This window comes from Arthrobacter glycogeni, from assembly GCF_054511155.1.
In genome coordinates this window covers 1-57671 of the sequence record NZ_JBTNDE010000007.1, presented here as the reverse complement: position 1 = coordinate 57671, position 57671 = coordinate 1, and the positions used below count along the sequence as shown (strand labels likewise).

General features: G+C 63.0%; 50 protein-coding genes (1 of these 50 running past the window's edge). 24 read left to right on the top strand and 26 right to left on the bottom strand.

What is annotated here, in order from left to right; genetic code table 11:
• Both ACX80O_RS06610 and ACX80O_RS06605 read right to left on the bottom strand, forming a co-directional pair.
• Positions 1–1422, bottom strand: partial view of a glutamyl-tRNA reductase gene (locus ACX80O_RS06610; RefSeq protein ID WP_459332937.1) — the 5' portion only. 114 nt of this gene lie to the left of the window's left edge; only the first 1422 of its 1536 coding nucleotides appear in the window; its start codon is at positions 1420–1422; its stop codon lies beyond the left edge, outside the window.
• Between the two features lie 427 nt (positions 1423–1849).
• A complete protein-coding gene (locus ACX80O_RS06605) occupies positions 1850–3958 on the bottom strand; it encodes a DNA gyrase/topoisomerase IV subunit B (RefSeq protein ID WP_459332936.1) in 2109 nt (702 codons plus the stop codon).
• Positions 3959–4217: 259 nt separating this feature from the next.
• Here ACX80O_RS06605 and ACX80O_RS06600 point away from each other — a divergent pair, with 259 nt between their 5' ends.
• Positions 4218–4442 (top strand): DUF7455 domain-containing protein, encoded by a 225-nt coding sequence (locus ACX80O_RS06600; RefSeq protein ID WP_196866630.1) that lies wholly within the window; start codon positions 4218–4220, stop codon positions 4440–4442.
• Between the two features lie 109 nt (positions 4443–4551).
• Here the strand turns inward: ACX80O_RS06600 and ACX80O_RS06595 are convergent, their stop codons facing one another.
• The 4 genes from ACX80O_RS06595 to ACX80O_RS06580 all read right to left on the bottom strand — a co-directional run bounded on the left by ACX80O_RS06595 (position 4552) and on the right by ACX80O_RS06580 (position 8436).
• Positions 4552–5802 carry an RNA polymerase sigma factor gene (locus ACX80O_RS06595; protein WP_459308422.1) on the bottom strand — a complete coding sequence of 417 codons (1251 nt, stop codon included), beginning with the start codon at positions 5800–5802 and terminating at the stop codon, positions 4552–4554.
• A gap of 285 nt (positions 5803–6087) precedes the next feature.
• On the bottom strand, positions 6088–7131 hold the full coding sequence (locus ACX80O_RS06590; protein ID WP_459332981.1) for a DUF4192 domain-containing protein: 1044 nt from the start codon (positions 7129–7131) through the stop codon (positions 6088–6090).
• Complete coding sequence (locus tag ACX80O_RS06585) at positions 7017–7334, bottom strand: DUF4192 family protein (protein WP_459332935.1); 318 nt, start codon at positions 7332–7334, stop codon at positions 7017–7019. The genes ACX80O_RS06590 and ACX80O_RS06585 overlap by 115 nt, the downstream gene beginning before the upstream one ends.
• A gap of 109 nt (positions 7335–7443) precedes the next feature.
• The gene (locus ACX80O_RS06580; protein ID WP_459332934.1) at positions 7444–8436 is read right to left on the bottom strand and encodes a proteasome assembly chaperone family protein; all 993 of its coding nucleotides are present in this window, start codon (positions 8434–8436) and stop codon (positions 7444–7446) included.
• 177 nt (positions 8437–8613) lie between these two features.
• On the opposite strand from ACX80O_RS06580, the gene ACX80O_RS06575 reads away from it, so the two are divergent.
• The 4 genes from ACX80O_RS06575 to ACX80O_RS06560 all read left to right on the top strand — a co-directional run bounded on the left by ACX80O_RS06575 (position 8614) and on the right by ACX80O_RS06560 (position 14151).
• Positions 8614–10152, top strand: coding sequence for a leucyl aminopeptidase (locus tag ACX80O_RS06575; protein WP_459332933.1), 1539 nt, complete (start codon positions 8614–8616; stop codon positions 10150–10152).
• Positions 10153–10341: 189 nt separating this feature from the next.
• Positions 10342–11724 (top strand): dihydrolipoyl dehydrogenase, encoded by a 1383-nt coding sequence (lpdA, locus tag ACX80O_RS06570; protein ID WP_459332932.1) that lies wholly within the window; start codon positions 10342–10344, stop codon positions 11722–11724.
• 159 nt (positions 11725–11883) lie between these two features.
• Positions 11884–13671 carry a 2-oxoglutarate dehydrogenase, E2 component, dihydrolipoamide succinyltransferase gene (sucB, locus tag ACX80O_RS06565; RefSeq protein ID WP_459332931.1) on the top strand — a complete coding sequence of 596 codons (1788 nt, stop codon included), beginning with the start codon at positions 11884–11886 and terminating at the stop codon, positions 13669–13671.
• A 48-nt stretch (positions 13672–13719) separates the two neighbouring features.
• Entirely contained in the window at positions 13720–14151 is a 432-nt protein-coding gene (locus ACX80O_RS06560; protein WP_459332930.1) for an OsmC family protein, read from the top strand.
• Between the two features lie 87 nt (positions 14152–14238).
• On the opposite strand, the gene ACX80O_RS06555 is transcribed toward ACX80O_RS06560, so the two are convergent.
• Positions 14239–17757 (bottom strand): S41 family peptidase, encoded by a 3519-nt coding sequence (locus ACX80O_RS06555; protein ID WP_459308436.1) that lies wholly within the window; start codon positions 17755–17757, stop codon positions 14239–14241.
• Between the two features lie 118 nt (positions 17758–17875).
• Here ACX80O_RS06555 and ACX80O_RS06550 point away from each other — a divergent pair, with 118 nt between their 5' ends.
• Complete coding sequence (locus tag ACX80O_RS06550) at positions 17876–18775, top strand: TIGR01777 family oxidoreductase (RefSeq protein ID WP_459332929.1); 900 nt, start codon at positions 17876–17878, stop codon at positions 18773–18775.
• Between the two features lie 10 nt (positions 18776–18785).
• On the opposite strand, the gene ACX80O_RS06545 is transcribed toward ACX80O_RS06550, so the two are convergent.
• A complete protein-coding gene (locus ACX80O_RS06545) occupies positions 18786–20531 on the bottom strand; it encodes a serine/threonine-protein kinase (RefSeq protein ID WP_459332928.1) in 1746 nt (581 codons plus the stop codon).
• A gap of 109 nt (positions 20532–20640) precedes the next feature.
• On the opposite strand from ACX80O_RS06545, the gene lipB reads away from it, so the two are divergent.
• The 3 genes from lipB to ACX80O_RS06530 all read left to right on the top strand — a co-directional run bounded on the left by lipB (position 20641) and on the right by ACX80O_RS06530 (position 23208).
• Positions 20641–21354, top strand: a complete 714-nt coding sequence (lipB, locus tag ACX80O_RS06540) for a lipoyl(octanoyl) transferase LipB (protein WP_459332927.1) — start codon at positions 20641–20643, stop codon at positions 21352–21354.
• A gap of 3 nt (positions 21355–21357) precedes the next feature.
• On the top strand, positions 21358–22362 hold the full coding sequence (lipA, locus tag ACX80O_RS06535; protein ID WP_459332926.1) for a lipoyl synthase: 1005 nt from the start codon (positions 21358–21360) through the stop codon (positions 22360–22362).
• 93 nt (positions 22363–22455) lie between these two features.
• The gene (locus tag ACX80O_RS06530; RefSeq protein ID WP_459308446.1) at positions 22456–23208 is read left to right on the top strand and encodes a DUF4191 domain-containing protein; all 753 of its coding nucleotides are present in this window, start codon (positions 22456–22458) and stop codon (positions 23206–23208) included.
• Between the two features lie 97 nt (positions 23209–23305).
• Here ACX80O_RS06530 and map (ACX80O_RS06525) read toward each other — a convergent pair whose 3' ends face one another.
• Entirely contained in the window at positions 23306–24076 is a 771-nt protein-coding gene (gene map, locus ACX80O_RS06525; protein WP_459308448.1) for a type I methionyl aminopeptidase, read from the bottom strand.
• A 101-nt stretch (positions 24077–24177) separates the two neighbouring features.
• Positions 24178–24615, bottom strand: coding sequence for an RDD family protein (locus tag ACX80O_RS06520; protein ID WP_459332925.1), 438 nt, complete (start codon positions 24613–24615; stop codon positions 24178–24180).
• A 263-nt stretch (positions 24616–24878) separates the two neighbouring features.
• On the opposite strand from ACX80O_RS06520, the gene glnA (ACX80O_RS06515) reads away from it, so the two are divergent.
• A complete protein-coding gene (glnA, locus tag ACX80O_RS06515; RefSeq protein WP_459259108.1) occupies positions 24879–26303 on the top strand; it encodes a type I glutamate--ammonia ligase in 1425 nt (474 codons plus the stop codon).
• Positions 26304–26373: 70 nt separating this feature from the next.
• Here glnA (ACX80O_RS06515) and ACX80O_RS06510 read toward each other — a convergent pair whose 3' ends face one another.
• The 4 genes from ACX80O_RS06510 to glnA (ACX80O_RS06495) all read right to left on the bottom strand — a co-directional run bounded on the left by ACX80O_RS06510 (position 26374) and on the right by glnA (ACX80O_RS06495) (position 31349).
• A complete protein-coding gene (locus tag ACX80O_RS06510; protein WP_459308454.1) occupies positions 26374–26523 on the bottom strand; it encodes a hypothetical protein in 150 nt (49 codons plus the stop codon).
• Between the two features lie 114 nt (positions 26524–26637).
• The gene (locus tag ACX80O_RS06505) at positions 26638–26838 is read right to left on the bottom strand and encodes an AsnC family protein (protein ID WP_459332924.1); all 201 of its coding nucleotides are present in this window, start codon (positions 26836–26838) and stop codon (positions 26638–26640) included.
• A 145-nt stretch (positions 26839–26983) separates the two neighbouring features.
• Positions 26984–29995, bottom strand: coding sequence for a bifunctional [glutamine synthetase] adenylyltransferase/[glutamine synthetase]-adenylyl-L-tyrosine phosphorylase (locus ACX80O_RS06500; RefSeq protein WP_459332923.1), 3012 nt, complete (start codon positions 29993–29995; stop codon positions 26984–26986).
• A 13-nt stretch (positions 29996–30008) separates the two neighbouring features.
• Positions 30009–31349, bottom strand: coding sequence for a type I glutamate--ammonia ligase (glnA, locus tag ACX80O_RS06495; protein WP_459308460.1), 1341 nt, complete (start codon positions 31347–31349; stop codon positions 30009–30011).
• A gap of 112 nt (positions 31350–31461) precedes the next feature.
• On the opposite strand from glnA (ACX80O_RS06495), the gene panB reads away from it, so the two are divergent.
• Positions 31462–32346, top strand: coding sequence for a 3-methyl-2-oxobutanoate hydroxymethyltransferase (panB, locus tag ACX80O_RS06490; RefSeq protein WP_459332922.1), 885 nt, complete (start codon positions 31462–31464; stop codon positions 32344–32346).
• A gap of 3 nt (positions 32347–32349) precedes the next feature.
• On the opposite strand, the gene ACX80O_RS06485 is transcribed toward panB, so the two are convergent.
• A complete protein-coding gene (locus ACX80O_RS06485) occupies positions 32350–32514 on the bottom strand; it encodes an SPOR domain-containing protein (RefSeq protein ID WP_019481305.1) in 165 nt (54 codons plus the stop codon).
• A gap of 60 nt (positions 32515–32574) precedes the next feature.
• Here ACX80O_RS06485 and map (ACX80O_RS06480) point away from each other — a divergent pair, with 60 nt between their 5' ends.
• The 3 genes from map (ACX80O_RS06480) to ACX80O_RS06470 are packed head-to-tail and all read left to right on the top strand — an operon-like array spanning position 32575 to position 35100.
• Positions 32575–33453 (top strand): type I methionyl aminopeptidase, encoded by an 879-nt coding sequence (map, locus tag ACX80O_RS06480; RefSeq protein ID WP_459332921.1) that lies wholly within the window; start codon positions 32575–32577, stop codon positions 33451–33453.
• A 59-nt stretch (positions 33454–33512) separates the two neighbouring features.
• On the top strand, positions 33513–34352 hold the full coding sequence (ppgK, locus tag ACX80O_RS06475; protein ID WP_459332920.1) for a polyphosphate--glucose phosphotransferase: 840 nt from the start codon (positions 33513–33515) through the stop codon (positions 34350–34352).
• A complete protein-coding gene (locus ACX80O_RS06470; protein ID WP_459332919.1) occupies positions 34345–35100 on the top strand; it encodes an SDR family oxidoreductase in 756 nt (251 codons plus the stop codon). Before ppgK ends, ACX80O_RS06470 begins: the two co-directional genes overlap by 8 nt.
• 96 nt (positions 35101–35196) lie before the next feature.
• On the opposite strand, the gene nrdR is transcribed toward ACX80O_RS06470, so the two are convergent.
• From nrdR to ACX80O_RS06440, 6 genes are all read right to left on the bottom strand, one after another.
• Positions 35197–35694, bottom strand: a complete 498-nt coding sequence (nrdR, locus tag ACX80O_RS06465; RefSeq protein ID WP_459332918.1) for a transcriptional regulator NrdR — start codon at positions 35692–35694, stop codon at positions 35197–35199.
• Positions 35695–35804: 110 nt separating this feature from the next.
• Positions 35805–37166, bottom strand: a complete 1362-nt coding sequence (gene hisD / locus ACX80O_RS06460) for a histidinol dehydrogenase (RefSeq protein ID WP_459308471.1) — start codon at positions 37164–37166, stop codon at positions 35805–35807.
• 140 nt (positions 37167–37306) lie between these two features.
• Positions 37307–38296 carry a phosphotransferase family protein gene (locus tag ACX80O_RS06455; protein WP_459332917.1) on the bottom strand — a complete coding sequence of 330 codons (990 nt, stop codon included), beginning with the start codon at positions 38294–38296 and terminating at the stop codon, positions 37307–37309.
• Positions 38297–38372: 76 nt separating this feature from the next.
• The gene (locus ACX80O_RS06450; protein ID WP_459308474.1) at positions 38373–39395 is read right to left on the bottom strand and encodes a DUF808 domain-containing protein; all 1023 of its coding nucleotides are present in this window, start codon (positions 39393–39395) and stop codon (positions 38373–38375) included.
• A gap of 1277 nt (positions 39396–40672) precedes the next feature.
• Positions 40673–40984, bottom strand: a complete 312-nt coding sequence (locus ACX80O_RS06445; RefSeq protein ID WP_459308476.1) for a hypothetical protein — start codon at positions 40982–40984, stop codon at positions 40673–40675.
• A 142-nt stretch (positions 40985–41126) separates the two neighbouring features.
• Entirely contained in the window at positions 41127–42536 is a 1410-nt protein-coding gene (locus ACX80O_RS06440; RefSeq protein ID WP_459332916.1) for an aminotransferase-like domain-containing protein, read from the bottom strand.
• On the opposite strand from ACX80O_RS06440, the gene ACX80O_RS06435 reads away from it, so the two are divergent.
• Both ACX80O_RS06435 and ACX80O_RS06430 read left to right on the top strand, forming a co-directional pair.
• Positions 42535–43491 (top strand): DMT family transporter, encoded by a 957-nt coding sequence (locus ACX80O_RS06435; protein WP_459308480.1) that lies wholly within the window; start codon positions 42535–42537, stop codon positions 43489–43491. The genes ACX80O_RS06440 and ACX80O_RS06435 overlap by 2 nt on opposite strands.
• Before the next feature lie 72 nt (positions 43492–43563).
• The gene (locus ACX80O_RS06430; RefSeq protein WP_459308482.1) at positions 43564–43986 is read left to right on the top strand and encodes a GNAT family N-acetyltransferase; all 423 of its coding nucleotides are present in this window, start codon (positions 43564–43566) and stop codon (positions 43984–43986) included.
• 177 nt (positions 43987–44163) lie between these two features.
• On the opposite strand, the gene ACX80O_RS06425 is transcribed toward ACX80O_RS06430, so the two are convergent.
• Positions 44164–44832, bottom strand: coding sequence for a response regulator (locus tag ACX80O_RS06425; protein WP_459332915.1), 669 nt, complete (start codon positions 44830–44832; stop codon positions 44164–44166).
• A complete protein-coding gene (locus ACX80O_RS06420; RefSeq protein WP_459332914.1) occupies positions 44829–46406 on the bottom strand; it encodes a sensor histidine kinase in 1578 nt (525 codons plus the stop codon). The genes ACX80O_RS06425 and ACX80O_RS06420 overlap by 4 nt, the downstream gene beginning before the upstream one ends.
• Positions 46407–46651: 245 nt before the next feature.
• On the opposite strand from ACX80O_RS06420, the gene ACX80O_RS06415 reads away from it, so the two are divergent.
• From ACX80O_RS06415 to ACX80O_RS06385, 7 genes are all read left to right on the top strand, one after another.
• On the top strand, positions 46652–47665 hold the full coding sequence (locus ACX80O_RS06415) for a Bug family tripartite tricarboxylate transporter substrate binding protein (RefSeq protein ID WP_459332913.1): 1014 nt from the start codon (positions 46652–46654) through the stop codon (positions 47663–47665).
• Positions 47662–48165, top strand: coding sequence for a tripartite tricarboxylate transporter TctB family protein (locus ACX80O_RS06410; protein ID WP_459332912.1), 504 nt, complete (start codon positions 47662–47664; stop codon positions 48163–48165). The genes ACX80O_RS06415 and ACX80O_RS06410 overlap by 4 nt, the downstream gene beginning before the upstream one ends.
• The gene (locus ACX80O_RS06405; protein ID WP_459332911.1) at positions 48166–49800 is read left to right on the top strand and encodes a tripartite tricarboxylate transporter permease; all 1635 of its coding nucleotides are present in this window, start codon (positions 48166–48168) and stop codon (positions 49798–49800) included.
• Entirely contained in the window at positions 49797–50195 is a 399-nt protein-coding gene (locus tag ACX80O_RS06400) for a universal stress protein (RefSeq protein ID WP_459308491.1), read from the top strand. Before ACX80O_RS06405 ends, ACX80O_RS06400 begins: the two co-directional genes overlap by 4 nt.
• 49 nt (positions 50196–50244) lie before the next feature.
• Positions 50245–50727: a ribonuclease E activity regulator RraA gene (rraA, locus tag ACX80O_RS06395; RefSeq protein WP_459332910.1), complete on the top strand. Its 483-nt coding sequence runs from the start codon at positions 50245–50247 to the stop codon at positions 50725–50727.
• Between the two features lie 97 nt (positions 50728–50824).
• On the top strand, positions 50825–51784 hold the full coding sequence (locus ACX80O_RS06390) for a D-2-hydroxyacid dehydrogenase family protein (RefSeq protein ID WP_459332909.1): 960 nt from the start codon (positions 50825–50827) through the stop codon (positions 51782–51784).
• A 1412-nt stretch (positions 51785–53196) separates the two neighbouring features.
• Positions 53197–54702, top strand: a complete 1506-nt coding sequence (locus tag ACX80O_RS06385) for a S8 family serine peptidase (protein ID WP_459332908.1) — start codon at positions 53197–53199, stop codon at positions 54700–54702.
• A gap of 180 nt (positions 54703–54882) precedes the next feature.
• Here ACX80O_RS06385 and ACX80O_RS06380 read toward each other — a convergent pair whose 3' ends face one another.
• Positions 54883–55470, bottom strand: a complete 588-nt coding sequence (locus tag ACX80O_RS06380) for a TetR/AcrR family transcriptional regulator (protein ID WP_459332907.1) — start codon at positions 55468–55470, stop codon at positions 54883–54885.
• Between the two features lie 190 nt (positions 55471–55660).
• Here ACX80O_RS06380 and ACX80O_RS06375 point away from each other — a divergent pair, with 190 nt between their 5' ends.
• On the top strand, positions 55661–56182 hold the full coding sequence (locus tag ACX80O_RS06375) for a DUF7793 family protein (protein WP_459332906.1): 522 nt from the start codon (positions 55661–55663) through the stop codon (positions 56180–56182).
• Positions 56183–56309: 127 nt separating this feature from the next.
• Here ACX80O_RS06375 and ACX80O_RS06370 read toward each other — a convergent pair whose 3' ends face one another.
• Positions 56310–56993 carry a DUF4396 domain-containing protein gene (locus tag ACX80O_RS06370; RefSeq protein WP_459332905.1) on the bottom strand — a complete coding sequence of 228 codons (684 nt, stop codon included), beginning with the start codon at positions 56991–56993 and terminating at the stop codon, positions 56310–56312.
• A gap of 245 nt (positions 56994–57238) precedes the next feature.
• The gene (locus ACX80O_RS06365; RefSeq protein WP_459332904.1) at positions 57239–57469 is read right to left on the bottom strand and encodes a hypothetical protein; all 231 of its coding nucleotides are present in this window, start codon (positions 57467–57469) and stop codon (positions 57239–57241) included.
• Between the last annotated feature and the right edge of the window lie 202 nt (positions 57470–57671).

The window sequence follows — 57671 nt, the reverse complement described above, 5'->3', positions numbered from 1 at the left end:
GCATGCACCGGCCACACGACCGCAGGTTCCTTTCACTGGCTTACGTTCCTTCAACGCATATGGCTCAGTAGTAGTCCGTCCGCTACCAAGATGTCCCTCGCCGTTCACCCCTGTGCCCCTGATTGCGAAAAGAACATCTAGTGCCATCCGAAATTCGTCCTCGCGGCCAGCTGCCGCAAGTTCCCTAGCGCGAAGGGTCGGCACATGGAGGAACTGCCGGACCATCCGCCGCAACGCGGCGTTGGTCTGCTCAGCCGTCGCGACAGAACTGTGCTGGCGCGTCACGCGTTCCATTTCCTGGTCGAGAATCCCCTGGACATGCTGGCGCAGAGCAATGATGGCCACATCCGCGACCCGACTCCGCTCTTGCTCCTCGAAGCGCTGTACAGCCTGTTGAACAAGACCCCGAGCCTGGACCAACGCCTCCGCATCCGCCGTAGGAGCAGCCCTGCGGACTGACTCAAGACTGATGAATGTAACGCCCGGCTGTTCCGCCACTAACAGCTCAAAGTCACGGCTGGGGACAAGATCGATGATCGTGAGAGGACGGTGCGTCGGACGCGCATCACATGCCAGCTCCGATTGGATGAAACGCGTTCCGATGCCACTGCACCCGATGAGGAGGTCCGATCTAGCGACGGCCACAGCCAAATCGTTCGAGGTGACTACCGTGGCATCAGCGCCCCTGTTGGCAACGAAAGTCTCCGCTCGACCTGACCGCGAAAACACCGAGACGTCCGAACATCCTCTGTTCTGAAGGATAGTCAAGACTTTACTTGCGTAGGCGCCGGTGCCGAAGACAATGACTGACGCATCGGCCAGCATAGGAAAGTAGGGGCCTGCGGTGACCAAGTCCAAGGCGACAGCGGCAATGGATCTGCTGGAGTCGCTAAGGGTGGTCCGCGCGCCTACTTCCTTCGCAATCCTGGAAGCCGCCTCGAAAAGGCGAATCAAAAGCCCGCTCGTTGCACCTGCTCGCTGCGCAGTGAACAGCGCGCGACGAACTTGACCAGCAATTTCATGCTCGCCCGCAACAATCGACTGCAATCCTGCGGCAACCTCGAACAGGTGCTCCACGACGGACGGCCCCCAACGCGGCACAAACAATGCAGCTAATCTGACTGTCGATAATCCGGAGCAGTGGCTAACAGCTGCGAGGGCATCAAGGTATGCGCTCTCTACGTTCCCGGCGTCTCCGACTTCACAGTAAATCTCAAAGCGGTTGCAAGTGGACAGAATGACCGAACCGGACACAGCGTCACTGTTCGTCGAGAGCTGCGCGGTTATCTGAGCGGAAACGAGATGAAGCTGCGCTGCGGAGTCAATGTCCAGATCCCGATACCTGGCAATCAGAACAAACAGCCTCGGATAATTCTGCACTCCTCGATGCGCAAGACCCGTCGCCGGGAACAATTCAAACACTGCTGGCCTCCCCTCACCGACTTACCACGGAGCATCACCATTCATCGACTCTGCGTTCCTTACAGACACAGTGGTATCGGGGCCTTTGAGAAATCTTGGAAACTCACAGACTCCGTCCGTAAAGCGGGCGTGCATAAGGAGTCTCTGCCGACGGGGACCACCTTCTAGCAGTTCCGACATAGGGCGGATGATTGGGTCCTGGACCCTCGGTGAAGGTAGCCCAACCGCTACCGGGTGCCCCGCCACAGCAGGCGTAAACTCGGCCTTCGGAATTCACGTGTTCGTATAACCGCCGGCTGGCGACCGGAACCTCGTTGCAGCCCTTGTCCGATCGTGATGATAGATCCCCTGACCTGTCGCCGATAGATCGCTACTTCGCCTGAGCGGCTCTCTCACGGAGGAGAGAAGTAAGTAACCCATCACCGATTCAGGCGTCGATCCGCTCCCGGTCCAGTGACGCGGCCCCGGCAACAATGAAGTCCTTGCGGGGAGCCACATCGCTGCCCATCAGGAGGTCGAAGACCCGCTCGGCGGATTCGGCTTCCTGGATCCTCACCCGCCGGAGCGTGCGGTGCCGTGGATCCATGGTGGTCTCAGCCAATTGTTCGGCGTCCATCTCCCCCAGCCCCTTGTACCGCTGGATAGGTTCCTTGTAGCGCTTGCCCTGCTTTTCCAGCTCGGCGAGCAGCCTGGTCAGTTCCTGTTCAGAGTAGGTGTAGATGGTGTCGTTGGCTTTCGACCCGTGATTGACCACCTCCACCCGGTGCAGCGGCGGCACAGCGGCGTACACTCGGCCGGCGTCCACCAGCGGGCGCATGTACCGGAAGAACAGGGTGAGGAGGAGGGTGCGGATGTGGGCGCCGTCGACGTCGGCGTCGGTCATCAGGATTACCTTCCCGTAGCGGGCCGCGTCCAGTTGAAAGCTGCGGCCGGAGCCGGCACCCACCACCTGGATCAATGCGCCGCACTCGACGTTGGCGAGCATATCGCCCACCGATGCCTTCTGCACGTTGAGGATTTTCCCGCGGATAGGGAGTAACGCCTGATAGTCGGAGGAGCGGGCAAGTTTGGCGGTACCGAGCGCGCTGTCACCCTCAACGATGAACAGCTCGGAGCGCTCGACGTCGTCAATCCGGCAGTCGGCCAGCTTGGACGGCATTGACGAGGTCTCCAGGGCGTTCTTGCGGCGCTGGGTCTCCTTATGCACCCGAGCCGAAATTCGCGACTTCATTTCGGCAACTACCTTCTCGAGCAGCAGGGCACTTTGCGCTTTGTCTCCCCGCGCCGTCGAGTTCAGCTTCGCGAGAATTTCCTTCTCCACCACCTTGGCCACGATGGCCCGCACCGCTGAGGTGCCGAGGATTTCCTTGGTCTGGCCCTCGAACTGCGGTTCGGCGAGCCGCACCGTCAGGACCGCGGTGAGGCCAGCGAACACGTCGTCCTTCTCGATCTTGTCGCTTCCCGCCTTCAGTTTCCGGGAGTTCGCCTCGATCACCTTGCGGAAGGACTTCAGAAGGGACTGTTCGAAGCCGCTTTGATGGGTACCGCCCTTGGGGGTGGCAATGATGTTCACGAAGCTCTTCACCGTGGTGTCGTAGCCGATCCCCCAGCGCAGGGCGATGTCCACCTCGCAGTCGCGTTCCACCTCGGCGATCTCGCTGTGCCCGTTCTCGCCGATTACCGGGACCGATTCCTTGAACCGTCCGGAGCCGTGCAGGCGCCAGACGTCGGTGACCGCGCTGTCCGCGGCGAGGAAGGTGGTGAATTCGGAGATCCCGCCGTCGTGCTGGAAAAGCTCCTCCAGCGGTCCGGCCTCGGCTGCGGTGCCGGCCAGTCGACGTTCGTCGCGCAAAGTGATCCGTAGTCCGGGGACCAGGAAGGAGGTTTGCCGTGCGCGCGCCTGGAGCTCTTCGTAGGAGAATTTCGCGTCGGGGGTGAAGATCTGGCGGTCGGCCCAATACCGGATCCGGGTCCCGGTCACGCCGCGCTTGGTGGTACCCACCACTTCAAGCCGTGAGCTCTCCAGAAACGGTTCGAACTTGGAGGTCGGTGAGGGGGTCCTTGCGTCGAGGAAGCGGCCGGGCTCGCCGCGCCTGAAGGACATCTGGTAGGTTTTGCTGCCGCGGTCGACCTGGACATCGAGGCGGGAGGACAGGGCGTTCACCACGCTGGCCCCGACACCGTGCAGACCACCCGAGGCGGTGTAGGACCCGCCGCCGAACTTTCCGCCGGCATGCAGCTTGGTGAAGACCACCTCGACACCGCTCAGTCCCGTCTTCGGTTCGGCGTCGACGGGGATGCCTCGCCCGTCGTCGTGAATTTCAACCGACCCGTCGGGGTGCAGGATGACCTTGATACTTTGGCCGTGACCGGCGAGGGCTTCATCCACCGAATTGTCGATGATTTCCCACAGGCAGTGCATCAACCCGCGGGAGTCAGTCGAACCGATATACATGCCCGGACGCTTGCGGACGGCTTCGAGGCCTTCCAGGACCGAGAGGTGCCGGGCGTTGTATTCAGTGCTGGGTGGCGCCACGTTGGGTAAGACTCCTTTGCCGGTGCTACAGGTTCTTGGCGAAACCGGAAATCGGGCGCCACGCCGGGGACCTCCGGACGCATTATTCCAGCATATTCCCCCTGCCCCGCGGTTCCGCGTAGGCGGGCCGGGTACCCGGCCACCAAAAGTGTGACGCCGCCGGGCGATGCTACGCGCTCAGCGAAAGATCACCCAGCTTGCAATAGATCGGCAACGAATAGTGGTTATATGAACTACAGGAACCACCAAGGAGGCAATCATGACAACAGCAGTAGCAACCCGCGAAATGACCGCGCTGGACCGCTGTGACCGCTGCGGAGCCCAGGCCTATGTGCGCGCAGTTCTTCAGTCCTCCGGTGGTGAGCTGCTCTTCTGTGGCCACCACGCGCGTTCCGTCGAGTCGAATCTGAGGCCGCTAACGTCCGAGTGGCAGGATGAGACCAACCGTCTGAATGCAGCACCCGGACCGGTAAGCGAAGACTAAGCGCATAACCCGGGCTCATAGAGCGACCCGAAACCAAGAAAGGACCCCCACACCTGAGGTGTGGGGGTCCTTTCTTGGTTGAGGCCGGTTACCGGCTGACAAGATTTTCCTAGTCCAGGTAGTCGCGCAGCACCTGTGACCTGGAGGGGTGGCGCAGCTTGGACATCGTCTTCGATTCGATCTGGCGGATCCGCTCGCGGGTCACGCCGTAGACCTTGCCGATTTCGTCTAACGTCTTCGGCTGACCGTCGGTCAGTCCGAAGCGCATCGCGACGACTCCCGCTTCGCGTTCCGATAAGGTGTCGAGCACCGAATGCAGCTGTTCCTGCAGCAGGGTGAAGCTGACGGCGTCCGCGGGGACGACGGCCTCGGAGTCCTCAATGAGGTCGCCGAACTCGGAATCCCCGTCTTCACCCAGCGGGGTGTGCAACGAAATCGGCTCGCGGCCGTACTTCTGGACTTCGACAACCTTCTCGGGCGTCATGTCCAGCTCAAGGGCGAGCTCCTCAGGGGTCGGCTCGCGGCCGAGGTCCTGCAGCATCTGGCGCTGGACACGCGCCAGCTTGTTGATGACCTCAACCATATGGACCGGAATACGGATGGTCCGTGCCTGGTCGGCCATGGCGCGGGTAATCGCCTGACGGATCCACCAGGTGGCGTAGGTGGAGAACTTGAAGCCCTTGGTGTAGTCGAACTTCTCGACCGCACGGATCAGACCCAGGTTGCCTTCCTGAATGAGGTCGAGGAACAGCATCCCCCGGCCGGTGTACCGCTTGGCCAGTGACACCACCAGGCGCAGGTTGGCTTCCAGCAGGTGATTCTTCGCACGCTTGCCATCGTGAATGACCCATTCCAGCTCACGGCGCAGCTTCGGATCCATCGGCTTCGCCGCATCCTTGTCGGCCGCCAGCTTTTCCTCGGCAAACAAGCCAGCTTCGATCCGCAAGGCAAGATCGACTTCCTGCTCCGCGTTCAGAAGCGCTACCTTCCCGATCTGCTTCAGGTAGTCCTTGACGGGATCGGCGGTCGCCCCAGCTGAGATGACCTGCTGCGCGGGGGCGTCGTCGTCGTCGGCGTCCGAGTAGACGAAGCCTGAACCGGCCTTGGTTTCGGCCTCGGCGGCGGCACGCTCTGTGGTTTCAGCTGGCTCGATGGGGTTTCCCGCAGCGTCGAGCTCGGGGCTGTCATCTTCAACCTCAACGGCTGCGGCGTTCTGGGCTGCAGCGGCCTTGGCGGCCCGCGCTGACAGCGGCTTGACGGCAGCGGTCTTCGGTGCCGCCTTCTTGGGGGCGGCCCGGCGTTTGGTGGTCGTTGCCCCGGGTTCTGTTACATCCGGTGCAGTTGTCTTCTTGGCCGACACAGAGAACCTTTCATACGGCGTCTGTGATGTTGCCAAGGGGGCAACACCACTATGACCCTGTCAAGTCCGTGAGTGGATTCAAGTGGCTAAACGGGGCTTTCCTCACTGAAGAGGAACAGTCCCACTCCCTGCACTATTCCCACACCATCCCGTAAAGGTTGGTTGGTTGACATTGCAGAACACCACTTGACACACGAACCCGACCGGGTCTCGATTCCCATTGTCGCACGATTCATGGGCTTCTATAAATCACCTGCCCCCCTGGATCTACCGCTTCGCTGCTGCTCACGCGGCGTGCGGTGCGCCATTACGCCAAGCCAGTTCCTTGTCCCGGGTCCACTCCGCGAGCATGCCGCGGGCCACCACCTGTTCAAGCAGCCCGGCCAGGGAGTAGCCGGGCATTTCTTTCAATGCCTCCTGCAGATAGACGTGGGCCCTGGACCCCCGCCCCCGGGCCCACTCAATCCAGCCGAGCATAGTGAGTAGGGCAACCCGCGGTTCACCCGTCGCCACAGCCGACAGCCGGCTGAACAGATGATGCGCCACGTCAACCCGATCCCACAGCAGCTGACCCCGGTGCTGACCGATCAACACGTCGCAGAACTCGCGCGTGTACCGCCGGCCTGCGGCGCCTCGGGTCGTGGGCATCCCATCGCCGGGCTCGAGGTCCAGCAACGCCCAGGCAACCGGAGGCAGATCAGGAGCACCCCCGCCCGGACGCTGCACTCCATTTCCTGCTGCACCGCTCACTGCGGTTTCCCTGCCGAGCGCTGCCAAAACCAGCACTGCGTCGCGGAGCGAACGGGAAACGAGCGAAGCCAGGAGGTGAGCGGTAATGTCGTGATCGTCGAGCGGCGCTGGGTCAGCTGGGGACGCCAGTAGAACATCCCATAAGGCAAGGGTTGCAGCGAATTGAGGTGCAGTTGTCCAGCGCCGACCCAGTCGATCCTGCTGGTTCTGACACCGGCGGGCAATCTCACTCGGGTCAGCCCACGGTTGCGGGGTGTCGCCTTGCACCGCAGCGCTCAGTGACCGGGCAACACTGCTGCCGCGAAAGACCAACTCGGTGTTCAGGGGGCTGTCGGTCACGCTGTCCAACGGGTGACCCGGCCACGGGCAGCAACCCTGGTCGTTACAAAAATAGTCGCGCCAAATGGTGTCGGAGACCAGCCACCCGTCACGCAATTGCAGTCCCGACGCGTGCAAAGATCTTTTCAGGCAGCGCACCAGCTCCTGCCGGGGTGGGCCCGAGGGCAGAACCCACGAATCGGTCGTGTAGAGGACCAGCAAGGCGCCGTCCGCCGAGGTGGCGAAGCGAGGATGGAACAGACCCCTGCGGCATAGTCGCCCGGGTCGACGTCCTCATCCGGTAGGTCAACCCGTAGCGTTGCGCCGACCCGCTTCCCGCACATGGTCAGCAAAACCAGGCTTTCGGCTGGCTGGAACCCCAGAGTGTGAAGGACATAGCTGAGAATGTCCGCCGCCGAGGTCACCTGAAAGGGCTGTTCAGGGGGTGTGGTGATGGAAGTCATACATCGAGCATGGCCGCCGCACAACTCGTCCAACGTAGTAGCCAGGGCTATGTGTGCAACCACCCCGAATCAACTGCTGTGGAGGACGGGTCGAGACCGGAGGCATTCCCTACCGTCCGGTGTTCCCGCCACCATCCGGGTCAGCGGCATCGCCGGCCCTGCGATCCTCTTCCAACAGCTGCACCGACTCGTCGGCGGCCTGGGGGCTCGCGAGATATGCCTCCACTGCTGCACCAATCTCGTCAGCGTCAGCCAGCTCGCTGTTGTCTTTGACCAATAGAGAGCGCCGCTCAGCCGACCCTGCGCGCTCATCGAAGCGCTCCTCCAGGGTGGAGACTACCCCCCTGACTTCGGCAGAGCCGTCAACCTGGCGGGCAATCTGCCGCTCCACGTCCCGGCCCGCCTCACGCAACCGGTCAGTCGGAAGGACGAGGGACGCCGATGCGCCCAGGTACTCCAGCGCGGTGACAGCCGCCGGGGGGTACTCGGCCTCGGCAAGGTAGTGAGGAACATGAACCACATAGCCGACGACGTCGTGTCCCGATTCGATCAGGCGCAACTCAAGGAGGTGGCCCACCGAAGCCTGAAGTTCAGCGGTCGGGCGCCAGGTGTTCATGCCTTCGATCAGGTCCGACCGGTTACCGTGGACGGTGACCCCGAGCGGTCTCGTATGCGGCACCGGCATGGGAATCGAATTGATCCAGGACACCAGCGGCACCTGGAGGCGGTCAATGAGGCCCGTCACGGCGCTGATAAACCGCTCCCATTGCAGGTCAGGCTCGAAGCCGGCCAGCAGGAGAAAAGGCACGCCCATCCCGTCATGCACCCGGTGCAATTCGAGCCGCGGCGGGTGGTAATCGGCGAGGTGATCCTCGGCGAAGGTGATCCTCGGCCGCCGGCTGCGGTAGTCGATCAACTGGTCGGCGTCGAACACCGCCACCAGCTCGTGGTCCAGGGTGGTGAGCATTTCCTCGATTACCTGGGACACCACGTGTCCGGCATCGACAAACCCGGTGAACCCGGCAAGAAGAGGGAGCCCCCGCAGTTGCTGATCGTCGATCAGGTCAATGTTTGCGTTGAATAGAGTCTCTGGATTGAGCATCTCCCCTCCTAACAGGTTCGTGGCTTTTAGTGGATACCTAGTCCAACGCCAGGGGGGCACACATTCATTCCGCCCGGCCATAGGTTCCCCAACAGACTACGATCGATACTGGATCGGCGCGTCATTGAGCGCCCAACCACCAATCTGTCCAGCACATGGAAGTGAGGAACATACCCAGTGAATAAAGCCAGCGAAGTCAAGCTGACAGCTGTCACCAAGGACTCCAGGAAGACCGCCGGCGACGCCCTGGTGATCGGCGTCGGCCAACAATCCGGCGGGCCCGTCCTGCTCGACTCGCCGCTCTCGGCGAAGGACTCGGCGGCACTCGCCGACTCCCTGCCCATGCTCGGAATCACCGGAAGCGCTGACGAAGTGCGCCGGCTGCCGGGCCTGGAGGGCACCACAGCCGACATTCTCGTACTGACCGGCGTTGGCCGGCTTCCCACAGACGGAACCCTCACCGAGGAGACGCTTCGCCGGGCCGCAGGCGCCGCTATCCGCCAGCTCATGGGTCTCGACTCAGTAACGATCGCGTTGCCCGCGGCCACGGTGGCTGCCGCCGCGGCAGTTGCCGAAGGTGCAGTGATGGGGGCTTACTCCTACTCCGAGCACCGGTCGGTCCGCGCCGCGTCAGACGGCGTGCCAGCAAAGCAGCCCGTCAACAGCGTCACCATCGTGACCCCGGCCGCGCAGGACCGCCAACTGAAAACAGCGCTGCGCCGTGCCAGCATCCTGGGCCAGGGAGTCAATGTCACCCGGACGCTGGTCAACCAACCACCGAGCCACCTCTACCCGGAGTCCTTCGCGCAGGCCGCCAAGGATCTCGCCAAAGGGCTGCCTGTCAAGGTCACCGTGCTCGATGAAGCGCGGCTGGAAAAGGACGGGTACGGCGGAATCCTGGGCGTCGGCAAGGGCTCGTCCCGCCCGCCGCGTCTGGTCAAGGTTGAATACTCCCCCGGCTCGGCCAAGAAGAGCCTCGCCCTGGTCGGTAAGGGGATTACCTTCGATTCCGGCGGACTATCGCTGAAGCCCGCTGCGGGAATGCAGACCATGAAGCTCGACATGGCCGGAGCCGCCGTCGTTCTGAACACTGTCCTCGCCATCGCCGAACTGGGCCTGCCCATCAAGGTGACCGGCTGGCTGTGCCTCGCGGAGAACATGCCGTCCGGAACCGCCCAGCGCCCCTCGGATGTCATGACCACCTACGGCGGCCGCACCGTCGAAGTGCTCAACACCGACGCCGAAGGCCGACTGGTCATGGCCGATGCACTGGCCGCAGCCAGCGAAGAAGCACCGGACGCGCTCATCGATATCGCGACGCTCACCGGTGCCCAAATGATTGCCCTCGGGCGCCGGGTGTCGGGGGTCATGGGCGACGACGACGTCGTCGACGCCGTCAAGGGCGCCGCTGACCGCTCGGGCGAACTGTTCTGGCCGATGCCTCTCCCCGAGGAGCTGCGCCCCAGCCTCGACTCGCAGGTCGCTGACATCGCCAACATCGGCGAAAAGTTCGGCGGCATGATGACTGCAGCCGTCTTCCTCCGCGAGTTCGTGGGCGAAGTAAACGGTCGCAAAATTCCCTGGGCCCACCTGGACATCGCCGGACCGGCGTTCAACGAAGGTGCCGCCCACGGCTACACGCCGAAGGAGGCCACCGGCGTCGGTGTCCGCACCCTGCTGGCCTACGCCGAGGATCTGGCTGTCACAGTTAGGTAAGCCTACTGGGCAGTCTTACCTCAATGAACGGGGTGAGACTGCCCACATCCGGGGATGGATCGTCTCACACCGAGTGGATGCTGGCCGGATCTGCGGCTAGGGTGAATCCTGATCACACCAAGCATTCCGCCAAAATCATCAACCGACGGGCGCATCAGCCCGTCACAGATTACGCGAGGGAGCGTTCAAGTGGCCGATACGGCAACTGCGCAAGAATTCGACATCCTGATCCTGGGCGGGGGCAGCGGTGGCTATGCCGCTGCACTCCGAGCCGTCCAGCTGGGATTCACAGTGGGACTCATCGAGAAGGGCAAGCTCGGAGGCACCTGCCTGCACAACGGGTGTATTCCCACCAAAGCCCTGCTGCACTCGGCCGAGGTCGCTGACACTGCACGCTCCGCCGGGAAGTACGGGATCAACGCGACCTTCGAGTCGATCGACATGCCCGCCGTCAACGCCTACAAAGACGGAATCATCGCCGGAAAGTACAAGGGGCTGCAGGGCCTGATCAAGTCCAAAGGCATCACCGTGATCGAGGGTGCTGGCAAGCTCACCTCCACCAACACCGTTGATGTCGATGGCACGTCCTACACCGGCAAGAACATCATCCTGGCGACCGGCTCCTACTCTCGGACCCTCCCCGGGCTGGAAATCGGCGGCAAAGTCATCACCTCGGACCACGCGCTGAAAATGGACACCCTCCCCAAGAAGGCCATTGTGCTGGGCGGCGGTGTGATCGGCTGCGAATTCGCCTCGGTCTGGAAGTCCTTCGGCGTCGACGTCACCATCATCGAAGGCCTCCCCTCGCTCGTTCCCAACGAGGACGCCACCATCATCAAGGCGTTCGAGCGTGCCTTCAAGAAGCGTGGCATCAACTTCACCACCGGCACCTTCTTTGAGAAGGTCGAGCAGAACGACGACGGCGTCGTCGTCACCCTCGTCGATGGCAAAACCTTTGAAGCTGATCTGTTGCTCGTCGCCGTCGGCCGTGGGCCTGTCACCGACGGACTCGGATACGAAGAGGCCGGCGTCACCATCGATCGCGGCTTCGTCATCACCGACGAGCGTCTGCACACCGGCGTCGGGAACGTCTACGCCGTCGGTGACATCGTTCCTGGCCTCCAGCTTGCGCACCGCGGGTTCCAGCAGGGCATTTTCGTTGCCGAGGAAATTGCCGGCCTGAAGCCGGTCATCGTCGAGGACGTCAACATCCCCAAGGTCACCTACAGCGAACCGGAAATCGCTTCGGTCGGTCTCACCGAGAAGGCCGCCAGGGAGAAGCTGGGTGACGACAAGGTCCTCACCCAGGAGTACAACCTCGCCGGAAACGGCAAGACCTCCATCCTGGGGTCGGGCGGCCTCGTCAAGCTCGTCAGTGAGAAGGACGGCCCGGTGATCGGTGTCCACATGATCGGCACCCGCATGGGCGAGCAGATCGGTGAAGCGCAACTGATCGTGAACTGGGAGGCCTACCCGGAAGACGTCGCACAGCTGGTTCACGCCCACCCCACCCAGAACGAAGCACTGGGCGAAGCCCACCTCGCTCTGGCGGGCAAGGCACTGCACGGATAGTCCGGCACGCCCCACCGCTCCCCGGAGCAGCTACACATCGTGCACTAAGCTCGCTTCTAAGCGTTCCACCAGCATTACTCGCAACCTCGGCCTCACGGTGCCGGATCCCAGGGATTCGGCACCGTGAGGCAAGAACTAATTAGGAGAAACGGGGACACTATGTCTGAATCCGTCAACTTACCCGCCCTCGGCGAAAGCGTTACCGAAGGCACCGTCACGCGCTGGCTGAAAGCGGTTGGCGACCGCGTGGAGGTTGACGAGCCCCTGCTCGAGGTGTCCACCGACAAAGTCGACACGGAAATCCCCTCGCCAATCGCCGGGGTCATCGAAGAAATCCTGGTTGCCGAGGACGAGACCGCAGAAGTAGGGGCGCCGCTTGTGCGCATCGGTGACGGCTCCGGCGGCTCCGGCGGCTCAGACTCGTCAGGGGACGCCTCCGACGAGAAGGCAGCAGAGACCGAGGAACCGGCCGCTGAAGAACCCTCCGCCGAGGCTGAGCCCGAGGAGAAGGCGCCCGAGCCCGCCACGGACGAGTCCTCTGACGAATCGGCGGGCGGCGACAGCACCGAGGTCACGCTTCCCGCCCTGGGCGAGAGCGTCACCGAAGGCACCGTTACCCGCTGGTTGAAGGCCGTCGGCGATGACGTCGAGGTGGACGAGGCGCTGCTGGAGGTGTCCACCGACAAGGTTGATACCGAGATCCCCTCCCCGGTTGCCGGGAAGTTGCTGGAGATCCTCGTGGCCGAGGACGAGACCGCCGAGGTTGGCGCCGTTCTGGCAGTCATCGGATCCGGCGGCTCGGCTCCGGCAAAGGCTGAAGGCGGCGCGGAGCCAGTAGCCGCTGCTCCATCAGAGGAACGCGAAGAGCCGGTCGCCAAGCCGGCCAACACCGATGAGCCCCCGGCGAAGGACGAAACGCCGGCTCCCAAGGAAGAAGCCAAGCCCGCCACCCCAAAGGCTGAGGAGAAACCAGCCGAGCAGAAGCCAGCCGAGGACAAGTCAGGCGGCTCAGACGCGGCCTATGTCACTCCCCTGGTCCGTCGTCTCGCGAAAGACCAGGGCGTCGATCTGCACTCAGTCAAGGGCACCGGCGTTGGTGGGCGGATCCGCAAGCAGGATGTTCTCGAAGCCGCCGAGGCTGCGAAGAAGACGGCCGAGCCAGCTCCAGCACCCGCAGCGTCCGCAGCACCGCCAGCACCGGCAGAGCCATCCGCTGAGGCAGCCAAGCTTCGCGGAACTGTCGAGAAGGCCCCACGTATCCGGCAGACCATCGCCCGTCGCATGCGCGAGTCACTGGAAATCTCAGCCCAGCTGACCCAGGTCATCGAAGTGGACATGAGCAAGGTGGCTCGCCTGCGCACCTCCACCAAGGACAACTTCCAGGCCCAGAACGGCGCCAAGCTCACGTTCCTGCCCTTCATTTCCAAGGCAGTGACCGAGGCGCTCAAGCAGCACCCCAAGCTGAACGCCTCGTTCGATGAGGAGGCCAAGGAAATCACCTACCACGACGCCGAGCACCTTGCGATCGCTGTAGACACCGAAAAAGGCCTCCTGGTTCCGGTGATCAGCGACGCCGGGAATCTGAACCTGGCTGGTCTGGCCAAGAAAATCGCCGACGTCGGATCCCGGACCCGCAGCGGCAAGATCGGACCGGACGAGCTGTCCGGCGGTACCTTTACCATCACGAACATCGGCTCGGTAGGCGCCTTGTTCGACACCCCGATCATCAACCAGCCCCAAGTCGGCATCCTGGGCACCGGTGCTATTGTGAAGCGCCCTGTCGTGGTGACCGCCAACGGTGAAGACACCATTGCGATCCGCTCGATGATGTACCTCAGCCTGAGCTACGACCACCGTCTGGTGGACGGCGCCGACGCCGGCCGCTTCCTGCAGTCGCTGAAGGCGCGCCTCGAAGCCGGAGCGTTCGAATCGGATCTCGGTCTGTAACCAACACCAACGCCGAGGTCAGCAATCACCCACAAAGGAGAATCAGTTATGGCTACAGTTCGTAATGCCCACACCATCTGGAGCGGCAACCTACAGTCCGGAACCGGACAGGTCAGTCTCGACTCGTCCGGCCTGGGTACCTATGACGTCACCTGGAAAGCCCGCTCGGAAGAGGCAGGAGGCAAGACCAGCCCTGAAGAGCTGATCGCCGCCGCCCACTCCTCCTGCTTCTCCATGGCATTCAGCCTGGCGCTCAGCGAGGAAGGCAAGACCGCCGACCGGATCGAGACCAAAGCCGAGGTCGATTTCGTGCCTGGTGAAGGAATCACCGCCATCCGGCTGATCCTCAAAGCTGTGATTCCTGGCATCGAGGAAGCCGACTTCCAGCGCATCGCCGAGTCCGCCAAGGTCGGCTGCCCTGTCTCCCAGGCGCTGGCCGGCGTCAAGAGCATCTCTCTTGAGGCAACCCTGCAGGCGTAACGCTCGGAAGCACGAAAAAGGCGGCCATTCGGTTCTCACCGAATGGCCGCCTTTGTCGTGTGGAACGCATTGACCTGCCCTGTGGCTCTAGGCCCTGGCGGGTCGTGCAGGCAGGGGGCCCGGATTGAGCCGGGGGTGATTCGCGCGCTCCGGTGGCACATCGGTGGGCAGCTCGGCGATCATTTCGCGCAGGATAGCGACGCCCTGTTCGAGCTGGGGGTCCTCCCCTGCGGCGTAGGCGTGCGGCGGGAACGGTACCTCAATGTCAGGATCCACCCCATAGTTCTCCACACCCCATTCGACGCCGCCCGTCATCCAGAACGCGTACCGCGGCTGGGTTACCGCCGTACCGTCGGCGAGCGAGAACCTGCCGTCGATCCCGATGACGCCGCCCCAGGTGCGCGTCCCAATGACCGGGCCGATCCCCCTGAGTTTGGCGACCTGGGTGATGATGTCGCCGTCGGATCCGGCGAACTCGTCGGTCAGGATGACCACTGGTCCGCGGGGAGCGTGGGCCGGGTAGGTGCCGGGCTGCTCACCGCGGGGAAAGGACCAGGCGGTGACTTTCCGGCCGATGAGCTCCGCGACGAGCTGCGAGGTGTGGCCGCCGCGGTTGCGGCGGACATCGACGACGAGCCCGTCGCGGGCGGTTTCCCGGTCCAGATCGCGGTGCAGCTGGGCCCAGCCGCGCGCCACCATGTCCGGCACGTGCAGGTACCCGAAGGTCCCCCCTGACGCTTGATGAACGATCGCCCGGTTGGCGTTGACCCAGTTCTGGTACCGCAGGCGTTCCTCGCTGCGCAGCGGCACCACGGCGACCCGCCTGACCGACGATCCGCCGTCATCCGTGTCATCCCCGGCCGGCCGGACCACCGTCAGTTCGACGGTCTTCCCGGCGGCACCGGTGAGCAGGACCGCCGGACCGTGAGCCAACGGCACCGGCACCCCGTCCACAGCGGCAATGATGTCGCCAACGGCTACCGCCACGCCCGGCGCGGTCAGCGGGGAGACTGCCTGCGGGTCCGAGGACTCACCGGCGAAGATCCGCTTCACTACCCAGCCGTCGGCCGATGGGGCCAGCTCCGCACCCAGGAAACCCTGGGCACCGGTCCCCGGTTCGCCGAAGAGCATGGGCGTCACATACGCGTGGGAGGTCCCCAGCTCCCCCTGCACCTCCCAGAGCACATCCACCAGGTCATCGTGCGACCCGAGCCGCTCCACCAGGGGCCGGTACCGGTCGCGGATGGCCGGCCAGTCGAGGCCGCCCATGTCTTCGGCCCAGAAAAAGTCGCGCTGCAGCCGCCAGGTTTCGTCAAAGGCCTGCCGCCACACGCTGACTGGGTCAAGCAGCACGCGGATCCGACCCAGATCAACCTCAACGAAGTCCGGTGATTCCTTGTCCACCTTGCCCCTGGTGGGCACGGCTGTCACCTTTCCAGCGTGGATCAAGACTGCTTTCGCTCCGTCGCCGCTCACCTCAAAGCTGTCCACCTCCGCCACCAGCGTCTCCGTGTCACGCTTGGCGAGGTCAAAGCGTTCCAGCCTCTTCGCCGGGTCCTTGGCTGTGGTCGTGGCCCGACCGTCGCCGGTCACGCCGACACGGTCCATTGCTGTCCACAGCAGCGCGCCGTCGACGGCGCGCAGTCCTTCGTATCCGCCCTGCGGCACGGGAACGGCGATGATCCGTTCGGCGAGACGGTCCGGGTCGACGACGACTGGCTGGTTGGTCTCGTCAGCGTCCGCGGAGGACGTGGAGGTCGTGGAGGGCGAGGCCGAGCCGGCCGGGTGTACTGACGGACCGAACGGCGACGGTGTGTCAGCGGCAAGGGCCACCAGGTACGGCTTGGTGGAGACAGGGAAACTGAGGTCAAAACGGTGGGTGTCATAGACCGGATCGAAGCTTCGGTCCGACAGAAACGCCAGGAAGCGGCCATCCCGGGTGAACACCGGTGAATGGTCGCGGAACCGTCCGTCAGTCACATCGAGGACCTCGGCGCCGGACTCTGCCTGGGCCATCCGGACGCGGGTCCGCGCACCCTCACCCGTCACCGGTTCTGCCCAGGTCAGCCACCGGGAATCCGGTGAGAAGGCTAAATCGTCGACCGCACCGTGGTGGGTGGAGGCAAGGGTGAACAGTGCGCCGGTGGCCACCTCCAGTACCAGGATCTCTCCCTTCTCGCCAGCGACTGCCACGCGCGTCCCGTCTGGGCTGGTGGTGAGGTTGCTGGTCCTGAAGGGTCCGTCGAACGCCCAGCGGGAGACTCCGGCGCCGACCGCGCTGTCCTGGGCCACCACGATGTCTTCGGCTGGCGCGCTTTGCCGCTCACCCTCACGGGATGAGTCCGGGCCGGAACCCAGGTGGGCGTCGGGGACCGGCTGGGCCGGGTCGTCGGGCGTACTGACCGCGGGAACGGGCGCCGGCAGGACGGGCTCCCCATGGATTGGCGAGCCCGGACCGCGGGCCGCCGCCCGGACGCCACCGGGCTGGCTCCCCCCGACCGGGCCGGGGTGGACACGCGGCTCAAAGACGTTGCTGATGAACAGTGCCTCCTCTCCATCACGGTCGGCGATGTAAGCCACGCGGTCAACGCCGAGAGGCCGCCCGAGCCGGGCGCGGACTCCAGCGGTGGCCTCCACCACCCTCGACGGTCCATCCCGGTGGGTCAGCCAGTGCAGGGTGCCATGGCTCTCCACGACGCTGGCTACACCGGACGCTACCGGGGTGACCGCGGTGAGGTGCCTGACCACATTCAGGGGCTGGGGACGGCGTCCGGTCGAAGCTGACCCGAGTGAGATGTCCACCTTGACCGGCTCGGCGTCGTGCGAGGTCATGAGCCAAAGGGATCCGGCGGATTCGTACACGATTCGGGTGCCATCAGAGGTGGCGTGCCGTACGTAGAAGTCCTCGTGGTCGGTGTGGCGCTGCAGGTCCCCGCCCTGTGGCGTCACCGAGTACAGATTTCCGTAACCTTCGTGGTCGGACAGGAAGGCGAGACGGTTGTTGATCCACATGGGGTCGGCAAGGTTACCGTCGAGCTCTGGGAGGAAACGGGTGAAGTCCCCCGACCCGTCGGCGTCCATCCACAGCTTCCCGGCCGTGCCGCCCCGGTATCGCTTCCACCAGGCGGGCTCGCGGGTGAGCACGCTGGAGATGACGAGGGGCCGCTCGTCGCCGACCGCCGGGCCGTGCACGATCGCATCGAGCGGGCCGTAGGGGAAAGCCGTCTGGGCTGAGCCATCCAGCGGAACCCGGTAGCCCCAGGCGTGGCGGGGGTCCTCATGCCGGAAGGCGCTGGTGGCTATCACCTCGCCGTCGGCGGTAAATCCGCGGACCTTGGTGCTTTGGTGCCCCCAGTAGGTCAGGCGGCGGAAGTTCCCGCCCTCGGTGTCGGCAGCCACCACTTCCGGCGCACCTGCCTGGGTGACGGCCCAGGCGATGGTCGACCCATCAGGTGAGAACCGGGGGCCACGTGCAGGCAACTGCATGGCCGAGATCCGCCACGCGCGTCCCCCGGATACTGGCGCAACCCAGACATCGTTTTCGGCTACGAAAGTGAGCAGGTCACCGTGGACATGCGGAAAGCGTAAGTAGTGTGAGGAACCCATCAGTCGATCATAGCCACAGACCCACCCGGCGGCGGCGCAGGGCAGCCGCGGCCAAACGTTGCAGCGCCACGGGAGTAAGTTGTTCCCATCCGGCCCGTCCGAGTGGTGGGATAGGGGTATGAGAATTCTGATCTCCGGTGCCTCCGGAACCATTGGCAAGGCCTTCGTCAAGCAGTTCAACCCGGGCACGCATCAGGTGAAGCGACTGGTCCGCCGCACGCCGTCGGGACCTGATGAGATCCAGTGGGACCCGACAAGCGGTCGGCTGGATCCGGCGATCATGGACGCCACCGACGCGGTCGTCAACCTGTCGGGGGCAGGAATTGCCGGGGCGCCCTGGACCCGCGGATACAAGGAGACCCTCTACTCATCCCGGCTGACGGCGACCCGGACACTGGTGGACAGCATGCGCCGTGCGGCAGCACCGCCGGCAACGTTCCTGAGCCAGTCAGCGTCAGGGTTTTACGGGGACCGCGGATCAGAGGTGTTGCCGGAGAGCGCTGAATCCGGTGAGCTCCTCCTCTCCGATATTTGCCGGCGGTGGGAAGCTGAGGCGCTCCGCGCTCCGTCGTCGGTGCGCACGGTCCTAATGCGCACCGGCGTGGTGATGTCCGCCAGCGGCGGCGCGCTGCCCAAACTGTTGCTGCCACTGAAGTTCTTCGTTGGCGGGCCCCTGGGTTCCGGTGACCAATGGTGGCCATGGGTGACCCTTGATGACCAGGTCCGCGCGATGGCTTTCCTGCTCGACGCCGAGGTCAGTGGCCCAGTCAATATCTCCTCCCCCTCCCCCGCCACGGTGACGGATCTGACGGTGGCCCTCGGCGCGGCGCTCAATCGCCCCACCCGGTTCAGGGTGCCCGAGTGGGTGTTGACCACTGTTCTGGGACAGCTGGCCCGCGAACTGTTGCTGCCCAGCGCCCGGCTCGACCCCACGGTGCTCAAGCGGGCCGGGTTCGAGTTCCGTCACGAGTCCCTCGACGACCTGGCTAGATGGGTGGGCGAATCCCGGGACACCTAGCACCCGGCGCCTAGGGTTCGTGGACCGCGCGAATCCGCCACCTGCCATCCTCCTGTTCCAGAACGAAAAAGAGTTGCTGGGTGACTGGGGAGGACTGGGTCTGCTCCACGTTGCCGGGCTGCGTCCCACCGGCAACGACCTCGGTGTACCCCGACGTCGTTGCTGTCGCTATGAGGACTGCGGTAGCTGCGGCATCGTCCCCCCAGCCGGTTTCGGGGCTGCCCGCGGGGCCCGGAGAGGTGGCTGGCGCGACGTCCGTGAGTTCTATCGTGAGCCCGGCCAGAATGTGCCCCCGACGTGCCAACTCCGCAACGGCCTGGCTATCGGCGGCCATCGCCGTCGATCCCCTCACGTTGACCAGCTGCAACAGTGCCGGATCGGCGGTTTCGTAGGCATGCTCCCTGACCTTCGACAGGTAGGGCAGGACGGCGCGCGGATCCGTCCCCGCGAGGACCTCGGCGGGCACTCCGTCGACAGCGCGGCCGCCCAGCTCGGTGGGTACAGCAGCCGCAGGAGGCAGTTCCCGCGCCGGGGTGGAGCCGGGAGGTGTGGAGCCGGGAGGGGCCGCTGTCGAGGGTGGTAGGACGGCGTCCACCCCTCCACCGAGCAGCGCAGGCGCAACGCCCAGCACCCCGGAGATCAGCAGTCCGATCAGGGTGAGAACAGCGGCTGCCAGTCCTGCCACACCAACAGCGCGGATGCTAACGGAGCGGACGGCACCAGCACGGTTCCCCGTAGCGCGGTTCCCCATCGTCCGCAGACGGGCTTTCCGCGTTGCGGAATGGCGCCGGCCAAGTCTGGGATCGGCCAGGCGTCGGGCACCTCGCCGGCGACGTCGTCCGGGCCTCGTTGCTGTTTCATCAGGATAGGACCGGCGCGTCCTGAGGTTAGGCAGCACCTCCGGGTGGACTGCCGCCACCAGGTCCAGCGGCTCGGCCTGGGCCGTGCGCTGCACCGCCCGCGCGAACTCATGGGCTCCGGGCCGGGCCGCCGGGTCACCGTCCAGGCCCCAGTTGATGAGGTCGAGAAGCTCGGCAGGCGTCTCCGGCACCAGCAAGGAAAGCGGCGGCCGCTGCATCGCTGGTCCCGGGACCCTGCCGGTGAGAGCGAACCAACCGACAGCTGCCAGCGCATAAATGTCCGCTTCGGTGTTCAAGCGGTCAGGATCGGGGGAACCCTCGTGAAACCCGGGGGTCCCGCCGGCGGAGCGGCCTCCCTCTCCGAGGAGGCGGCCAATCCCGAAGTCCGCCAGCAGCGGCTTGCCCAGCTCAGTGAACACAATGTTGCCGGGAGAGACGTCGCCGTGTGCGGCTCCCTCATCGTGCAGGTAGGCGAGGACCTGGGCCATGGGCGTCAGCACTGTCACCACCTCCCCCGGCGGCAGTGGTCCCCGTACCGAGATGAGGTGGAGTAGGGATCCGCCCGCTGCGTACTCCATCCTCAGCGCCGTGCCCTGCTCGGTGGCCACCAGATCGTGCACCGCGAGCAGGTGGTCGTGGCGGAACCGCGCAAGAAACCGTTCCTCCCGCCGGAGGGCGTCCGTATCGAGGTGGACGTCGGTGGCCGGGTCGAGGTGGACGTCGGTGGCCGGGTCGATGACCTTCAGGGCGAAAGCTTCCCCCGCGGCGTTCCGGATCAGCCAGACGCTGGCGCTTCCCCCGCGCCCCAGCAGACGTTCATTATGATAGCCGTGCAGCACCGGCGGAGCAGGGTCCGGGACGTGCTGGGCTCCGATGCCGGCAGGTGTGCTGTCCATGCACCAGTTGTAGCGGATCGCCAAAGATCCCGCAGAAGTTATCCACAAGGACCGCGGGCACGGCGCCGTTGATGTCAGCGATGACCTCCCGCAGGTCTACCCTTGATCCATGACACTTCAGTACTCGCGGGTTGGGCTGGACCCGGATTTTGTCGACTATGGGGCCGGGTGGGATCTGCAACGCGAGCTGCACGCCGGCGTTGTGGCAGGGACTACCCCGAGCACCGTCCTCCTGCTGGAACACGAGGCCGTGTACACGGCAGGGCGGCGAACCGAAGACCATGAACGGCCCTTCGACGGAACGCCTGTTGTCCCGGTTGATCGTGGCGGGAAACTCACCTGGCACGGACCCGGCCAGCTGGTGGGGTACCCCATCCTGGCCCTTCCCGAGCCGACGCGGGTCACCGGGTACGTGGCCATCCTCGAAGATGTGATCATCTCCGTCCTTCGGGACTATGGGGTCTCGGGGGTCCGGATCGACGGCAGGTCGGGGGTCTGGGTCGCTGCCGACGAACGCGGACCCGACCGCAAGATTGCTGCCATCGGGATCCGCATCAACCGGCGGGTCACTATGCACGGATTCGCGGTGAACTGCAGCAACGATCTGATGCCCTTCACCCAGATTGTGCCGTGCGGTATCTCTGATGCTGGGGTGACCACCATCTCGGCTGAAACGGGCCGCACGGTGACGCCGTCGGACATCGTTTCGCGGATTGAAGAAGAACTGCGCAAGAATGAATCATCACTGGTTGCCGGGGCGGCAGAGGATGTCCGCCCGGCAAACACAGTCAACCCAGCCGGTATCCGGCCGGAAGGAGCATAACCTGTGAGCCTGGCCCCCGAAGGACGCCGCCTTCTCCGCATCGAGGCGAGAAACGCCGAGATCCCGGTGGAGCGTAAACCCGACTGGATCAAAGCGAAGGTGAACATCGGCCCCGAATTCGTGGCCATGAAGAACCTGGTGAAGAAGGAGGGCCTTCACACTGTCTGTGAGGAGGCTGGCTGTCCCAATATTTTCGAGTGCTGGGAAGACCGGGAGGCTACCTTCCTGATCGGCGGCTCCGAGTGCACCCGCCGCTGTGACTTCTGCCAGATTGATACCGGCAAGCCCCAGCCGCTGGACCGGAGCGAACCGTTTAAGGTAGCGCAGTCGGTACAGTCAATGAATCTGCGCTATGCCACGGTGACCGGCGTCGCCCGTGATGACCTCGCCGATGAGGGCGTCTGGCTATACGCGGAGACTATTCGCCAGATCCACAGCATGAACCCGGGCACCGGCGTCGAAATCCTGATCCCCGACTTCTCGGGTAAGCCAGAGCACATCAAGGCCATCTGCGATGCTGCGCCGGAGGTCTTCGCCCACAACGTTGAGACGGTCCCGCGCATCTTCAAGCGCATCCGCCCCGCTTTCCGCTATGAACGGTCCCTCGATGTCGTCACCCAGGGCCGGGACCTCGGCATGGTGACCAAATCTAACCTGATCCTCGGCATGGGCGAAACCCGACAGGAAATTTCCGAGGCCATGCGGGACCTGCACGACGCCGGGTGCGACCTGATCACCATCAACCAGTACCTGCGACCCAGCGAACGCCACCTCCCAGTGGACCGTTGGGTGAAGCCCCAGGAGTTCGTCGAACTCCGGGAAGAGGCAGAGGAGATTGGTTTTCTGGGCGTCATGAGCGGACCTCTGGTGCGTTCGTCCTACCGTGCCGGCAGGCTCTGGGCGCGCGCCATGCGCAAGAAGGGCCTCGAGTTGCCGCCCGCACTGGCACACATCGAGGATTCCGGCTCGACGCTCCAAGAAGCGTCGAGCCTCGCACCAACCGGCTAACCCTTCGGTCGGTTCGGGACCGCCTTGATCGACCGACCAGGGTGGTTTCCGCACGTCCGCCTGACATCCCGGATCACGTAGAATTGAGTCACTATGGCCAACAGCACTGAATCAGACGGATCATCCACCCCTAAGCGGCGCCTCTTCTCCCGAAAGCCAAAGCCAGAGAAGGGGCCGAAGAAAACCGGGCGGATGAAGCAGATCTCCGAGGTCTTCAAAATGACCCGGCGGAACGATCCCAACGTCGTGTGGATCATGCTGCTGGCCTTCCTGTCGATTGTCGCCGTCGGCTTGGTGATCGGATTCCTGATCCAAAACTGGATCACCATGCTGATCATCGCCATCCCACTGGGCTTCCTTGCAGCGGTCTTCATCCTCTCCCGGCGAGCCGAGCGGGCAGCGTTCTCCCAGATCGAGGGCCAGGCAGGCGCGGCAGGCGCTGCGCTGAGTGTACTGCGGCGCGGGTGGATCCTTCAGGACCAGCCAGTCGCGATGAACCCCCGTTCGCAGGACGCGGTGTTCCGCGCCATTGGCCGGCCAGGTATCGTCCTCGTGACCGAGGGTCCGTCGGCCCGGGTCAAGCCGCTGGCTGAGGCCGAACGCCGCAAGATGGCCAGAATCGTCCCCAACGTGAAGGTGCACGTTATTGAGGCCGGGCGCGGCGAAGGACAGGTTCCTCTGGCCCAAGTGGCCAAGAAGGCCCAGAAGCTCAAGAAGAATCTAACCAAGCAGGAAGTCCAGGCCGTGAACAAGCGGCTTACTGCCCTAGGAACCAAGCTGCCGATCCCGAAGGGCATCGACCCGTTCAAGGCACGCCCGGACCGCAAGGCAATGCGCGGCCGCTAAGCAAAACGTGAAAGCCGGCTTTAGTCCCGGGAGCTTTTCCTTCGGACTAGGGTCGGCTTTTTTATGTCTGCAGGTATTTCCGGTTCGATAGATTCGTCTAGCCCGGCAGAGTGAGAATCTCGGCGCCGTCGTCGGTGATGGCGATGGTGTGCTCACTGTGGGCCGTCCGACAACCGGTGGCGCTCCTGAGGGTCCAGCCGTCGGGGTCCGTGACGAGCTTGGCGGTGTCCACCATGACCCACGGCTCCAGCGCCAGAAGCAGTCCGGGCCGGAGCACATAGCCGCGGCCTGGTCTCCCCATATTTGGGACATGTGGTTCCTGGTGCATGGTCGATCCGATGCCGTGACCGCCGAACTCGGTATTGATCGGATACCCCGCGTCGGTGAGAACCCTGCCGATGGCATAGGAAATATCCCCGATTTTCACTCCGGGGCCGGCCGTGGCGATGGCTGAGGCGAGAGCGCGTTCGGTGGCGAGGATCATTTCCACGCTCTCCGTCGGCTCCGAATCCCCCACGATGAAACTGATGGCCGAGTCAGCGGCGATGCCGCGCTTGGAGACGGCGAGATCGAGCGTGAGCAGGTCGCCGTCGGCCAGGGCATAGTCATGGGGCAGCCCGTGGAGCACCGCATCGTTGACGGCCGTGCAGATGTAGTGACCAAACGGTCCGCGGCCAAACGAGGGCGCGTAGTCGACGTAGCAGGACTCCGCTCCGGCGTCGGTGATCATCGTCTTCGTCCAGGCGTTGATGTCCAGAAGGTTGGTGCCGATCGTGCAGCGGCTCTTCACCGTCTGCAGGATGGTGGCCACCAGCGCGCCGGTGTCTTTGGCCCGGATCAGTTCGGTTGCGTTCAGGATCTCGATCATTCGGTGTCTCTCATGGTGCAGTCAGTGTCATTGTGCAGTCAGCGAATATCCGGGTCAGCCGACGACGCAGCGCTGTCCCATGATGAGGTGCCAGGTTCTGGTTAGGTGCGGACCAGGACGGTGTTCACGGCCCGGTCGTGGACGCCACGTTGATCGCGGTCGACAATCACTGCCGGAATCACGAGGCAGATTAGAAGGGTGCGGACCAGCGCTTTTGCGTAACCGGCGGGACGGCCTGCGACGGTCTGTACTTGCATTCCCGCCATTCGGTGGCCGATGCTGTAGCCGAAGAAGCCCACCAGTAGGAGCTGCATCACGGCAAAGATGCCCAGCGTGGCGAAGCTGTTGTAGTCGAGGAATCCGTAGGACATCAGCGACGCGAGAGCCCAATCGATCAGCAGGGCAACGATTCGGCGCCCCGGCCGGGCGATCGCCGCCGGACCATCCTTGGGTCGGCCCATCCCCTGGCCCGGCCAGTAGTTGGAACTATCAGCCGGTGTACCGCCGAGCCATGAACCGATGTCGTTTCTGTCTACCACAATCCAATCTTAACGCGTTCGCCCGGGCCGACTGCGCGTCGTCGTCGTCGTCGCCCGCGTCGCCCTCCGACCCGCCGGGCTAAATCACGCTAGGCTGAAAGAGCCTCCAGTCCCCGACCATCCATTAAGTAACGTGCCGGAAACAATCGTGACACCAGTGGGAAACTGCAAACTCCTACAGTTGTAACCATTGCGGCGGCGGCGCATAAGGCCTCTAATCTGCCCCCGGTCGTTACCCCCCACATGCGTTAGGAGCATAAACGATGTTCAAGAATGCGGACGAAGTCCTCAAGTTCATCGCTGACGAAGACGTGAAGTTTGTCGACGTCCGATTCACCGATCTTCCCGGAGTGCAGCAGCACTTCAACGTTCCGGCAAAGTCGGTCGATGCAGACTTCTTTGTCAACGGCCAGCTGTTCGACGGTTCGTCGATCCGCGGCTTCCAGGGAATTGCCGAGTCGGACATGCAGCTGATTCCGGACGTCACTACTGCGTTCATTGATCCCTTCCGCATGGAGAAGACGCTTGCGCTGAGCTTCTCGATTGTGAATCCTCGGACCGGCGATCCCTACCACCGTGACCCGCGGGGTGTGGCAGAACGCGCCGAGGCGTACCTGAGCTCCACCGGCATCGCCGATACCGCGTTCTTCGCGCCGGAAGCCGAGTTCTACATCTTTGACAACGTGCAGTACGAGTCCCTGCCTCAGGGCAGCTTCTACAAGGTCGACTCAATTGAGGCACCCTGGAACAGCGGCCGCGAAGAAGAGGGCGGGAACCTTGGCAACAAGACCCCGTTCAAGGGCGGCTACTTCCCTGTCTCCCCCGTCGACAAGCAGGCCGACCTCCGTGACGCGATCTGTGTCGAGCTGGACAACGCTGGCCTTGAGGTTGAGCGGTCCCACCACGAGGTAGGTGGCGCCGGCCAGGCAGAGATCAATTACAAGTTCACCACCATGACGCATGCTGCTGATGACCTGCAGAAGTTCAAGTACATCGTCAAGAACGTGTCCGATGCGTGGGGCAAATCGGCAACGTTCATGCCGAAGCCAGTCTTCGGAGACAACGGCTCGGGCATGCACTGCCACCAGTCGCTGTGGAGTGCGGGCGAGCCGCTGTTCTACGACGAGCGCGGTTACGCAGGACTGTCCGACATGGCACGCTGGTACATCGGCGGCCTGCTGAAGCACGCCTCGGCGGTCCTCGCGTTTACCAACCCGACGGTTAACTCCTACCGTCGTCTGGTCAAGGGCTTCGAAGCCCCGGTCAATATGGTGTACTCGCAGGGCAACCGCTCAGCCGGCATCCGGATCCCGATCACGGGCTCCAACCCGAAGGCAAAGCGCATCGAGTTCCGCGCGCCAGACCCCTCCTCCAACCCGTACCTGGCGTTCGCGGCCCAGCTGATGGCCGGCCTCGACGGCATCAAGAACCGGATCGAGCCAGCTGACCCGATCGACAAGGACCTCTACGAGCTTCCCGCGGAGGAAGCCAAAGATATCCAGAAGGCTCCAGGTTCGCTGGAGGAAGCTCTGCTCGCCCTCGAGGCCGACAACGAGTTCCTGCAGGCCGGCGGTGTCTTCACCCAGGACCTGATCGACACCTGGATCGACTACAAGCGCGAATTCGAGATCATCCCGCTGTCATTGCGGCCGAATCCTTACGAGTTCGAGCTGTACTACGGCGTCTAGTCTCTAGATGACAGAAGACCCGCACGGATCACCGTGCGGGTCTTCTGTTTTGTGGTGGATCAGCGGCAGGTCAGTAGGATGCTTCGTCCAGCGAGGTGAGCACCATGATGGCGTCCCGCACCGCTGTACTGACCCTCATGGCGGCCTCAACACCGATCGCCCCGACCACAGCGAGTAGTGACCGACCACCAACTTGCGTCATTGCACTGTTGTTCGTCATCACGAGCATCCTCCCTGAGCGGTTCCTACCTGATATCAAAAGGTAACGGCAGATGCTGGTGCAACTGTGCAAGCTCCCTCGATGAATCCTGGGGCGTGTCGCGGCTCACATGGTTTACGTCCTCCCGTACTTCTTGTGTACGGCCTGACGGGTCACCCCGAGCGCCTGGGCGATGGCCTCCCAGGACAGCCCTGCCTGGCGTGCCTGCCGGACGGCAGCAGTCTCGGCCCGGCCGAGTTCCTTGCGTAGCTCACTGACGGCCTGCAGCCGGTTGACCGGCCCGCCGTCGTCGAGCGATCCGACGAGTGTCTTCATGCGTTCCACCTCCATCCGTCAGCCCTAGTTGACGTTGGGGTGCGAGGCAAGAGAAACCCCACACAGGGGCCCAGTAGGCGAGCTAGCTACTGGGCATGAACGTTTATGCCTACCGAACGGGCAGTCCTGGCGGGCAGGTGTGCTGCTAGTAGCCGTAAAACGACCGCTCGAAGATGGCACGGCTGCGGCGGGTGATCCGCAGGTAGTCCTCCTCCAGCCGCGCGCCCATTCCCGGCCCGTACCCGCACCAGCGGGCCACCGCTTCAAGGTCGCGCCGCGAGGACGGCAGCAGATCCGATGCCCTACCGCTCCAGATCACATTGGCTGCCCGCACCCTGCTCGACAGGCACCAGCTGCGCCGTAGGGTCTGCACATCAGAGGCGGGCAGAAGCTCGGCGGCCTCGATGGCATCCATGGCCGCGAGGGTCGAGGTGGTCTTCAGATCAGGGTTCGCGTGAGCATGCTGCAGTTGCAGCAGTTGCACCAGCCACTCGACGTCGCTGAGCCCGCCCCGACCGAGTTTGAGGTGGCGCGACGGGTCGGCACCGCGAGGAAGGCGCTCCGACTCCATCCGCGCCTTCAAACGGCGGATCTCGCGCAAACTCTGGCCGGACAGTTCCTCGGGATACCGGATCGGGTCAATCAGCTCGGTGAACGCTGCGGCCAGGTCGTCGCTCCCTGCCACGGGCAGCGCGCGCAGGAGCGCCTGCGACTCCCAGACTAGGGACCAGCGCCGGTAATACTCGCGGAACGACTCAAGGGATCTCACCATCGGCCCCTGTTTGCCCTCCGGGCGCAGGTCGGCGTCGACCTCTAGCACCCGCTCCGCCTGGATGGCGGGTGAGCAGGGTTGCTGCAGCAGGGCAGAGAGCTGGCTGACAATCCGCTCCGCCTGGTTTTGCGCTGCCGCCTCGTCGGCCCCCTGACGGGCCCGGTGCACGTACATTACGTCAGCGTCCGACCCATAAGTGATCTCACGGCCGCCCTGCCGCCCCATCGCGACGACGACGACGTCGGTCAACTGCTTCTCATTCGCGAAGATCGCGCCCTCGGCCACATGCAGTGCGCCGAGGATGGCGGCGCGGTCGGTGGCGGAAAGGGCGGCGCCCACCGCCGCCTGATCCAGCAGCCCTGAACTGTCGGCAATAGCAATGCGCAGCAGCTCACGACGACGAATGAGCCGGATCAGGCGCATCGCCTCGCGTGGTTGGGGGTGACGCGACATCTTCGACTGGATCTCACCCCACTGGGCCTCGAAGTCGACTGGAAGCAGGTCTCTGTCATTGCCCAGCCACTTGGTCGACTCGGGTGAGACTTCCAGCAAGTCCGCGATAAAGCGGCTGCTGGAGAGGATGTGGCAGAGCCGCTCGGCCGCAGCTTTAGAGTCTCGAAGCATACCCAGGTACCAGTGGGTCTGCCCGAGGCCCTCGCTCAGACGGCGGAAGCCCAGGAGCCCGGCGTCGGGATCCACCCCGTCGGCCAACCAGCCCAGGAGGACCGGCAGAAGGTTCCGTTGCAGCGCGGACCGCCTGCTGAGACCCGAGGTGAGCGCTTCGATGTGGCGCATCGCCACCTTCGGGTCCAGGTAACCCAGCGCGGCTAGCCGTGCGCGGGCCGCTTCGGGCGTCAACCTGACCTCGTCGACGCTGAGATTCGCAGCAGTATTGAGAAGTGGACGGTAGAAGATGTTCTCGTGGAGCCCGCGCACCAACCGCTTGGTCTGCTGCCACTGCTCCAGCAGCGCAGCAGCGGCGGGGCGAGTGGTGAGCTGCGCCCCCTGGGAGGACATGGCGAGGGCCCGCCGGGACGCGTCGCCCTCGGGCATCAGGTGGGTACGGCGCATATTGACGAGCTGAATCCGGTGCTCAAGGACGCGCAGATACCGGTAGGACTCGTCGAACGCTTTGGCATCGGTCCGGCCGATATAGCCGGCGGCGCTGAGCGCGGCGATGGCTGAGGTGGTGTCGCGGATCCGGATCGATTCGTCGGCTTTGCCGTGCACCAGCTGCAGCAGCTGAACAGTAAATTCTACGTCGCGGAGCCCGCCCGGGCCGAGCTTCAGCTGCCGCTCCGCCTCATGGGACGGAATATTGTCGGTCACCCGGCGGCGCATCGCCTGCACCGAGTCAACAAACCCCTCACGTTCGGACGAGTTCCAGACCAGCGGCGCCACTGACTCCTCGTAGCGGCGGCCCAGATCGGCGTCGCCGGCAATGGTACGGGCCTTAAGCAGAGCCTGGAATTCCCAGCTTTGCGCCCACCGCGCGTAGTAGGACAGGTGGGAATCGAGGGTGCGCACCAGTGGGCCGTCCCGCCCCTCCGGGCGTAGGTTGGCGTCCACTTCCCACAGGCCGGGCTCACCTCCGCTGGCGGAGATGGCCCGCGAAATCCCGGTGGCCAGCGCTGTACCAATCCGGGTCGCCAGATCCTCGGCCAGGTCCGACGCTTCGATCACGTAGATGACGTCGACGTCGGAAATGTAGTTCAGCTCACCGGCACCGCACTTGCCCATCCCCATCACCGCGAGGCGGACGGATGCCACGTCGGTGGCTGAGAAGCTGTTCGCCAATTCGGCTCGGGAAACGGCCAGCGCCGCTTCGACCGCAGCCGCCGCGAGGTCGGCCAGTTCCTTGCCGACGGTCGGCAGGTAGTCGACCGGCGACGCCGAGCACAGGTCGCGGACGGCAAGTTCCACCAGGTGGCGCCGGTAACGTGCCCGCAGCAGGGCGTACGCCGCGGTGCCGCCGAGACCGGCAACGGGAGTGCCCGACGACGGGTCGGCGCCCACCGACTCGAGGAGGGAGGACCGTAGGGACTCGGCGGAGACTCCCCCGGGCGTCCGGCTGGGGGAGACCTTGACGGTGTCGAGGTGCTCCGGGCACCTCATCAGGAACTCGGCCAGCGCCTCGGACGCGCCGAGCAACCGGAATAGCGGCTCGCTGCTGGCGCCGCCGTCCGCAACCACCGCAGCAAGGCCCGGTCGGACCGCCAGCAACCGCACCAGGGATTGCAACGCCAGATCGGGGTTGGCCGATCGGGCCAACCCATCGAACAGCGCCGCCTCCGGGATGCCCACCAGCTCGGGCGCAGCCAGGAAACGGGAGCTCTTCTCGAGGTCGGTGAAACCCCGGCTGATGAGTTGGCGGTTCAGGCTCATCGCGGGCGCCAGGTTAGAGAATTCCGAGGTTGCGTCGCAGCTCGTAGGGCGTGACCTGGATCCGGTAGTCGTGCCATTCGGCGCGCTTGTTGCGCAGAAAATTTTCGAAGACCTGCTCGCCCAGGATCCCGGCAACCAGCTCCGACTCCTCCATCACCCGGATGGCGTCGTGAAGGCTGGCCGGCAACGGGTCATGGCCCATGGCTCGACGTTCGGTGGCCGTGAGACTCCAGACGTCGTCCTCGGCTCCCGGCGGAAGTTCGTACCCTTCCTCGATACCCTTCAGGCCCGCACCGAGCAGCACCGAGTAGGCGAGGTACGGGTTGCTGGCCGAATCAATACCGCGGTACTCAATGCGCGCCGACTGGCCCTTGTTCGGCTTGTAGAGCGGCACGCGGACCAGGGCTGAGCGGTTGTTGTGGCCCCAGGACAGGTAGCTCGGGGCTTCTCCCCCACCCCAGAGACGCTTGTACGAGTTGACGAATTGGTTGGTGACAGCCGTGAACTCAGGTGCGTGCTTCAGGATCCCGGCGATGAACTGGCGTGCCGTCTTGGACAGCTGGAACTCGGCACCCGCTTCGAAGAACGCGTTGGCGTCGCCCTCGAAGAGGGAGAAGTGGGTGTGCATCCCGGAGCCGGGATGATCGGAGAACGGCTTGGGCATGAACGTGGCGTAGCTGTCCTGGGTCAGCGCCACCTCCTTGATGATGGTGCGGAACGTCATGATGTTGTCGGCGGTCTGCAGGGCATCCGCGTACCGGAGATCGATTTCGTTCTGCCCCGGGCCGGCCTCGTGGTGACTGAACTCCACCGAGATGCCCACGGATTCGAGCATCGCCACCGCTGTCCGCCGGAAGTCCTGGGCCACTCCGCCCGGTACGTGGTCAAAATAGCCGGCCTGGTCCACCGGGATGGGTTGACCGTCGGGCCCCAGTTCATCTGACTTGAGCAGGTAGAACTCGATTTCCGGGTGGGTGTAGCAGGTGAACCCCATGTCTGCTGCCTTGGCAAGAGTCCGCTTCAGCACCCCACGTGGGTCAGCCGTCGACGGCATACCGTCGGGGGTAAGGATGTCGCAAAACATTCTGGAGGTTGGTTCCTTCTCGCCCCGCCAGGGCAGGATCTGGAACGTCGACGGGTCGGGTTGGGCGAGCATGTCCGATTCGAAAACGCGGGCCAGCCCTTCAATGGACGAACCATCAAAGCCCAGGCCCTCCTCAAATGCACCCTCCACCTCGGCCGGTGCCAGGGCAACCGACTTCAACGAACCCACAACGTCGGTGAACCAGAGCCGCACAAACCGCACATCGCGTTCCTCGATGGTACGCAGTACAAATTCTTGCTGCCGATCCATAGTTACCCTCTTTCATGCCGTCGGTGGTGTCCCGGGTGATCATCGAGCGTCGGTCCACCAGTTCACTCTACTTCCCGCCTGCCACAAGAGGTTCTGAAGTAGGCTCGACACTATGACTTCCGCAGAGATTCCAGCACCCTACGGTACGGGCGCCCACGATGCCGACGCCGGGACACCAGCTGCAGGAGAAGCCCGGCCCACCCCCGCCAGGATCCGCACCCATCACCTGCAACAGGCGAAGGTTGAGGGACGCCGCTTCGCCATGCTCACCGCCTATGACCAATACGCCGCCGAGATCTTCGACGACGCGGGCATCGAGGTGCTCCTCGTGGGCGATTCTGCGGCCAACAATGTCCTCGGGTACACGACCACCCTGCCGATCACCGTGGACGAGATGATCATCTTCTCGCGGGCCGTCACCAACGGAGCCAGCCGCGCCCTCGTGGTCTGCGATCTTCCCTTCGGCAGCTACGAGATCTCTCCCGCCCAGGCCATCGAATCGTCGGTCCGCCTGATGAAAGAGGGCGGGGTCCACGCAGTAAAGATGGAGGGCGGCCGCCACTACGCCGACACCGTCCGCGCGCTCGCCACCGCCGGGATCCCCGTCATGGCCCACATCGGTTTCACCCCGCAGAGCGAGCATGCCCTCGGCGGGTACCGGGTCCAGGGCCGCGGTGATGCGGCGCAGGAACTGATCGACGACGCCGTTGCCCTCGCCGACGCCGGGGCGTTCTGCGTGCTCATGGAGATGGTGCCCGCCGACGTGGCCGCCGCCGTCGACCGCGCCGTCAGGGTGCCAACCATCGGAATCGGGGCGGGCAACGCCACGACCGGGCAGGTGCTGGTATGGCAGGACATGGCCGGGGTACGCACCGGCCGGCAGCCGAAGTTCGTGAAACAGTTCGCCGACGTCCGCTCAGTGCTCGCTGCTGCAGCGACCGCATACGCTGACGAAGTCCGGAATGGGACTTTTCCCGGCCCGGAACACAGCTTCTAGACGCTACTGCTCGTCTTCGGCATCCCACGCCTGGTTGCGTTGCGCCACCTTTTCCAGGGCACGCTCGGCCTCGGCCCGCGTCGGGTAGGGTCCAATCAGTTTCCGCCAATCGGACTGTGCGTCCTCTTCGATCTCGTGGGTTTGCACGTTGTACCAGAATTCGGCCATGAGGGTCCTCCTTGGTGGTGACTTTCGGCGGGACGCCGTACCGCCTATAAGATCAAGACTATGCCTCAGCAATCCGTCAGCGCACCCGTGGGAAATCTCGTGCCGGGAACCGTCAGCCCCCAACTGACCGTCCCAGCGAGTATTCCCCGCCCCGAGTACGTTGGTCGCAGCGGGCCCGCCCCCTTCACCGGGTCAGAGGTCAAGACCCCCGAAACTATCGAAAAGATTCGCCGCGCGAGCCGTCTGGCTGCACAGGCCATCGTCGAGGTGGGACGCCAGATTGAACCCGGTGTCACCACCGATCAGTTGGACCGGGTGGGACACCAATTCCTCGTCGACAATGGAGCGTACCCGTCGACCCTGGGCTACCGCGGGTTCCCCAAGTCACTCTGCTCGTCCTTGAACGAGGTGATCTGCCACGGCATCCCCGACACCACGGTGGTGCGCGACGGCGACATCCTGAACATCGACATCACCGCCTATTTGGACGGCGTCCACGGCGATACCAACTACACCTTCCTGGTGGGCGACGTCGACGACGAGTCGCGGCTGCTGGTCGAGCGCACCAAGGAATCACTGAACCGGGCCATCAAGGCCGTGGCTCCCGGCCGCGAGATCAACGTGATTGGCAGGACCATCGAGTCCTACGCCCGCCGCTTCGGCTACGGGGTAGTGCGCGACTTCACCGGCCACGGCGTCGGCGAAGCCTTCCACACCGGACTGATCATCCCGCATTACGACGCAGCACCGGCCTACAACAGAATTATCGAACCGGGCATGACGTTCACCATCGAACCCATGCTGACCCTCGGCGCCATCGAATGGGACATGTGGCCCGACGACTGGACCGTGCTGACCAGGGACCGTCAGCGCACCGCGCAGTTTGAGCACACCCTCCTGGTGACCGACAGCGGCGCCGAGATCCTCACCGTCCCCTAACCATCGGGTCCCGGCGGCACCTGTCGCGCCGGAGGCCAAGACACGAACTCTGGAGAAACATGGGCAAGAGCAGCGAGAAGAAGCAGGGAAAGGCCCTGCCCAACACCGTGATCGGCATCGACATCGGCGGTACCGGCATCAAGGGCGGCATTGTTGACCTGGTCGGCGGTGACATTGTCGGTGAACGGTACCGCGTGCCCACCCCTCAGCCGTCCACCCCTGAGGCGGTCGCCGAGGTGGTGGCACGGATTGTCGACGAACTCTCCACCCGTCCCGGCGCACCGGCACCCGAGGTGCCCGTTGGTGTCACGTTCCCCGCCATCATCCAGCACGGCATCGCCCGGTCGGCGGCCAACGTTGACCAGAGCTGGGTGAACACCGACGTCGACACGCTGTTCAGCACGGTCCTCCAACGCGACGTGCACGTCATCAACGACGCGGACGCCGCCGGCCTCGCGGAGGTGCGCTATGGAGCCGGCAAGGGCGTTGACGGAACGGTGCTGGTGATCACCCTGGGCACCGGCATTGGGTCCGCGTTCATTTTTGACGGGAAGCTGGTGCCCAACGCTGAGCTCGGTCATCTGGAGATTGACGGGTACGACGCCGAAACCAGGGCCTCCGCGGTCGCCCGCGAACGGGACGGCATCGACTGGGACGAATACTCGATCCGCCTGCAGCGGTATTTCTCCCACGTCGAGTTCCTGTTTTCGCCTGAACTGTTCATTGTGGGCGGCGGGATTTCCAAGCGCAGCCAGGAGTACCTGCCCGGGCTGAAACTGCGTACCCGCATCATTCCGGCCCAGCTGAAGAACCAGGCCGGCATTGTTGGCGCCGCGTTGCAGGCTGCCCTGCACTTCAAGCGACTGGCGAAACTGGCGGCGGCCGTTCCGGATGCCTGACCCTCCGGGAGTTGCCGTTGTCACCGGCGCGAGCCGGGGAATCGGTGCAGCTATCGCGCGGCGCTGCGCCCGGGACGGCTACGTGGTGGCAGTGAACTACGCCTCTGATAGCGCAGGGGCGCTGCAGACGGTGGCCGACATTGTTGCCGCGGGAGGATCCGCCTCGGCTATTCGGGCGGATGTGAGCATCGCAGCCGACGTCGTCGCGCTCTTTGACCGGGCGCGTGCACTCGGCGAGGTGACCGCCGTCGTGAACAACGCAGGGATCACCGGTAATCTGATCGGCCCGCTGGCTGACGTCCCCGCCGACGTGCTGCAGCGGGTGACCGAGGTCAATGTGGTGGGACCGTTGCTGGTCAGTCGCGAGGCTGTCCTGCGCATGTCCACACTGAGGGGTGGTACCGGTGGGCAGATCATCAACATCTCCTCGACCGCAACCAGGGCCGGCTCGCCGGGTACCTGGGTGCATTATGCGGCCACCAAGGGCGCCGTCGACGTGTTGACCGTTGGTCTCGCCTCGGAGGTGGGGCGCGAAGGTATCCGGGTGAACTGTGTGTCCCCCGGCAGCACCAACACCGGGCTCCACGCGGCGGCCGGTATGCCCGACCGTGCGGAAAGGCTCAGCCAGAGTGTCCCGTTGGGTCGTCCCGCGGAGCCGGACGAGGTTGCAGCTGCGGTCGCCTGGCTACTGTCCGCCGAAGCTACCTATATCACCGGGGCGATCCTGCCCGTCAGCGGCGGACGCTGACTCATCGCGCCCGACCAGTCGCGTGCCGGGATGGTCCAGAAGTGGTGCCGGTGGTGGCGTCGGCTTCCCCTCCGCAGCCACCACCGGAGCTTAGTGTTACTGCGCGGCCAGCGGCCTCTGGGTACCGGTGGGCACAGTCGGCGCGTTGCCTGCTTCGCGGCGCAGCTTCGCGATAGCGGCCTCGAAATCCTCAAGGGAGTCGAATCCCTGATACACGCTGGCAAACCGCAGATACGCCACCTGGTCCAGCTTTTGCAGCGGTCCGAGGATAGCGAGCCCCACTTCATGGGCATCAATTTCCGCGACGCCGCTGGCCCGAACCGACTCTTCAACCTCCTGCGCAAGTAACGCGAGGTCGTCTTCAGTGACTGGCCGCCCCTGGCAGGCTTTCCGCGCACCATTGATGACTTTGCTGCGGCTGAACGGCTCGCCGACTCCGGAGCGCTTGATGACGCTCAGGCTCGTGGTCTCCACGGTGGTGAATCGGCGTCCACATTCTGGACATTGACGACGACGCCGGATAGCCGACCCATCATCGGCTAACCGACTGTCGACCACCCGGGAATCGGCGTTACGGCAGAAGGGACAAAACATGCCGCGCCTTTCAATTGCTGATGGTCAGTGGTCGCGCCACCGTGTGGAACACCACCATTGTAGAACTAGATATGGGAAAACTACAACAGTGTTATTACTAGATGTAGTGGTTAGCCGAAGCGAACCATGACAGCGTCACCGTGGGCCGGCAAATCCTCAGCATCGGCAAGGTTGGTGATGTGCCGACTCACTTTCTGCAGGGCAGCCCGGTTGTAGTTGATCACCTGCACCGCCTTCAGGAAGGTGGTGACGTTCAGCCCCGAGGCGAACGTCGCCGTCCCCCCGGTGGGGAGTACGTGGTTGGACCCGGCGCAATAGTCACCCAGGCTGACCGGGCTGTACTCGCCAACAAAAACGGCGCCGGCATTGCGGATCCGGCTGGCAACGGCCGCGGCGTCCGCGGTCTGGATTTCCAGGTGTTCGGCAGCGTACGCATCGCAGATGGCGATACCGTGCTCGACGTCGTCCACCAGGATGGTGCCGGACTGTTGCCCGGCCAACGCCTCGCGCACCCGCCCGGCGTGCTTGGTGGTGGCGATTTGCACGGCCAGCTGGCTCCGGACCTTTACCGCGAGATCTTCGGAGTCGGTGATGAGGACGGACGCCGCGTTCGGGTCATGCTCAGCCTGGCTGATCAGGTCAGCAGCGATCAGCCGCGGGTCGGCATGGGCGTCGGCCAGCACGGCGATCTCTGTGGTGCCCGCCTCGGCGTCGATGCCGATCGTACCCTTAAGCAGCCGTTTGGCGGTGGCCACAAAGATATTGCCGGGGCCGGTGACCACGTCCACCCGCTCGAGCGTGTCGTCGGCGGTTTCACCCTCCACCCCGTAGGCGAAAGCTGCGACCGCCTGCGCTCCCCCAATGGCGTACACCTCCTGGATCCCGAGCATCTCCGCCGCGGCGAGGATCACCGGGTGCGGGAGTCCACCAAACTCCTTCTGGGGTGGAGAAGCAACGGCAATCGACTGGACTCCGGCAGCCTGGGCGGGCACCACGTTCATCACCACCGACGACGGATACACTGCCAGACCACCCGGCACATAGAGGCCCACCCGGCGAACCGCTATCCATTTGTGGGTCACTATGGCCCCCGCACCAATCTCTACCTCGACGTCAGCGGGAATCTGGGCGGCGGCAAACCGGCGGGCGCGGTCGATTGATTCGGCCAAAGCCAGCCGGACATCCGGCGCGAGGTCGTTGAGGGCCCTCGTCAGTGCCTCGCGGGGCACGCGCGGTGAGGCCTGCTCCACGCCGTCGAACTTCAGGGCGAGTTCTCTCAGTGCAGTCAGGCCACGCTCCCGAACGTCAGCCAGGATGGCGGCGACCGGGGCCTCGACGCCGGCGCCGCTCACTTCCGGCCGCGGCATGACTGCGGTGAGGGCGGCGCCAGTGAGGGCGCTGCCGCGCAGGTCGATAGTCCGGAACTCGGCGAAGGAGTCAGCTGGAGACTGTTGAGCGAGCGAAATATTCACCCGGTCAGTCTACCGGGAGACGCCCCCGCGAAACCCGCGCTCCTCCGGTGATCATCCTGATGCATCAACCTCGCCCGACATTGACCAAGCACGGGCGAGGCGAACGGCCTTGGGGATCCCTCGAAGGACTGAATTCGACGCTAGTCGAACTGCGAGAGCACATCTTTCATCTCGATGTGGGTTCCTGCCATGAGTTCTTCCTCCCCCATCCGGCGGTATTCCAGTCGAGCCTCAGCAATACTTCGCGCGCGGTAGAAACGCCCTCTCACGGTCGCGCGGGAGGAAGCCTCGGGCGCCCGTCCGTAGCCACGCCGAAAGGCCTGCTGCACTTCGTCAGAGCGACTACGCAGAAGGAATAGAGTCCAATCCGACTCGGGATCCCCCCATGATGTGCGATCACAGTCGAAGATTCCCACGATGCGCGGCGACGGCTCCCCGGCCTTGAGCATGACGTTGCCGATCCACAAATCACCATGGAGCAGCCGCGGTAGGCCACACTGATCGATCTCCGGGCTGTGTTCCTCGATCAGGTGCAGCACCTGATGAATGTCCGCTGCATCAAGGCCAGTATCAGCCATGTCGGCTGCGATAGCGTGAAACGTCGCTGTGAGGCTGTTACTCCAACTCTCGTGCTGATCACCGGTCACCGACCCATAGTGATGTCCGGTTTGGGAATGGATGTCCGCCAGGATCTGTCCTAGCTGGAACCAGAAATCGAGTTGCTGCTCGGCTGTATACAGTTTGAGTGCCTGTGCCGCGGGAACCCCCGGAAGATGGGTCTGAATCAGGTAGTCACGCTCGATGATTGTTTGAGTGAAATCCGCGCGGACAACCACCGGCATCAGGTGCCCCACGGACGCCAGCAAGGGAATGCTGGCATACTCGTTTCGCAGCAGTTGGTGTTCCAGGCGTGACTGACGGCGCGGTTCGGGGGCTACGCGCAGGATCAGTGACGGTGCATCCTTTCTGTCCAACCAGTAGGTCGTGTTGTAGCGGCCCCCGGACACCTCACGAACGGCATTCACTGGTGGCCCGGCGGGAAAAGCCTGCTGGATAACCGCAAGCAATTCATCGCGAGACAGGGGCTGCTGAAATTCCAGCGGCTTCCGAGGCAATGACAGCACATCCATCCGTTGCACTCCCGGATTACTGTTCCTGGCTCCCTCAGCGATAGTCCGCCTTCGTCCTTCCTCCGAGGGGTGTGAGCTAAGAGACCGAATCAGCGTTACGTTTCGCTGGCCGGTAGCCGGCGATCGCGGCGCGCACGTCTCCCTCTTCGTGTTCGCCCTTCGCCTTGCCGAACGGCAGTGCTTTGAGGAGTGGGTGCAGGATCGCCATGACGACGAGGCCCCAGCCGAGTCCGAGGACGGCCGAGCACACGGTATTCACGAGCCAAGCCAGGAAGCCGCCCACTACCGGAATTCCGACGAAAGGTGATTCAAGGGTATGGACCAGGTCATAGGGCAGGTGCCACCCTAGGTCGTAGACCCCTTGAAGCATGATGTGCCCGCCAACCCAGAGCATGGCCACCGTGCCAATCAGAGTGATTGCGGCGAGGACGCCGGGCATCGCCTTGACGAGCAACTCACCGAAGCGCTTCGAACCCGCCGAGTCTTTGGTGGTCAGATGCAGGCCGATGTCGTCCATTTTGACAATGAGAGCGACGGCTCCATACACGATCACCGTGATCGCGATCGCTACGACGACAAGGATAATCGCCCGGGCCAACAAGGACTCATCGGCCACCTCGTTCATCGAAATGACCATGATTTCGCAGGACAGGATGAAGTCCGTGGTGATGGCACCCTTGGTCACCTTGGCCTCCGCCTCGGGACCTCGTTCGACTGCCGGGGCTTTCTCAGCCGCTGAGTGGCCGCGGATTTTATGCCAGACCTTCTCGGCGCCCTCAAAGCAAAGGTAGGTGCCGCCGAGCATCAGGATGAACGGAATGACCCCCGGGATGAAGGCGCTGATCAGCAGCAGTGCCGGCAGGATGATCAACAGTTTGTTGCGGAGCGATCCCCAGAAGATTCGTTTGATCATCGGCAGTTCGCGAGACGGGTCCGCCCCTGACACGTACTGCGGAGTAACGGCAGCGTCGTCGATCACGACGCCGGCGGCCTTCGCCCCAGCCTTGGCGGCTCCGGCAGCGACGTCGTCCACCGAAGCGGCAGCAATGCGGGCCAGGGCCGCGACGTCGTCCAAAAGAGCGACGAGACCGCCGCTCACAGGGTGCCCCTGCGCGACTCGGAAACGGACGGCTGGGCGTGAATACCTCGGTCGAGGCGGTTGATCGGCATGCTCGAAGTATATTATGCGGGCGGCCCGTCAGGGCGATCCGACCGCTAGTTCATGACGGTGCCCCGCTGACGGTCACCTGAGGATCGTCCTTGAACAATCCGGTCTGACGTGACTCGGGTTGCCCTTCAGGCGGCCGGGTTAGGCTGGTTTATGACCACTCTTGTCCGCGCTCCGGGGAACCTCGTCGTCGCAACTATCGACACCATTGACGTTCGCCTGGCGGGGGTAGACGTTGCGAAAGCTCCACTCTTTGTCGATGTTCCATCCGGCACGTCCTGCATCATCGTCTACCTGAGTGCGGTCAGAGGTTACGGGACGGTGCGCCATGACGGTGCTCTTGCTTTGGCTTACGGTACACAGCACCGTGAGGTAGAAGCAGACGATGGCCAAGGAACCGGAGGGCCTCCTAAACTGCGCAATCTAGAGCGGGTAGGGATCACCATGACAGACCATATGGGGGCCCACTATGAGCCAGCAGGGTTTCGAATGGTGGGAGACGGGATTGGGTGGGACGATATGCGCATCTACACGCCCGCGCCATACTCATCGGCAACGAGCCCGCGCCATACTCATCGGCAACGAGCCTGCACCTCGACTTCACAGTTGATGGCCGATCGACTGATAGTCGGTGCGAGGTCGCTCTTGTTGCCCGTTAGCAGATGGTGAGTTCAGTCGGTCGTTGCAACACCCCTATTGATGCGACAATGCCAAGGAGCCAAGCGGAATCGTGGCAGGTGGGGACGGAGTCGGGGTCCTGGCGTTGCACGATCAGGGCGCAAAAGCGAAAGAGGCGACTATCGGGGCTGCACCAATTTCGTTGAGGTATGTGGTGGGGCTGTGCTGATCCAGTACGGCCGTGACTTCTATCGCGACGTTGCCTCCGTTCCAATCGAGGAGGTATAGGCGCATTTGCATTGGCGCGCCCAGAACATGATGGAGGTCGGACACTCCGCCGCCGATAAGGATCGGCATCGCATGGATGCCACCCGCCAGGGGCGCAGGTGGTGAGATTCTCGCCTACACCGAGCGGCTCTGGAATGGACAAGACATGGCGGGTCTGAGGACTGCGGAGGACCGATGCGCGCCGAGTCGACCTTGATTATCGCCGGGGCGTAGTCCGGTCGCTCAGCTGTGGTGGCGGCGCCCCGGCTGAGTGACCTCGTGTCGCTGCGGGACCGCACAGAAACCGCCGGCAGGTCCGTTACTCACTGCTCACGGATTTGGCGGGTTTTGGCCGGAATGTGGTCAGGGAAATTTTCTTCGGCAATCCCACCGGGCTCGTAAACCGACCTGGCAAACCCTCGCGCTTCAGCAATCAGCTCCTCCTCCGTCATACGAGCCACGACGTCTGAGGCATCACCGCCCGAAATGGTTGCAAACCGGCCCACGGTAAGGACATAGGTCCCGTCCATCGGACCATTGAGCCAAACGAACTCATAGCAGCGGGATGCAGCTGGTTGCCTTCGTTCACTGATTCGGAACAGCTCGTGATCGACGACGACGTCAAAAGGCTTCATCCGGCGAGTCTAGTTCGATGCCGCCTCTGCACCAGAGTAAACACCAGCCAGCGGATTGCCTTTACCCATGTGGCAATCCTTTCCTGAACGGCCTTTGGTCAGCTCCTCGGCCAGGTTCGGTCGGGCGGTTCTTCGAGTTGCGCTATTTTTTGCCGTCGAGAACCCCGCCGATGACTTTGGCTGCTTCGGGGTATCCTGCTGGGTCTGGGCCGGCGTAGTTGAGCCGGATGTGTGGTCCGGTGGGTTCGGCTGGGAACCATTCGTTGCCGGATGCGATGAAAACGTTGCTAGCCTCGCACTCTTTGATCAGTTCGGAGAGGTTTGTCGTGTCCGGAAGTCTGATCCAGAGGTTCAGTCCGCCCGGTGGGACCGTCGCGACCTGAGCGAGGGGCGCGTATTTGTTGACGCTGTCGACGAGGAGGTCCCGGCGTGACTGGAGTTGCTGGCGGAGTCCCCGGAGGTGGGTCTGCCAACCGGGTTGGGTGACGACGTCGAGGGCAGCGGCTTGCAGAACACCGCTGACGTACATCGAGGCGGCGGTAAGGTCAGCAGTGATTCGTTCGCGTGCTGGGCCGCGGACGATGACCGCGGCGACTCTCAGCGCTGGGGAGACGCTTTTGGTAAGTGAGCGGATGTACACCACGTGACCGCCGTCGTCGTGGGCTGCTACCGGCGCCGATTTCGTGGTGATACCGAAGTCGTGGGCCCAATCGTCTTCGATCAGGAACGCGCGATAGGTTTTCACCACATCAAGAATCTGAGCTGCAGTGTTTCGGGACCATTGGGCGCCGGTCGGGTTGGCGTAGTTGGGCTGTGCGTAGAAGGCACGCGCACCGGTCTCCTCGAAGGCGCGCGCGACGTCGTCGGGGTTCGGGCCAGTGGGACCGGAAGGAACGGGGACCAGACGAACTCCAGCCTTCTCGGCTGCAAGGATCGCGCCCCAATAGGTCGGGGATTCGATCAGCAACGGCTGCCCCGGGGGAACCAGCGCACGAAAGATGGAGCTGAGTCCACTCTGGCTCCCAGGAAGCACGACGACGTCGCTGGCCAGGGCGGGGGTCACATCTACCGGGGTGGCGGCGGTCAGTTCCGAAGCAAACCAGGACTGCAGCTCAGGATTGCCAGCCACCGGGGATCTCGTCAGAGCGGATTCGCTGCGTGCAGCCCGAAGGAGGGCAGCGCGCACCAAGCGTTCCGGGAGGAGGTCTCGATCCGGGTACCCACCGTGGAGCGTCATCCCGCCGGCAGGGGCAGCACGCATCGTTGCCGAACCTGAAGTCAGCCGATTGTGAGCGGATCCGAGGGCCGCGGTCTGCCACCCGAAATCAGACGGGCGCGCTGTGCGGACGGCCCGCACGAAGGTCCCCACCCCTGGACGACTCTCGATGAGACCCTGGGCGGCCAAGGTACGGAGTGCTTGCTGGACCGTGACAGGACTTGCCTGATGACGTGTCACGAGCGACCGGGTCGACGGCAGTCTGGCACCGGCCGGAGCACCTGCAATCCAGTCACGAAGAGCCACAACAATCCGCATACTGCTATCGTTGGTCATGAACCCCAATAGTAGCGCTACTCGACGAATATCGCCCCTGCTATCGTCTCGATCAGGCATTGCCTGGGGTTTACTCGGGGTCGCAGCGTTCTCCTTCACCGTCCCTTTCACCCGCGTCGCGGTCGGCGGTCTCTCTCCTTTGTTCATCGGCTCGGGCCGCGCGGTCATTGCCGCACTCCTCGCTATTGCCGCCCTGGCTCTCACACGACAACGGATCCCGCACGCCGACCAGTGGATACGCCTCGCCGTCGTTGCCAGCGGGATCGTTATCGGCTTCCCACTGCTGACCTCCTTCGCTCTCACCACAGCGCCGGCAAGCCACGGAGCCGTGGTCATTGCCCTCCTCCCCGCAGCCACAGCCATCATGGCTGTCATCAGGGGGAAGGAACGGCCACCTCGTTCATTCTGGGTCATGGCGATGATCGGGGCGATCGTGGCGATCGGCTTCGCCTCCGTCCAGGGCGGCGGGTTTTCGGCTCTCACCGTGTCGGACCTGTTGCTTTTTGGGGCTGTTATCGCAGCAGCCATCGGGTACGCAGAAGGGGGATTACTCGCCCGCGAGCTTGGCGCCTGGCAAACCGTGTCCTGGGCTCTAGTCATCGCTTTACCGCTGATGGTCGCGCTCACCGTGGTCGCGGCGGTTCAGCAACCACCTACGGGGACGCCCCTAGAGTGGGCTGCTTTCGGCTACCTTGGCGTGGTCAGCATGTTCCTGGGGTTCTTCGCCTGGTATCGCGGCCTCGCCACCGGCCCCATGTCGCAGGTCAGCCAGGTCCAGCTCGTCCAACCAGTGCTCAGCATCCTCTGGGCCGTCCTCCTCCTCAGGGAAGAAATTACCGGGGCGACTATCCTCGGCGGCTTCGCCGTGATTCTCTGCGCGGGCGTCGCCGTCCGCACCCGACTAAACCGGCCAAAACTACCGGCCACAGTCGTCAACCAGTCAAGCAAACCTTAGATACAGGCACTGCTGGACTCAGCCAGTTCATCTCTCCAGGGCAGCCCCGTTCGTCCTGTGTTTCGATAGACCATGACCACAATCGAGTTAGTGAAGGCCACCGATCTAGAGCTGAGTGATGTTCTTGAACTTTACGGAGCAGTTGATTGGCGCGCTTATACGAGGGATCCGGACGCGCTACTTGCGGGACTCAAGGGGTCCTCGACCCTGGTTGCGGCCCGCGATGGCAAAGCCTTGGTAGGACTCGCGCGAGTTATCTCTGATGGCGCCTCGATTTGCTATCTCCAGGACATTCTCGTCCTGCCGTCCCATCACAGAAGGGGTATAGGACGAGCCTTGGTGGAACGAGCGCTCGGTGAGTATCCCAGAGTTCGTCAGAAAGTCCTGATCACCGACGACGAGCCAGGGCAGAAAGCGTTCTATGAATCCTTGGGCTATAGCCAGACGGATGATTTTCGTGGAGGATCGGTGAGGGCGTTCATCAGATTCGACTAAATGCAGTGGAGAGACAATCAGGCTCCCTTTCCTGACCCGCCCCGAAACGATGTCCCGGCAGGATTCAGCATCAGGACCTATCGCAGCGCTGGCATGCAAGACTGCCCCGGCGATTCAAGCGCACCGGTCCCGCACCGCGACGCAGAAAAGCATTCCGTAAGGAGTCACTTTCGCAGTCTATGTTTTCCAGTGATAGCGGCGTTCGGGGCGGCCGACACCGCCGTACCGTAGCTGAACGATAACCCGGCCCTCTTCGCTGAGATATTCGAGATAGCGTCTGGCGCTAACCCGGGAAGTGCCGAGGGCACCGGCAGCTTCCGCGGCGGAAAGATCGGTGCTGACCCCCTGTAGCAGCGTTTCGACCAGATACAGGGTTTCGACGCTGCATCCTTTCGGGAGCGGCCGGTCGGGGCGGCTGATGCCGAACACCCTATTGACGTCTGCCTGTTCCGCCTCGCTTTTGGCTGAAGCGAGCTGTTGGTAAGCCTGCTGGTAGTGTTCCAGCCGTTCCCGGAGCTCAGGGCCTGAAAAAGGCTTGATGAGGTAGTGCACAATCCCGCCACGCAGGGCACGTCGGACCGTTGCCACCTCCCGAGCCGCGCTGATGACAATGACATCCAGCTCCGGTGATGCTGACCGCAATTGGTGGAGGAGGTCCAAGCCATTGATGTCAGGAAGGTGGATGTCGAGAAGGACCAGGTCTGGCTTCTCAAGCCGGACCTTTAACAGGGCGTTAGCCCCCGTGTGAGCGATACCTATCACTTCGAACCCTAGGCATTGTCGAACGAACCCGGCGTGGACCTTCGCCACCATGAAATCGTCATCGACGATAAGGACCCGAATCATGAGTGAAGTTTTACTTTGTTGAGGGTCGCCGTGAAGACCGCTCCTTCGTCATTGTAGACCTCGATTTCTCCGCCACGCTTACGACAGATCAGACGAGTCAAAGCCAGTCCGAAGCCCCTTTCAGTATCCGCGACAGACGTTTTTGTGGTGAAACCCTGTTTGAAGATTGAGTCAGTAAATTCAGTGGGAACTCCGGGCCCGGAATCCTGCACAGTGACAGCGACGTAGTCCGTTTCGTCGACGAGAAGTACTTCGACTGTCGGGTTGTCGAGTCCGCCGGCTGCGTCCATGGCGTTGTCTACAAGGTTTCCTACCACTGTATTCACATCACGCGAAAGTTCATCTTCCATCCGCGGAAGGTAAGAGCCTTCGGCTAGCCTGAGGGTCACCCCGCGTTCGGAAGCGAGACTTGCTTTGGCAATAAAAAGGGCGGCGAGGGCCGGATCCTTAATGACTGTGGTGACGTCGTCGTAAAGACGCGTGCGGCTCTGGCTAACGCCATCCACAAATCGGGTGACCTCGTCATATTCACCGAGCTGGATAAGCCCAGAGATGGTATGGAGCTGATTTGCAAACTCGTGTGTCTGGGCCCTCAGCGTTTCTGTGGTGTTCCGCGTGGCACCTAACTCGGTCTCCAGCGTTGACAGTTCCGTCCGATCCCTTAGCGTAATAACCGACCCGATAATCCGCCCATGGGATTCGATGGGCATCCGGTTGCAGGCCACCAATCGGCCTTCCACCAGAACCAGCTGATCAGGTGAAGAATGGTCGCGAGTAAGAACGTCGTGCAGGTCGGGATGAACTGAGAGCTGGTCAAGGTCCTGGCCGATGCAGTTGGCTGGCAGATGAAGGAGTCTCTTCGCGCTGTCGTTCGCCAGGGTCACGCGATGGTTCGGGTCAAGCGCTATAACTCCTTCTTTCACGCCATAGAGAATGGCTTCGCGGTGCTCGACCAGTCCTGAAATTTGGTCGGGTTCCAGACCCAAAGTCTGGCGCTTGACGCGCCGGGCGAGGAGGAGCGAGCCGGTCACGCCAACGATACTCGCGACCCCCAAGTAGATGATGAGGTTGGGGGTGGCTTGGGCTAAACGCTCCACCAAGGACGGGTATTGTCGACCGACAACTGCAATACCAACCATGTCACCGGTATCCCCGAGGATTGGGACGTGAGCTGCCAAAGCTAACTCACTGCCCGATTCCACTAACCCTGTCCAGGACCTGCCGCTGCGGACATCGCTTTTCCCGAAGTTCACGATCGCACCCAGTTGCGCGGGGTCCTGTGAGGTCAACACCGTGCCGTCGGGTTTGGCCAGGATCGCGTATTTCGATGCCGAGACCGAGCGTACCGATTCAGCAGCGGCCGGTAAGGCTGCTCCAATGCGGGGCTCGGCCTCCGCCAGCAGGGATCTGACGGCTGGCAGCGCAGCAAGGGTTTCAGCTGCGGCGAGCGCTCGCCTGCCCTCCACCCGTTGGAAAGTTTCCGCGGACTGCGCCAGCGAGATGGCCAAAACCCCACAAAGGACAGCGAAAACAATCACTAGTTGAAGAGCGAGAAACTGGCTCGCAAGGGACATTCTCTTAGGCTTGGATAGCTTCCCTTGGCGTGCCCACTGCATTAGCGCCCTTTCTGGAAAATTGCCAGCTGAGTTGGTCTTTCTGACATAGGCCAAGCTGCCTGAACTCTACGGCAGATCAGTTCTCCGGACCTGCTGAGTGTGAACTCAATGAACACAATGTTCTTTGAGAACACAAGAGAGACGTGGGTCACATTGTCTCGTAGGTTGAAGCCCTGTACACCAACTCGATGAAGAGGAATATCATGCGTGGATCAACGACAGTCCGTCTCACAGCAGTGGCCGCAGGAATTGTGCTGGCCGCCTCGGGCTGCGGGGTGACCGGCGGTGAAAGCACTGCTGGAGCTTCCGGAAGCACTGCAGCCGAGGGGCCGATTACCGACTTACGCATCCTGGTTCCCAATACGCCTGGTGGCGGATACGACACCACCGCACGGGTAGCGGCCAAGGTCATGGAGGACACTGACCTCGCCTCCAGCATCGAGGTGTTCAACCTTGCGGGTGCCGGAGGCACCGTAGGTCTGGCTCGAACAGTGAACGAGAAGGGCAACGGCGATCTGGCCATGCTGATGGGGCTGGGTGTCGTGGGCGCCAGCTACACCAATGAATCGGAAGCCAAACTTACGGACACCACTCCCCTGGCCCGCTTGATTGAAGAGCCGGGTGCGATCATGGTCTCCAAGGATTCGCCCTACCAGAGCATCGATGATCTGGTAGCGGCTTGGAAAAAAGATCCCTCGCAAATTAGTGTCGGGGGCGGGTCATCGCCAGGAGGCCCAGATCACCTCCTTCCCATGCAGCTGGCGGGGGCGCTGGGTATTGACCCCAAGACTGTGAACTTCGTGTCCTACGACGGCGGTGGTGATCTCCTACCAGCAATCCTTGGTAACAAGCTCGGATTCGCGGCTTCCGGTGCTGGCGAATACCTCGATCAGATCGAGTCCGGTGAAGTGCGTGTCCTTGCAACCAGCGGTGAGGAACGCCTCGAAGGTGTCGACGCACCGACGCTTCAGGAGTCAGACATTGACCTGGTTTTCACCAACTGGCGCGGAATCGTCGCTCCGCCTGAGGTTTCCGACGCTGACCGGGATCGCCTGATTGCGGCCCTCGAAGAAATGCACGGCACTCCTGAGTGGCAGGAAGCCCTTGAATCCAACGGCTGGTCGGACGCGTTCCTGACCGGCGATGAATTCGAATCTTTCCTCACCGAGCAGGACAAGCGCGTCTCTGACGTCCTGGCTGAACTTGGTTTGGCGTGAGCTCAGTACGTACCCGATTTGCGGGCCGCTCCGAGCTGGGCATGGTTGCCCTGCTCGGAGCGGTCGGCATCACTGTTCTGGTCGATGCTGCGGGAATCGACGTCCCCTACTCGCAGACCGATCCCGTCGGGCCGCGAACCCTGCCCTACATTGTGGGAGGTTTGCTGCTCGTATGCGCCGTTCTCTTGACGGTGAACGTCCTCAGAGGCGGGCGAGGTGAGGCAGAGGGCGGCGAAGACGTCGACCTCACTCACCCGAGCGACTGGCGGACCATCCTCTCCCTGCTGGGCTTTTTCATCCTGAACATTGTGCTCATCGACCAGACAGGTTGGGTCATCTCAGGAACCATCCTCTTTTGGGGCAGCGTCTGGTCCCTGGGAAGCCGCCATTACGTCCGGGACGGCGTCATCAGCCTCCTGCTGGCTCTAGGAACGTTTTATGGCTTCTACATCGGACTTGGCATCCGTCTACCCGCAGGCCTCCTGGAAGGAGTGCTCTAAATGGACTCCCTGAACATGCTCATGGAGGGTTTCGCCACAGCAGCAACCCCCATGAATCTTCTCTACGCCTTCATCGGGGTGCTCCTCGGCACCGCTATTGGCGTCCTGCCGGGCATCGGTCCCGCGATGGCCATTGCACTCCTACTTCCGGTGACCTACGCGCTGGAACCTACCAGTGCCTTCATCATGTTCGCCGGAATCTATTACGGCGGAATGTATGGGGGATCAACCACCTCGATTCTGCTCAACACACCAGGTGAGTCATCGACGGTCATCACGGCGATCGAGGGCCACAAGATGGCTAAAGCCGGCCGCGCCGCTCAGGCCCTGGCCACTGCGGCAATTGGATCATTCGTCGCTGGAACCATTGGCACTGCACTCCTGGTCTTCTTCGCGCCGCTCGTCGTAAAATTCGCGGTCTCCCTAGGCTCGCCCAGCTACCTGGCCATCATGATCCTGGCCTTACTGGCCGTCACCGCGGTTCTTGGATCCTCAAGGCTGCGTGGTTTCGCATCGCTCGGTCTCGGCCTGGCAATCGGCCTTGTCGGCATAGACCCCGTCTCCGGCCAACAGCGCCTGATTTTCGGGCAACCCCTGCTCACCGACGGCCTCGACATCGTCGTTGTCGCCGTCGCTATCTTCGCAATCGGTGAAGCACTCTGGATCGCCGCCCACCTGCGCAGAAACCCCATGCAAACCATCCCCGTGGGACGCCCCTGGATGGGCAAGGAAGACTTCAAACGTTCCTGGAAACCATGGCTTCGCGGCACCGCCTACGGCTTCCCCTTCGGAGCATTGCCCGCCGGCGGCGCAGAAATTCCGACCTTCCTGTCCTACGTAACGGAGAAAAAGCTATCCAAGCACCCCGAGGAGTTCGGTCACGGCGCGATCGAAGGTGTCGCCGGCCCAGAAGCCGCGAACAACGCGTCTGCGGCAGGAACGCTGACTCCGCTGCTGGCCCTCGGACTGCCCACCAACGCCACCGCTGCAGTCATGCTCGCCGCTTTCGTCCAGATGGACATCCAACCCGGCCCTCTCCTATTCGAAAGGGAACCAGAACTGGTCTGGGCACTCATCGCTAGCCTCTTCATCGGCAATACACTGCTGTTGCTCATCAACCTGCCATTGGCACCACTCTGGGCTAAACTCCTGCAGATCCCACGTCCTTACCTGTACTCAGGGATTCTGTTCTTCGCGACACTCGGCGCCTACGCTGTGAACCTTCAAACCTTCGACCTGGTCATTCTCCTCGTCTTGGGCCTGCTGGGATTCGCAATGCGCCGATATGGCCTTCCCGTGCTGCCTCTGGTCCTTGGTCTGATTCTCGGTCCACGAATAGAGGAGGAACTGCGGAAATCGTTGCAACTCAGCGCAGGCGAGATCTCCGGTCTTTGGAGCGAACCCATCGCCATTGGAACCTACATCATCATTCTGCTTGTGCTGGCGTGGCCTTTGGCAGCCAGAATATGGAAGCGATCACACCCCCAGCGTCCTGCGCTGCCCCAACCGACCCCAGAATCCAGCGCAGCCCGACAGACGGGGACCGATAGGTCGACCCGCGCCCACGATGCCGGGATCCACACAAGTACGGACACGGCCAGCAACCCCAGGAACAAGGATAGTGAAGTCCCATGAGCATAGTCGTCGGGTACATCCCCACCGCCGAAGGCGAAGCGGCGTTGACCCGTGCCATCGAAGAAACTCTTCGCCATCAAGACCGACTCATAGTGGTCAATTCCTCGCGCGGAGAAGCGCTAGTGGACAATCATTTTGTCCAACCTGAGCAAGCCGCAACACTGGACAACCGCCTCCAACAGGCCGGGGTCGCCTACCAGATGGTACAACCGCTTCGCGGACACGACGCTGCCGAAGAAGTCCTCACCGCAGCGGAGGAACATCAGGCACATCTCATCGTCATCGGACTACGGAAACGGACTCCAGTCGGGAAAATGATCATGGGAAGCACGGCCCAACGCATCCTCCTGCAATCGACGTGTTCGGTATTATCCGTGAAAGCCGCACAAGACTAGAGACTGCAGTTACCCTTTAGCTGCACCCGATCAAGCGAAGGAATACACAATGAATTTCACGACCGCTGACCTCGTTGACGAACACGCTGATGAGGTAAACAGTTGCGATCTGCAAATGCGCCAAATGGGCGGACAGCCCCGGTTCACCGGAACAATCCGGACAGTCCGCTGTGAACGTGATAACGCCCTCGTTAAGCAATTACTCGCCGAACCCGGCAACGGATGCGTTCTCGTCATTGACGGAGGCGGGTCACTACACAGCGCCCTGGTTGGAGACCTGATCGCTGGCAGCGCCGTCAACAACGGCTGGGCGGGACTGGTAGTAAACGGGGCGGTGAGGGATTCAGAAGCACTGGCCAAATTGGACCTCGGAATCAAAGCCCTCGGAACCAACCCGCGGAAAAGCTTCAAGCAAGGCGTGGGCGAAATAGACGTCGAAGTCACCTTCGGCGGTGTAGCGTTCCTGCCCGGTCACACCCTCTGGAGTGACGGGGACGGAATCCTGGTCGGAACACCCCAATCGCCGTCCTAACCAGACAGGCAGGACCTTCCCAGCACGCACCCTTGCCTGCGGCAAGCACACTCAGCCGCAATGCCGCCGCTTCAACATTGAACCAGGAGGATCGGCAATGGCCCTGCGACTGGCAATTCTCGACGACTACCAAGGGGTAGCAACATCGTTTGCCCCTTGGCACGAACTCGGCGAAGACGACATCGGAATCACCGTCTTCGAGGAACACATCGAGTCGTCCGATACTTTGGTGCACCAATTAGAGCCGTTCGACGTCCTGATCGTCATGCGGGAGCGCACTGCTTTTCCGCGTGAGGTACTGGAACACTTACCCAACCTGCGACTCATGGTGACCACTGGCATGGCCAATGATTCCATTGACCTCAACGCCACCCGTGATCTTGGCATCGAAGTATGCGGAACCGGTGGGTCTGCAGCAGCAGCGCCGGAGCTCACCTGGGCCCTCCTGATGACGCTCGTTCGCAACATTCCAGTCGAGGACAGATACCTGCGCGACGGAGGTTGGCAGCAAGGAGTAGGAGTCGAACTATCCGGAAGAACTTTCGGCGTACTAGGACTTGGGCGCATTGGACGCACTGTCACCCGTTACGCACAGGCCTTCGATATGGAGGTCATCGCGTGGAGCCCCAACCTGACTGCTGACAAAGCCGAAGAAGCAGGCGCACGGCTAGTCACCAAACGGGAACTGTTTAGTCAATCGGATGTCGTCAGCGTGCACGTGCGGCTTTCGGAACGGTCCCGGCACATCGTCGGAGAAGAAGAGCTTCGGCTTCTCGGACCTCATGGCTACCTGATCAATACGGCGCGTGGACCCCTCATCGACGAGGATGCGCTGATCAATGCTTTGGATAACAACTGGATCGCCGGAGCAGGTCTGGACGTGTATGACCAAGAACCTCTCCCGGCGGGAAGCAGGTGGGCATCATGCCCCCGCACAGTTCTCACCCCACATCTCGGCTACGTCACGAATAAAAGCTACCGCAGGTACTACTCCGAAGCGCTCGAAAACATTCAGGCATGGTTAAGCGGGCAACCTAGAAGAGTTCTTTCGCCGTGACAACACCAGGCTTAGGCGTGTTCGCCATAGTCCGAGGGCTCGTCATTCAGGCGTAGGGTCAGTTCAAACCCCTGGTGGCTACTGGGAAACGGCTAGCCAGGACCAGAAACGATCTGGTAGAGGGGCCAGCAACCTCTAACCGGGAACCTTCCCGGCGACAACGAAAGCGAAAGCACTAGGCACGTTCCGAGCCTGCGGGCGCTCCTATTGTTCGTAGCGACTCTCAGCGCTGCGAGATTCGGAAGGAAGCTGCTTTGGGTCGGGGGCCCCGCATGACTTGCACGGCGGAGCTGTCAGGGTATTTGTTTTCGTAGGCAGCCTCAATGGCTGCCTCGTCGTCGGTCCCGGCGGCTTCAAACCTTACGTCCCGAATCGCCCGTCTGGGTAGTCGTTCGGCGTGGGTGGCATTGACCTCATTGAGGCGGTGAATGGCCTCCACCTCTTATTTGAGGTCGGATGCGGATGGGTTCTCTTCGAGCTGGCCGAGGGTTCTCGCGCCGATGATGGGCGCGACGACACCTGGTCGGTTAGCGATCCAGCTCGGCGCTCCTTCGGCTGGCGCTGCGCACGAAGAAGAAGCGGGACCGGATCAGGGCCCGGGTACCAGGAAGTCCCCCGGACCGAGGACGACGGAAACCGTGAAGAGTGCGCCAAGAACCAGCAAGGCCGGGCCGCCCGGCCGGCGGCGCTGTGGCTTTGTAGCGGACACTCCGGGCGCCGTATGCGGCGGAGCCTCCACACAGGTCGCGCCGCGGCGACCGCCAATTCCACCACCGCCCCCACCGCGCCCACCGGGATAAGGAGCGCCCAGTCGACGTCGGCAAGCTGCCTGCCCACGGTCAGTGAGGAAGGGTACCAAACCCGGCGGTTCCCACAATCACCACTAAGCCATACCCAATGATCCACGGCGTGCGAATACCGCTGGCCAGAGCACTGATGGCAATCGGGGCACCCACCGGGTGAAGACCGGCGACCGCCCGATTTAAAGCCACGCCGAAAAGTCCACCCAGGCGCGAATGCTCACAGCAGCGATTTTCGAGAACCCCTGCGCACGTGCGTATGACAACCCGTGAGCAGGGCGGCGTGGACCTCGGTCTGGTCTGAGGTTCGCTCCACAGCAAACGTGGCTGCCCGAAGGCGCCTGCACGAATGACCGCCTTCGATCATGTCGTAGAAGGATCAACAACCGCGCCCCAATTCCGGCGCGAGGTTAGCCACTCTGGATTTTGACGCGGGCAGACTTGGGTGTGCACACTACTTTCACGCAGGAACATTCGACGTATGGCAGGCTTTCCGCAGGATCGCCCCTGGGCGCTCCGTTCCTGCTCATGGTCGCGTTAGTTTGGATGAACAGGTCACGCCTGTGCGTAGTTTTTCCTATCCATGATTATTCCAATTGAAAGGTGGCCCGCGTGCTGCCAGCTGCGTCCCGTTTCCTCACCACTGTTGTCCTGTCTTCGGTGTTACTCACCGGTATGGGCCCGGCCGCGTCCGCTGCGCCTCGAATAGCGCCGGATGTAACTCAACCCGGGACGGCTCAGGCCGGGGCCGACGAGGCCACTCAATATGTGGTCCGGTACGCCCCGGGTACAGACATTGCAGCCGCCGCCCGGGCTTTGCGGGGCAAAGGGATTGGCGTGGACCGCCAGTTTTCGAAGGCGGTGCGCGCTGCCGTCGTCACCATGACACCACCCGAGGCGGACGCTCTCGCGAATTCACCGCAGGTGGAAGCCGTCGAGCGTGACACGGTAATGAGTATTTCGGCTACCCAGCAGCCAGCGCCATGGGGGCTGGACCGTACTGACCAGCGCGCCTTGCCCCTGTCCGGTTCCTACACCCCCGCGACCACCGGGGCCGGAGTGAGCGCCTATGTAGTTGACAGTGGCATCCTGCGTACTCATTCGGACTTCGGCGGTCGTGTTATCCAGGGCTGGTCCGCCGTTTCCGACGGCCGGGGAACCAGTGATTGCAACGGGCACGGCACCCACGTCGCTGGCACCATCGCGGGCTCTACCTATGGTGTAGCCAAAGCGGCCACCCTTGTCCCGGTGCGGGTCTTTGGTTGCACCGGCTCAGGCTACACCTCCGACGTGATTGCCGGTTTGGACTGGATAGTCGGACACCACACCGCAGGAACCCCGGCCGTCGTCAACCTCAGCCTGGGCGGCTCCGCTAGTTCTACCGTCGACGCGGCACTTCAGGGCGTCATCAATGACGGCGTCACCGCGGTAGTGGCGGCGGGAAATTCTGCCACTGACGCCTGCACCGCGTCCCCTGCGAGGCTGCCAGCGGCCCTTACCGTGGCCGCGAGCGACTCTTCGGACCGGCAGGCTTCCTTCTCCAACTTTGGAACCTGCGTGGACCTTTACGCACCCGGCGTATCAATTATGTCGGCGTCGCATGTCTCGACGACATCGACGGCAACCATGTCCGGAACATCCATGGCCGCCCCGCATGCAGCCGGCGCAGCTGCGCTCCTGCTCGCCAAGCAGCCCTCACTGACTCCCGCACAAGTCACGGCGATGCTCAACAGCGCCGCGACGACCAGCATCGTATCTTCGGCCAGTGCAGGGACCCCGAACAGGCTCCTTTACGCAGCCCCATCGACTGCATCTGGTGGAACCGTCGCTAAAGCTCCGGTCGCTCCAACCAATGTGGTAGCGACCGCAGGTAGCCGATCGGCGTCACTGTTCTGGACCAAGGGTAGCGACGGCGGTTCGGCCCTGACAGGCCAGACCATCACGGCCTACTCCGGAACCCAAAGGATCGGCAGCGTGACCATCGCCGCCTCCGCCACGACAGTGACAATTACCGGTCTCACCGCCGGACGAGCGTATAACTTCACGGTCACCGCGACCAACACCATTGGCAGCAGCCCCGCCTCGACGAAATCCAACACCATCACCGCCCTGGCCTGACTCCCAGCACCCCGAAGCTACATCGAATCCGTCGCAAACATCGGTGCCTCCGCTCACCCGGGCGGGCACCGGCGCACCGTGCTTTGGCTTGCGGCAGCCATCGAACTCCGGGGAGCCACTTTGTCGTGATCCGATCCGCGGTTACGGTGTTTCACATAAAGCACGGGAGGGGCTCAGCGCCTACGCTGCCGGAGTGTGAAGAGTGATGAGGTGTTCCCCGAGTTTCTTGAAGCGTTGAGCTGCGTTCCGATCGGTACCCAACCCCGCGACCACGGAGCCCTGCAGAAGGATCATCCAACACTGCGCGAATTCGTCCGGCTCGTTCAAGCCCACCTCGACCGCCGCCTTCTTCACTTCGGACTGCGCGTCGTTAAGGTACGTGAGGCTGGCCGCACCGATCGGATGCCCTGGACCGGCCTCAAGCAGTGCGCGGATATAGGGGCAGCCAGCAAAGTCGGGGGTATGGAACCACTCATCGAAGATATCGAAGATGGCCAGAAGCTGCTCCCGGGGCGTGGAGCCGCGGCGTTGGGCCTCGACTGCAAGGTAGCCGAGCGTAAAAAGGCGTTTCCGTCGTTCGAAGAACGCAAGAATTAGGTCGTTCTTCGAAGGAAAATGGCTATAAAACGTGGCCTTGGCGACACCGGCCATCCCGATGATCTCGTTCACACCGACAGCACGGGTACCCCGTTCTTGGAAGAGATCGTAGGACGTCGCGAGAATACGCTCACGAGCGTCTCTCACCGGCGTTATGGTCGCAGCTTCCATGGCTCCTCCAGCTCAGAATAGTGGTCTATCCAACATATAGCAGACAGACTGGTCTGTCTGTGATTACAATGAGATGCCCGGCCGTTCCCCCAAACGGCCGGGCACCCAATAGCTATGAACCGAAGCCGCGGAGTCGGCGCTACCGGGTTCATTAGGCCTTTCGGCGCGAACCGGCTTTCGTCCCCACTGGATGGGCTCAGAACACACAAGCGAGGCACCAGCGGTGAAGCAATCCCGAAATGAACCCAGGTTCCAACTCGATCGCTCAGACGATGGTGTGTCATTGGTCCGGTGGGATGACTCTCTGGTATTGACGGCGGAGGATATCCTGGCGTTGATCGAGGAACAGCAGGCACAGCATCCAGGAGTCACCGCCTTATTGCTCGCGGACCTCAACGGCATGGTGACCCTCTCCAGGGATGCCTTCGCTCTGCTCGCAACATCGTTGAACGTATCCGCCGTCGCCGCCTTTGGGACCTCACCCGTCGAGCGCGTACTCATCGAACATTTCCGTGCCGTGCATAGGCCGCCGTATCCCATTGAATACTTTGAAAGTGCTGTAGAAGCCCGAATCTGGCTACACGAAATCCCATTCGACAACAGTCCACCGGAGCACGAGAGGCATAGTGAAGTTCAACGCCATACGCTCGAAAGAACTCCACCACGGTCGCGCGAGTCAGGTGATCAGTCGGGTGGCTTTGCTACGCGGTAGATCAGTGGACCTGAGGGTCCACGGGTTCTGGGGTTCGTGGGCTGGCTAAACCGCAGTATCGCCAGCCCGCGCTGGTGCTGACGGTACTGCAACTCGATAAAATGGAGGGTTCTCGGCGGTGCCGCGCTTAGGCGGTGACTTTGACGCGGCGCCGCATGAGTCCTCGGACTACTGGGTAGGCAGTGAGGAAACCAAGGACTAGTCCGATCTGCATGAGGAAGAAGAAGTTGATGTCGGTGGGTGCTGGCATGAAGTTGCCGAAGTGCATCAAGAGCATCCACCCGCCCATGCCGATGTCGAAGGCCAGGACTGTGATGGCGGCGGTCACCAGGGCAACACCGGCGTTTTTCCCCGCGGAACTGCGGCCGGCCCGGGAGGCGAAGAAATACTCATAGACAAATAACAAAGCGATGGCAAGTAGCGCGATCACGATGATCAGTACCCAGAGGTTTGTTCCGGCGATGGTCAGCCCGCTGGCAACAACAAGGGGAACGCCGATGAAGTGTCCCACGGTTGCAGCGGCTCCGCCCGGAGTGCTGCCAGTAAGCGCCTTGCCGTGGAGATCCTTCTCGGACTGTGCCGCCGGGCCCTCCGGTGTGCTGCTGCGGGTCTTGCCCCACCGATTGTAGGCCCAGAGACCAAACGGCCCCAGATAAAGCGCGGAGATCGGCCATACGATGCCCATGGCTGCGTTGGGCTGGCGGTTGCCACGACCGTAGATGTCGTAGAGCACCAACGCAGCACTGATCACTCCCAGCGCAACAAAGAGCCAGGACACCGGCGTCAACCAACCCGGTATCACTGTTTCCATTGACGTCATATCCATCGCATCATCATTCATAGTGGCAAGCACTTTCTCGTAAGAATTTGTAAACCACGGGGCGGTTGCCCTGGACGTGGGTCATAGAGGTGCAAATTTATGGGTAACAAGCAAGGGTGCAGCCAGCCTGCGGATTCTCTACCGGCGATTATCGGTTATCTATGAGGGGGCTGGTTCGCTGGACGGCTAGGTGGGCGTATTTATGGTGGCGATCCGGCGCCGGTATTCCTCGGCGTCTATCCCACCGTTGGCGTAGCGGGTTCGCAGGATATCGCCGGTCTGCTGCGCGGTAGCGGCACGCGATTGGACCGGTGCCCGGCGCCACTCGCACGGGCAATCAGGACACCTGCTGTCGCAGTCACAGCCAAGAGCAGTACCACCACAATCGACCAGATCACCGCCGCGCCGAACATACCCCCGCCGAACATGCTCCCGCCCATCATGCCGTCGTCCATAATTCCGCCCATTCCCTACACCGCCCCTGAGTTGACTTCATGCCTGCAATACCCAGCCTACTATAGACCTTAGTAGACTGGTAGTCCCCTGACCGAGGAACGCTCAGCGTGTTCCGGCGGCCGGGGAGCGGCGTGCTGGAATCCGGACTAGGCGGAGGCGGGGAACCCGGTGGGGCAGGTTTGAGCGTAAGCACTGGAAACGGCCGGTGTCGCC

Excerpts from the sequence above, each read along its gene's own strand:
- ACX80O_RS06600 (WP_196866630.1), top strand. The coding sequence starts at position 4,218 with ATGACAACAGCAGTAGCAACCCGCGAAATGACCGCGCTGGACCGCTGT.
- ACX80O_RS06585 (WP_459332935.1), bottom strand. The coding sequence starts at position 7,334 with ATGACTTCCATCACCACACCCCCTGAACAGCCCTTTCAGGTGACCTCG.
- ACX80O_RS06580 (WP_459332934.1), bottom strand. The coding sequence starts at position 8,436 with ATGCTCAATCCAGAGACTCTATTCAACGCAAACATTGACCTGATCGAC.
- sucB (WP_459332931.1), top strand. The coding sequence starts at position 11,884 with ATGTCTGAATCCGTCAACTTACCCGCCCTCGGCGAAAGCGTTACCGAA.
- ACX80O_RS06560 (WP_459332930.1), top strand. The coding sequence starts at position 13,720 with ATGGCTACAGTTCGTAATGCCCACACCATCTGGAGCGGCAACCTACAG.
- ACX80O_RS06555 (WP_459308436.1), bottom strand. The coding sequence starts at position 17,757 with ATGGGTTCCTCACACTACTTACGCTTTCCGCATGTCCACGGTGACCTG.
- ACX80O_RS06550 (WP_459332929.1), top strand. The coding sequence starts at position 17,876 with ATGAGAATTCTGATCTCCGGTGCCTCCGGAACCATTGGCAAGGCCTTC.
- ACX80O_RS06545 (WP_459332928.1), bottom strand. The coding sequence starts at position 20,531 with ATGGACAGCACACCTGCCGGCATCGGAGCCCAGCACGTCCCGGACCCT.
- lipB (WP_459332927.1), top strand. The coding sequence starts at position 20,641 with ATGACACTTCAGTACTCGCGGGTTGGGCTGGACCCGGATTTTGTCGAC.
- ACX80O_RS06530 (WP_459308446.1), top strand. The coding sequence starts at position 22,456 with ATGGCCAACAGCACTGAATCAGACGGATCATCCACCCCTAAGCGGCGC.
- map (WP_459308448.1), bottom strand. The coding sequence starts at position 24,076 with ATGATCGAGATCCTGAACGCAACCGAACTGATCCGGGCCAAAGACACC.
- glnA (WP_459259108.1), top strand. The coding sequence starts at position 24,879 with ATGTTCAAGAATGCGGACGAAGTCCTCAAGTTCATCGCTGACGAAGAC.
- ACX80O_RS06510 (WP_459308454.1), bottom strand. The coding sequence starts at position 26,523 with ATGACGAACAACAGTGCAATGACGCAAGTTGGTGGTCGGTCACTACTC.
- ACX80O_RS06505 (WP_459332924.1), bottom strand. The coding sequence starts at position 26,838 with ATGAAGACACTCGTCGGATCGCTCGACGACGGCGGGCCGGTCAACCGG.
- ACX80O_RS06500 (WP_459332923.1), bottom strand. The coding sequence starts at position 29,995 with ATGAGCCTGAACCGCCAACTCATCAGCCGGGGTTTCACCGACCTCGAG.
- glnA (WP_459308460.1), bottom strand. The coding sequence starts at position 31,349 with ATGGATCGGCAGCAAGAATTTGTACTGCGTACCATCGAGGAACGCGAT.
- panB (WP_459332922.1), top strand. The coding sequence starts at position 31,462 with ATGACTTCCGCAGAGATTCCAGCACCCTACGGTACGGGCGCCCACGAT.
- ACX80O_RS06485 (WP_019481305.1), bottom strand. The coding sequence starts at position 32,514 with ATGGCCGAATTCTGGTACAACGTGCAAACCCACGAGATCGAAGAGGAC.
- map (WP_459332921.1), top strand. The coding sequence starts at position 32,575 with ATGCCTCAGCAATCCGTCAGCGCACCCGTGGGAAATCTCGTGCCGGGA.
- ppgK (WP_459332920.1), top strand. The coding sequence starts at position 33,513 with ATGGGCAAGAGCAGCGAGAAGAAGCAGGGAAAGGCCCTGCCCAACACC.
- ACX80O_RS06470 (WP_459332919.1), top strand. The coding sequence starts at position 34,345 with ATGCCTGACCCTCCGGGAGTTGCCGTTGTCACCGGCGCGAGCCGGGGA.
- nrdR (WP_459332918.1), bottom strand. The coding sequence starts at position 35,694 with ATGTTTTGTCCCTTCTGCCGTAACGCCGATTCCCGGGTGGTCGACAGT.
- ACX80O_RS06455 (WP_459332917.1), bottom strand. The coding sequence starts at position 38,296 with ATGGATGTGCTGTCATTGCCTCGGAAGCCGCTGGAATTTCAGCAGCCC.
- ACX80O_RS06445 (WP_459308476.1), bottom strand. The coding sequence starts at position 40,984 with ATGAAGCCTTTTGACGTCGTCGTCGATCACGAGCTGTTCCGAATCAGT.
- ACX80O_RS06435 (WP_459308480.1), top strand. The coding sequence starts at position 42,535 with ATGAACCCCAATAGTAGCGCTACTCGACGAATATCGCCCCTGCTATCG.
- ACX80O_RS06440 (WP_459332916.1), bottom strand. The coding sequence starts at position 42,536 with ATGACCAACGATAGCAGTATGCGGATTGTTGTGGCTCTTCGTGACTGG.
- ACX80O_RS06430 (WP_459308482.1), top strand. The coding sequence starts at position 43,564 with ATGACCACAATCGAGTTAGTGAAGGCCACCGATCTAGAGCTGAGTGAT.
- ACX80O_RS06425 (WP_459332915.1), bottom strand. The coding sequence starts at position 44,832 with ATGATTCGGGTCCTTATCGTCGATGACGATTTCATGGTGGCGAAGGTC.
- ACX80O_RS06420 (WP_459332914.1), bottom strand. The coding sequence starts at position 46,406 with ATGTCCCTTGCGAGCCAGTTTCTCGCTCTTCAACTAGTGATTGTTTTC.
- ACX80O_RS06415 (WP_459332913.1), top strand. The coding sequence starts at position 46,652 with ATGCGTGGATCAACGACAGTCCGTCTCACAGCAGTGGCCGCAGGAATT.
- ACX80O_RS06405 (WP_459332911.1), top strand. The coding sequence starts at position 48,166 with ATGGACTCCCTGAACATGCTCATGGAGGGTTTCGCCACAGCAGCAACC.
- ACX80O_RS06400 (WP_459308491.1), top strand. The coding sequence starts at position 49,797 with ATGAGCATAGTCGTCGGGTACATCCCCACCGCCGAAGGCGAAGCGGCG.
- rraA (WP_459332910.1), top strand. The coding sequence starts at position 50,245 with ATGAATTTCACGACCGCTGACCTCGTTGACGAACACGCTGATGAGGTA.
- ACX80O_RS06390 (WP_459332909.1), top strand. The coding sequence starts at position 50,825 with ATGGCCCTGCGACTGGCAATTCTCGACGACTACCAAGGGGTAGCAACA.
- ACX80O_RS06380 (WP_459332907.1), bottom strand. The coding sequence starts at position 55,470 with ATGGAAGCTGCGACCATAACGCCGGTGAGAGACGCTCGTGAGCGTATT.
- ACX80O_RS06375 (WP_459332906.1), top strand. The coding sequence starts at position 55,661 with ATGGGCTCAGAACACACAAGCGAGGCACCAGCGGTGAAGCAATCCCGA.
- ACX80O_RS06370 (WP_459332905.1), bottom strand. The coding sequence starts at position 56,993 with ATGGAAACAGTGATACCGGGTTGGTTGACGCCGGTGTCCTGGCTCTTT.
- ACX80O_RS06365 (WP_459332904.1), bottom strand. The coding sequence starts at position 57,469 with ATGGGCGGAATTATGGACGACGGCATGATGGGCGGGAGCATGTTCGGC.